Source organism: Verrucomicrobiales bacterium, from assembly GCA_016793885.1.
Lineage (GTDB): Bacteria > Verrucomicrobiota > Verrucomicrobiia > Limisphaerales > UBA11320 > UBA11320.
On the sequence record JAEUHE010000042.1, the window covers coordinates 1 to 57,671 of the forward strand.

Here is a 57,671-nt window from a genome sequence, read left to right on the forward strand (position 1 = left end):
TTCAGTCCAGGCTGGTCAAAGAGCGGTTCGGCCAGGCATTCTAAGTCTATGCCGAACACGGTCATAGAACGCACGATCCAGGTGAGCTATCGCCACCAGATCCATTTTGCGCGCGGGGTGTTTCAGCGTCGCAATAGCGTGCTGAAGGATATTTTGATCGATGGCGATCCGGCGGTCGTTCGAAAGGTGCTGGTCATCATCGATGAAGCCCTCGCCCAGACCCAGCCTCGGTTGATTTCCAGCATTGAGGCTTATTTTCGGGCGCATTCCCGCTCGCTGACTCTGGTCTGCCCACCGGTCGTGATCGAAGGTGGGGAACGGACCAAGAACTCCTATTTTCATGTCTCGGAGATTCAGTCGCATGTGGACCGCTATCACGTCGATCGCCATTCCTACATCCTGGCGATCGGGGGAGGGGCTCTCCTGGATATGGTCGGACTGGCCGCGGCCACGGCTCATCGCGGGGTACGGCATGTGCGGATCCCGACCACGACGCTGAGCCAGGACGACTCGGGCGTGGGGGTGAAGAACGGCATCAATGCGTTCGGGAAGAAGAACTTTATTGGAACCTTCGCACCTCCGTTTGCGGTCGTGAACGATTTCGATCTGCTGAAGTCGTGTCCGCCTCGGGACAAGCGTTCCGGGTATGTCGAGGCGGTGAAGGTCGCGTTGATTCGGGATGGTGCGTTCTTTGCCTGGATTGAGAGCGAGGCTGCACGGTTGCGACGGTTCCATCCGGAGCCGATGCAGCGGCTGATTTATCGCTGCGCCGAATTGCATGTGAATCACATCTGCACTTCTGGCGACCCGTTTGAGTTTGGTTCCGCCCGGCCTCTCGATTTTGGTCACTGGGCGGCGCATAAGCTGGAACAGCTTTCGGAGTATCGGCTGCGTCACGGGGAAGCCGTGGCGATTGGGATCGCGTTGGATGCGATTTACTCGCGTCGGCGCGGTTTTCTGGATGAGCCGAGCTGCACGCGGATTCTCAACGTGCTCGAGGCCGTGGGCTTTGAGCTGTTCACTCACGAGCTGTTGAATACCAATGCCGACGGCACCCTGATGGTTATCCAAGGCTTGGAGGAGTTTCGGGAGCATCTGGGCGGCCAATTGACGATCACCTTGTTGCGAGGAATTGGGCAGGGCTTTGAGGTTCATGAAATGGATTCGAAAGTCGTTCTGCAATCCATCGAAGAGCTGACCAACCGCAACTCCATGGGAAACAAAAAGAGCCCCAAGCGTCGGCGGCCGACCGGCTGAAACGATTCCCCTCATCGAACTGCCTATGCCCAGAGTCGCTGTCTTGAATGTGGTTGGTCTTTGCGAGAGGCATCTCGGTGCCCACACGCCCCAGATCAGCGCTTTTGTTCGCAACGGCACGTTGCATCATGTCGAACCGGTGCTGCCGGCCGTCACCTGCACGGCTCAGTCTACCTATCTCACTGGGTTACCTCCCGGCGAACATGGAGCGGTTGCCAACGGATGGTACCATCGGGAATTGGCCGAGGTGCAGTTCTGGAAGCAATCCAACCATGTCGTGCACGGACGCAAACTCTGGGAAGATCTGCGATCGCGTGTGCCTGGGTTCACCTGTGCCAAACTATTTTGGTGGTACAACATGTATTCCAGCGCGGACTATTCGATCACTCCGCGACCCATGTATCCGGCCGATGGCCGGAAGTTCTTCGACGTTTATTCCTGGCCGTATTCGATTCGGCCCGAGGTGAAGCAAAAGCTGGGAGAGTTTCCGTTTCCCGGTTTCTGGGGGCCGGCGGCAGGGAAGGCTTCGCCGGCCGGTGGACCCGATTGCGCCACCCGGTGGATCGCCGACTCCGCGAAATGGATCGAGGAGAAGTATTCTCCGACGCTCAACCTCGTTTACCTTCCCCACCTCGATTACAACCTGCAGCGCGTCGGTCCCAACGATCCATCGATCGCGGTGGATCTAAAGCAGATTGATGACATTGTCGGGGATCTTATCCGCTTTTTCTCGTCGCGCAACATGCAGGTGGTTCTGCTTTCGGAGTATGGCATCACCGAGGTGTCGCAGCCGATTCATCTGAATCGGATCTTTCGGGAGCGGGGGTGGTTGACCATCAAGGAAGAGTTGGGGCTGGAACTGCTCGATGCCGGTAACAGCCGAGCGTTCGCCGTGGCGGATCACCAGGTCGCTCATGTGTATGTGAACGATCGTTCCATCCTGACCCAGGTGCGTGACGCGGTGTGCGGTGCGGCGGGCGTGGAGACGGTCTTGGGCAGTGAGGAACAGGTGGCTCGGGGGTTGAAGCATGACCGCGCCGGCGACTTGATTGCCGTGGCGGATTCCAAGTCGTGGTTTACTTATTATTATTGGATGGACGATAGACGGGCGCCCGATTTTGCCCGCTGTGTCGATATTCATCGCAAGCCCGGGTATGATCCGGTGGAGCTGTTTGTGGATCCCACGCTCGCGGCCCCGAAGTTGAAAATTGCCTGGCGGCTGCTGCAGAAGAAACTCGGGTTTCGCATGCTGATGGATCTGATTCCCTTGGACGCGACTCTGGTGAAAGGCTCGCACGGGGCAAGGCCAGACAGCCCGCTCGATTTTCCGGTCCTGGTGTTGCCAGGCAAGTTGACGGCCACTGCGCCGCCGATCGCTGCGACCTCTGTTTATGGACTCCTGCGAGATCAGGTGTTGAAGGGTTGACGATCACCCGTTGGCCCTTGCGGAGTTGCCCTCATGTTATCCTGATCCTGGGGCAGGAGTGGGCTCGAGCGGAGTCTCGTCCTACCGCCGTGACGATGTGGGGTAGGGCGAGATTCCACTCGAGCCCTGAAGGGCCCTAGGTGGTCGAATTGGAAGAGGGCTGCGTCGTGGAGAGCTGATGTGGCTTCGACTTACCAACGGAGGTCGTGAATCCTTCCCTGAAAAGGCCAGTCTTCTTCCTTCTCCACCAACCGATCGCGGACAGGATTCCCGCGAAGATAGGCCCATTTTTCCGAGTAGCTCTCACCGTTTCGTAGTCGATGGTGAAACACACCTGCTTGCCATTGCCACTCGGGATGTTGATGTTGTTTGCGAACCTGGCGTTTCCAATAGGTGACCCAGGAAGTAAACGGACATTCAACTTGGCGGGGGGCAGCAAAAAAATGGAGAGGGTCCGGCATCAGAATGTAGTCGCTCACCAGCCACCAGGTTGCACGGGACCAAACGTCTCGCAGAACCTGGTGCGCTTCATGGCAGGTCAGCCAGGGTTCTCGGTTTTCTGTGCATACGGTGGCCCATACCCAGTTGGGTTCTCCTCGTTGGATGTGCACGGATTCCGACGGGCGTTTCCTCCCCGGCTTACCGAAGTAGTCCTCCTTCATTGAGAGCTGGGGATAATCAAACGCTACGAAATTGTCTACGAAATTACCCCGAAACCTTATGGAATGCGCCGAGTTTTTCCACCCTCGCGGAGATGCCCATTGCTTATTCTGACCCTGGGGCTCTTGTGGGCTCGACAGAGTCTCTCCCTACCTTAGTGACGATGCGGAGTTGCCCTCATGTTCTCCTGCACCTGGGCCAGGAGTGGGCTCAAATCCCGCTTGCCGAATCACTCGCCGCTGCTCTCTTCGAAGGCGGCTTTGATCTGCTGGAGGTTCATTCCAGAGCCGAGTAGGAGCATCAACTTGATCCGCGCTTTGGGGCCGGGGAGCATGCCTCCCAGGATCGCTCCCCGTTGCGTGAGTTGGTGTCCGCCCCCGTCGTAAGCGTAGGTATCCAGCACCCTTCCCTTGGGACAGCGCGAGGTGAGGATCACGGGGATTCCCTGCGCGATCGCCCGCTCGATGGCGGGCACGGACGCGGGCGGAACATTACCGCGGCCCAGAGCCTCCAGCACGATGCCTTGGGCACCGTCGCTCACGGCGTGATCGATGAGACGTCCGTTGAACCCGGCGTAGACACGGATCATCTCCACGCGCTCTTCCAGGGTCGTAGCTTGGACTTGTTCACGCCGCTTGGGAGTTCGGGTGATGAACAGGCGATCCTTGTCGAGAAAGCCCAGAGGTCCAAAGCTCAGGCTCTGGAACGTGTCCACGGCTTCGGTATGGGTTTTGCTAACCTCGGCGGCGGCGAGCACTTGATCATTCATGACCACCAAAGCTCCCAGGTTTCGAGTTTCCGGAGCTGCAGCCACGCGAATCGCCGCCCGGAGATTGGCGGGACCGTCCCAGCTGAGTTCCGAGCTATTGCGCATCGCGCCGACGAACACCACCGGTTTTGCGGAGGTGTGGAGCAAGTCCTGCAAATAGGCGGTCTCCTCCAGGGTGTCGGTGCCGTGTGTGACGACCACGCCCAGTTGGGTGGGATGTTCGAGGATGTGGGCAATCCTTCGCGTCAGCTCGAGCATTCGCGGCGGCGTCATGTGCGGCCCGGGCAGCAGTCCAAAGTTTTCGCTTTGAATTTCGATGTTCGGCGGGAGGTCAGATACTTGAGCCAAGATCTGTTCTCCCGACAACTGGGGAACGGCTCCGCCGGTCTCTCGATCGAACTTCATTGAGATGGTGCCGCCGGTGAAAACGATTGTGATTTTTGAGTTCACTCTTGAGAATGATGTCCATGGATCCAAATGAGAAGCAACTGAGGAGATCCGCGCTTTCTTCCCCCGGCAGGGGGTGGCTGAGCGGCTCGGGAATGCTCGTCGCCTGCGGTCTGGCACTCCAGGCCATCGCCGGCTCAGCAGATTCAGGCCGGTTGGAGTTCAATCGGGACATCCGTCCGATTCTCTCGGAAAACTGCTACCTTTGCCATGGGCCGGATAAGAACACCCGCAAGGGCAAGCTGCGGCTCGATCAGCGCGAGGAGGCGGTCGCCAAGCGCGCCTTGGTTCCCGGGAAACCGGAGGACAGCGAGTTAATGAAGCGGTTGGTGACCGCGGATCCCGAAGAAGTGATGCCTCCTCCGGACACCCATAAAACCATCAGCCCCGCACAGCGCGAGCTGCTGCGGCGCTGGATTGCCGAGGGTGCCGAGTATCAGCCTCACTGGGCCTATCGCACTCCTGAACGACCGGCGCTGCCGGTGGTGAAACAGGGGGAGTGGGTGAAAAAGCCAATCGATGCCTTTATCCTGGAAGCCCTTGAACGCCGCGGAATCGCACCCTCGCCGGAGGCGGACCGGGCGACGCTCCTTCGCCGTTTGAGCCTGGATCTGATCGGACTTCCGCCCTCGCCCGACGAGATCGCGGCCTTCGTCAAAGATCGGCGTTCGGACGCCTATGCGCGCCAGGTGGAGCGGCTCCTCCGGTCTCCCCATTTCGGCGAGCGTATGGCGGTCGGGTGGTTGGATCTGGTGCGGTACGCCGACACGGTGGGTTACCATGGGGATCAGAACATCAATGTGTTTCCGTATCGGGACTACGTCATCCGTTCCTTCAATGAAAACAAGCCCTTCGATCGATTCACCGTCGAACAGATCGCGGGGGACTTGCTCCCCAACGCCACGGAGGAGCAAAAAGTGGCTACCGGGTTCAATCGGTTAAACATGGTCACCCGGGAAGGAGGCGCCCAGCCCAAGGAGTATCTCGCGAAATATGCGGCCGATCGCGTTCGCACGGTGGCCGCGACCTGGCTGGGATCCACCATGGGTTGCGCCGAGTGCCACGATCATAAGTTCGACCCCTTCACGATGAAGGACTTTTACTCGATGGCTGCCTTCTTCGCGGACGTGAAGCAGTGGGGAGTGTATCAGGATTATAACTACACGCCGAATCCGGACCTCAAAGGCTGGAGCAACGACCATCCCTTTCCGCCCGAGATCGAGGTGGATAGTCCTTACCTTCAACAGCGAGCGGCGCGGATTCGATCTTCCTTGGATGCGGTTTTGGATCAGGTGCGTGACTCCGTCCAGGGAAGGGCGGCTCGCACTGCAGAGTTGGAAACATGGGTGTCGGACGCTCGACGTTTTCTCTCCGCCCATCCATCGGGATGGAGTGCCGAAGGAATCACTCTTCTGTCCTCCTCGAAGAACGCGACGCTCTCAAGCGAGGGCGAGGTGCGGGTAACAGGAGGACGCGAGAATCAGGAGTTTGTGCTGGCCCTGGCACCTGAGGAGAGCTGGGTGGGGGCGGTGCGGGTGGAGCTTCTGCCCGATGAAGCGAAGCACATTGCCCGTGGGGGCGGCCGACTCGCTGTGACGGTTCGGGTGGGGCTGAGTCGGGGAACCAACGCCCCGCAGAATCTGCCCGTCTACTTTGCCGAGGCGTCGGACAAGGATCCGCGTTATGCCAACGGTTATGAGATTCTTGGCATCAAGGACAGCTGGCGAACCGCGCTGGCGAAAACGGATCAGGCGCAAACGGGTGTGTGGGTGTTGGAGACACCGGTTCGCCTCGCCAGGGGTGATCGGTTGCGGGTGACCCTTAAGTCCGATGCCCTGAGCCGGGTTCGGGTGAGCACGACTCCGTTTGCCTCGGCGGATCCGCTTCGCAGCGGTGCGGATCCTGGCTGGGACCGGCTCTTGAAACGTCAGCCGAGCGCTTGGACGGGGAGGACTGGGCACCGGTTGCTGGAATCGGCGATGTGGGCCGGAGTGCTTGGCCGAGCGGAGCGCGCGCGCTACCGCGAGCTTCACGGCGAGCTGATCGAGTGTCGGGGGGGGAAGTCCCCCACGGTGGTCACGGTGGCTTGGAAGCCGGCTGTCACTCGGGTGCTCCCTCGGGGTAACTGGCAAGATGAGTCCGGTGACCCCTTAAATCCCCTGCCTCCGCAGGGCTTGGTGCGGTCGGGTTGGGGTGAGGCACGACCCATGAATCGGTTGGATCTGGCTCGCTGGCTGGTGGCGTCCGACAACCCGCTGACGGCTCGCGTGGTGATGAACCGGCTCTGGAAACAGCTGTTTGGGAATGGCATCTCGGCCTCGGTCGACGATTTAGGCTCACAGGGCGAGTGGCCCACGCATCCGGCTTTGTTGGATTGGCTGGCGGTGGAGTTTCGGGAAGGCGGATGGGATCTCAAGGCGATGGTGCGAACCCTGGTTCTTTCATCGACGTACCGGCAGTCCTCCAACCTGAGGCCGGAGCTAAAGGATCTTGATCCGAACAACCGCCTGCTGGCCTCGCAGAATCCGCGTCGTTTGGAGGCGGAGTTCGTCAGGGACAATGCCCTCCAGATCGCCGGGTTGCTGCAGCGGGATATCGGCGGCCCCAGCGTTCGGCCCTACCAGCCCGCGGGCTATTACGCTCCGCTTCAGTTTCCGGATCGGGACTATCAACCCCAGAAGGATGATCGCCAATACCGTCGCGGGCTCTACATGCACTGGCAGCGCACCTTTCTCCACCCGATGCTGGCCAACTTCGATGCTCCCGCGCGGGAAGAGTGCACCGCGATGCGCACGGTTTCCAACACTCCTCAACAGGCGTTGACGTTGTTGAACGACCCTTCGTTCGTCGAGGCGGCTCGCGTGCTGGCACAGGATTTGGTGACGTCCCTCCCGGCGAAGCCGCGTCGCGGCGCGGACCGGTTGGCTCCCAGCCTTGAACGGTTGAACACTTTATTTCTGAGGGCACTGGGACGCCCTCCCACCTCGGCGGAGGCAGAATCGCTGACGCGCTTCGCTGAGCAGCAGTTCGTTTATTACCAGTCGAGCCCGGCCGAGGCTTCCGAGTTGCTGAAGGTTGGATTCAGTCCCTCGATCGGGGGAAGCGATCCGGCCGAGTTGGCCGCTTGGACCTCGGTATGTCGCGTGGTGCTCAATATGCACGAAACGCTGACGAGGTATTGAACCAGAGAAGCTCCCATGAATGGTGAACGTATGAAGACCCCATTGACCACGACCGAGTTTCAGCAGGGAATACAGCGTCGAACTTTTTTGTGGAACTCGGCCTATGGTTTGGGTGCCGCGGCTCTGGCCCGCTTGCTTGGCCCGCAGCCCTTGCATGCCGCCGCTCCGTCTGCGGCCGGCGCTACGAAGAAGTGGCGGGGAGTGATTGCGCAGCCCCATAGCCCGGTGCGGGCTAAACGCATTATCCATCTCTGCATGGCTGGTGGACCGTCGCATCTGGAGAGCTTTGATTGGAAGCCGGAGCTGAAGCGCCTGCATGATCAGCCCTTTCCTGATTCCTATACCAAGGGGCAGCAGCTGGCCCAGTTGCAGAACACGGTTCTGAAGGCGCGGGGCTCGTTCGTGGAGTTCAAGCCGTGCGGGAAATCCGGCCTCGAGATCTCCACCCTCTTTCCGCATATCGGAAGCGTGGCGGATGATCTCTGCATCATTCGATCGATGCAGACCGAGCAGATCAACCATGACCCTGCTCATGCGTTTATGAACTCGGGCTCGATCATTAAGGGGCGGCCCAGCATGGGTTCCTGGCTCTTGTATGGGTTGGGGGCGGAGACCGAGGATTTACCGGGGTTCATTGTGCTGACTTCGGCGGGCAAGTATGGGCTGCAGCCGGTCTCAGCGCGACAGTGGTCGAGCGGATTTCTGCCCAGCCAGTTCCAGGGCATTCTGTTTCAATCTCGGGGAGAGGCGGTGCACTACGTGGGCAATCCGCCGGGTGTCTGTCAGAGCACTCAGCGTCAGGTGGTGGAGGAAATCAACCGCCTCAACGGGATGTTGGCCGAGCGTCGGGTCGATCCTGAAATTCAGACCCGCATTGCGCAGTATGAGATGGCGTTTCGAATGCAGGCTTCAGTCCCTGACCTTACCGATTTCAGCAAGGAATCCGCCTCCACCTTGGAGCGCTATGGGGTTAAGGAGCCGGGTGATGGCAGCTTTGCATCGAACTGTTTGTTGGCGCGGCGCTTGGCCGAACGGGGCGTGCGCATGATTCAGTTGTATCATCGGGCTTGGGATCATCATGGGGATATTGAGAAAGCCATGCCCTCGGCCGCGAAGGATGTGGACCAGCCGACGGCCGCCTTGATTCGCGACCTGAAGGAGCGTGGGATGCTTGATGACACCTTAATCCTCTGGGGTGGCGAGTTTGGTCGGACGCCCATGGGGCAGGGATCGGGACGCGACCATCATATCCTGGCCTTCTCCGTCTTTGCGGCCGGAGGCGGAGTTCGGGCGGGAACCGCGTATGGCGCTACCGATGACCTTGGGTATCGCGCGGTGGAGAATGTGGTCAATGTCCACGATCTCCATGCGACGTTGCTGCACCTGATGGGCATCGACCACAAGCGACTCAATTTTAAGTTTCAAGGGTTGGATGCTCGGCTGACGGGGATCGCGGGGAATGTGGTGAAAGGGATCCTCGGCTAGCAGCAAACACCGCCGGCGCGATGGCACGGTTGTTGTGAGGTGCGGAAACCTCAAGGCATCGCGCCGGCGGTGTTTGCTGCTAGGAGGCACTGCGTGCGGCAAGACTGCACCTTGAGGACCTCCATGCTCCGTTGCTGGTGAGGGGACACCTTGGTAAAGTGCACGTGAATCGAGGCCATCAACCTGGTGGAGAAAAACGGGGACATGGAGTCTTGGTAGCTGGTCTTCTCTGCGGCTCTTCCCGTCTCTGCGCTGCATCATTCAGCTCTCCCTGGGCCCCGGTGCAGTTTGAGGTGTCGCGGTGAGATTGAGGTTGAATTCAGCGGGTAGCTTGCCTTGCGATGGTGCGGGCTTTCAGCCCTCAGCGTGTGTAGGGGTGCCGAAACCTGGGGTTCTCACCCCAGGCTGGGATGGTGCTGGGCCTGTGGCCCGCGGACTCCAACACTACTGATCCATTCCATTCGAATCTGCGCTCAAAGGTCTGAGCTGGGGCTGGTATTGGATCGGAGGCTCGTCGGGCTTCAGCACCAAAGGTGCGTCCCATCCCAGCCTGGGGTGACAACCCCAGGGAAACATCCCCTCTCCCTCAAGGGCTGAAAGCCCGGCATAAAGCCCCCGAGTCCGTCGCGACCGCACCTCCTTTCTCATTCACCTCTATTCTCCCCCCTTCCTCGACGCTTCAAACTTGTGCCTTGAGCTCGTTTTCGCTACTCAGCTTTGTCGCTTTTAAGAAATACTCGTGGAGGAGACCTATGCCTAAGCTTTTCATCATCGCGAGCTTGTTACTGCTGACGATGGAGTGCGGGTTCAGCCAGGGCTCGGTTGTCTACCACAACACGAGTCAGAGAGACAAATATGTCTTCATGCCCGATCCGTCGGCTCCAGCCTTGGCAAGACTCGGTGGAAGCTTGTCGGATTATCAGGGTTTCCAGAAAGTGGAAGGTCCGGGCTATTATGCCGAGCTTTGGTGGGCTCCCGGCGAAGGACAGCCGGAAGCCAGTCTTGGCCCGGTGCCCGGGTCCCTGGTCACGTTTCGCATCGGCCCTACGGCTGGCTTGATCAACGGCAAGGCCAGACTGGAGATCCCCGGAACTTTCGGAGGGGATCGGGTGACCCTACAACTACGGGTCTGGGAAAACTTCGGGCAAACCGTCAACACCTGGGAGGAAGCGATGGACGCCGGATGCATCCATGGAAAATCAAATCTCCTCGGTTATGAGCTCGCCGGAGTAGATCCAGCCGGGAATGATAGGTTAGGGTCAGGCAATATGTCCTATGCCTTACAATACTTCAGCCTCGTCATCCCCGAGCCATCCTCCGTCTCCCTGCTTTGGTTGGGATTAGGGGCCTGGAGCGTATCCTGCAGACGCAGAGGTTCAGAGTGAAGAACGGGTCCTGAGGATTGCCGACGGAAATCCCGACTATTCCTCGGACTGAACCAAGCACCGGACGGATTTACACCGCAGAGACGGGAAGAGCGCAGAGAAGACTGAAAAAGGGACAACTGCCTGATCTTAGATCTGATCGTTATCGATCAAGGTTGATCGGTCGCTTCTTCTCTGTGGCCCTTTCTGGGTGCGTGGACGCCAGGGATCAAGTTGGCGTGTAGGAAAAGCGGCAGGACAGCGCTTTTCCTTCGGGTGAGACTGCACAGCTCCGGACACCGAAACGAGGCTTGGTTCATGGAGAGGCCGTCCGATTACAACGGCCAGTGCGGGGTGGCTTCGGTGTCGAGTGAGCTGGGAGCGACGCCCGTGAGCCACTTTCGCTCAGCGAGAATGCCGATCATGCCCGCATTGTCGGTGCACAGGGAGGGTTCGGCTAGTCGTAGATCGATTCCGCGTGCGGCGCAGGCTGACTGGAGAGACGCCCGGAGGCCGCGATTGCAGGTCACGCCTCCGGAAGCGGTCACACAGCCAAACCCGCAGGCTTCTGTCGCGCGAATGGTTTTCGTGACCAGCACGTCCACGATCGCCGCCTGTACGCTGGCGCAGAGATCATTCTGTTCCGGTCCGGGTTGGCGCAGCTCCGGATGTTTCTCGATAAAGTAGCGAACCGACGTCTTGAGTCCGCTAAAGCTGAATTCATAGCCCGGATCCTTCAGCATGGGCCGGGGGAAAGCATAGGCCTTTGGATTTCCCTGGGCAGCAAGACGATCAAGTTCGGGACCGCCGGGGTACGGGAGTCCAATGAGCTTGGCGATCTTGTCGAAGCATTCTCCAGCCGCATCGTCGATGGTCCCGCCCAGAATGGTGTGCTGGAGCAAGCCTGCGACCTGGACCAGGAGTGTGTGTCCCCCGCTCACAATCAGCGAGAGGTTGGGGGCGAAGGATCCAAAGTCGGCGGCGGGCGGATTGCCTTGGATCCACGGCGAGTAGAGATGGGCCTCGTGATGGTGGATTCCGAAGAACGGGCGCTGGAGGGCGAAGGCAAAACTTTGCGCGAATTTGAGGCCGGTCATCAGCGCGTTGGGCAGGCCGGGGCCTTGGGTAGCGGCCACCGCCTGGACCTCAGCTGCGGAGATTCCGGCCTGGCTCAGCGCCAGACGAACCACGACCGGCAGGTTGCGCAAGTGTTCGCGGGTGGCGAGTTCGGGCACCACGCCGCCATATTCCGCGTGCAGTTTGGTTTGCGATGAAACCACGTTGGCGAGGATCCGGCCTTCGTGGATCACCGCCGCGCTACTCTCATCGCAAGAACTTTCAATCGCCAGCAACATGGTTGCGGTAGTCTTGTCGATCCGCTCGGCGGAATCGACAAGAATGAAGGGGCGGGTGATTTGAAGTGGGGAGCTCGGGGGATCCCGACTCCGTCGATGCCGAAAAGCTGTAGAGGGCTACAGGACTCTGGAACTATAGCCCTCGTCGGACCACTTCGCGGTCAACTCCAAGACGCTCCGCGAGGACGCTAGCCCCTATGGAGTGCGGCAGCCCTCTCTGAGTATTACCCACAAGTTCTTCGACCAGATGTTAGAATCCCACAGGGATTCCGCCTCAAAGCCCAGGGTTGGCGCGAAGCGGGAGCGCCTACCCTGGGTTAGTAGTTGTTTTCTCACAACCCCAACGCGGGTTGCGACTGGATCGGCCAACACCCCCAAACAAACCGCAACCCACGATGGGGTTGTGAATTCTATGGGTTTTTCCCAGGGTAGCTCGTTCCTCGCAACCCTGGGCTTTGAGGCGCTATCCCGTTGGGATAGAGGTCCAAGATCTTCCGAACTTGTGGGTAATGCTTAGAGACCTCTACCGCTTTCGTCCCCCCGGCGTAGCCGGGATCCCCTGATCTCGCCCACTTTTAATTACACCCGTTACCACACGGCAGGCGTTTTCCACCTCGACAGGGCGATCAATCTTCCAGGTCCAACTGGCCGCCGGTGATAGCGATCAGGACGGCTTGGCGGATGATTGGGAATATGCGTATTTCAACAGCCTGAGTCACAACGGCGCCGAGGACTCAGATGGGGATGATCGTAGCGATGGCGAGGAGTATCGAGCCGGGACGAGTCCAGTCAGCGGTGAATCGGTTCTGCGCGTGTTCACTCTGCGTCGGTCCGGGGCTGCCGGAGTGCAAGTCTTGTGGGCGGCGGTACCGGGCAAGATCTATGGCATTCAGCGTCGGGACTCACTGGCTGATGCCGCGTGGCAGGACGTGGGTTCAGTGAGAGCGCTGACCAGCACAGCGGACTGGACAGATGTCGATCCTTCGGTGTTCGGGCAGCGCTACTACCGGGTCTTCGTAATGGAGTAGGGCGCGAGCCCGCAGCCTCGTCTCCCGTTTTCAGAAGGATTCCTAGCCCGTATAGCTCGACCCGCTTTACGGACTTCGTGAGGACGGCGCTGCCGCACCGGAACGGGGCGGCAATTCACGGCCCGGGACCTGGCTTTGGTCCAGCCAGCGGTGGAGGGTTTCCCGCAGTTCGCGCGCGTGGATGGGTTTGGTCAGATAATCGTCCATCCCGGCAGCGAGGCAGGCGAGGCGATCTCCTGGCATGGCGCTGGCGGTGATCGCGACAATCGGAACGTGGCGCGAGGGCGGCCGCCCGGCAACGTTCGCTCGTTCAGCCTCGATCCGCCGGATCTCCGCGCTCGCGGCCAGGCCATCCATGACCGGCATATGGCAGTCCATCAGGATCAGGTCGTAGCTATTGTTCTGGAAAAGTTCGACGGTTTCACGTCCGTTCGCGGCCAGATCGAGGTGGCAATCGTACTTGGTCAGCAGCTTGCGCAGGAGGAGTTGATTCGTTGGATTGTCTTCCGCGGCGAGCACTCTCCAGCCTGGCGTTGACGGTTCCAATCGCGCCGGTTGGCTGAACGGGGAGGGGAGAGCTTGCGTCGAAGGGTCTGGTTGCACTCGCACCTGAGTTGCTTCCGGTTGGGTGTCGGACGCCGAGGAGACCTCCTCCGGACCGCATCCGCGGGGAAGATCGAACCAGAACGTCGATCCGGTGCCTTCCTTGCTTTCCAGCCCGATCTGTCCTCCCATCAGCTCTACCAGCCGCTTGCTGATGGCCAGTCCGAGTCCGGTCCCGCCGTAACGGCGAGTCGTGGACGAATCGGCCTGGCTGAAACGGTGGAAGAGCTTGGCTTGTTGTTCGAGTGGGATTCCAATGCCGGTGTCCGCTACCTGGATTTTCAGCCGATCCCCTTTCCCGGTGACCCGAATCGTGACCTGGCCCTGTTCCGTGAATTTGATCGCGTTTCCGATGAGATTGACCAAGACTTGCCTCGTCCGAAGCGGGTCTCCGAAGGCCCTGGGCGAGGCTTCGGGGTCATAGTTGACTCTCACCTCCAGGCGCTTTTCCTTGGCCCGCGCCCGCAGAACATCCAGCGCCTGCGCAATGATAGGCTCGAGGTTAAAGTCGGTCCGCAGAATATCCATCCTGCCGGCCTCGATTTTGGAGAAGTCCAGGATATCATTGATGATGCAGAGGAGTCCCTCAGCCGAGTTTCGGATGGTTCGAACCGACAGTGCCTGCTCCTCGCTAAGCGGTGTTTCGAGCAAGAGCTCAGTGAACCCCATGACCCCGTTCATCGGAGTTCTGATCTCGTGGCTCATGGTGGCGATGAACTCGCTCTTGGCTCGGTTCCCGGCCTCGGCTTCATCGCGCGCGCGCACCAGTTCCTCCTCGGTTCGTTTTCGAACCTCCATCTCGCGCGTCAGCTCCGTCGTTCGGTGTTGTACCTTCTTCTCCAGATCCGCATTGATGTTCTGCAGATCGCGAGAAAGGTCTCGGGCCTTTCGGTGGAGTGTCAAAGCCCCAAGGATGAGCACGAAAATGGCGAAATAGAGCGATCCTTTGAGCACATTGTTCTGGTTTGCGCGCCGCTCGATGAGGCGCCTGTGCGTGAGAATCAGGCGCTCTATGGTAGCCTCTGGCTTGACCTGGAGGAACTGACGAATCGCGGTGTCCACCCGCGGTTTCGCTGTCAGGACCATGTTCGCATGGGCTCGAGCCAGTTCGAGCGGTTGCTGCAGGTCCTTTGGTTGGGCGGATCCGCTCAGCATCTCCCAGCGCTGTTCCCAGTCCAGAACCTCCAACCTTTCACCCCGCAGCACGAAATCGGTCGCTTGATTGGCTAGTTTGCGCAGTTCGAGATGGACGTCACGCTTTCCGTTCTGCTCGAGGAGCAGGCCCGCCTTGGAAACGAGCGAGGGCAGGAATCGGACCGAATTGATCAGCGAGGAGTTCTCGGTGGCAAATGACGTCGAGGAGGCTTGCCGAAGTTGCTGGTTCTCCTTGAGTTGGCCGAGAAATGGTTCGAGCGCTCGGCGCTCGGCGTTCGGAAGAGAGCGGATGTTGGCGTGAAGGCGCTCCTGAATGCGGTCTATCTCTCGCCCGGCTGCCGTGAGTTCGTCATAGCTGGTAGCTAGGCCCAGGCTGAGCTGGAGCACCTCCGCATCCCGAAGCGATTCGATTCCAACCAGGCGTCGGCACAACAGGTGCAATTCTTCCGCGGCGGTCTGATCAACCCGGGTCGCAATGAGCGCCAAAATGTTGAGCCCGATCAACAGAATGATCCCCGCCAGCAGAGGCCTGGAGGAGAGATCAATGCGAAATGGTTTTCGGGAGTTCCCCATTCAATGATTCAAGGAAGGAAGCGATCCACTTCACTTCCTGGGTTTCTAGCGTTCTTCCCAACTGATAGTGCGCCATGGTGTTGATGGCCCGCTCCAGCGTGTCGACGCTGCCGTCGTGGAAATAGGGGGCCGTGCGTGCGATGTTCCGGAGGGAGGGCACTTTAAACTTGTGGCGATCGGAGTCTGCGCCAGTGATCGTGTAACGTCCCAGATCAGCGCTTGTGACCGGGCCGCCGCGATCCTTGAAGTAATCTCCGAACTTGCCCATCGTCTGGAACATGTTGCCCCCTACGTTCACCCCTTGGTGGCACGATACACAGCCTACGTCTTTGAAGAGTTGGTAACCCCTCAGCTCCTCCGCGTTCAGGCTTTCGGAGCTGCCTCTGAGCCATTGATCGAATCTCGAGTTGGGCGTTAGCAGTGTTCGCTCGAAGCTGGCGATCGCTTCGGTGATGACGTCTCGATCGATGAGCCGCCCGGGCCAGAGTTCCGCAAACTCAATCCGGTAGGCCGGATCAGAGTTGATCTTGACCGCCACTCTGGACCATTTGGAGCCCATCTCTTTGGGGTTCTCAACGGGGCTTTCCGCCTGCTTCTGAAGGCTCGGTGCGCTGCCATCCCACAGTTGATGCATATTCAGCGCCGCATTGTAGACCGTGGGGGTGTTGATTTCCCCGTCCTGGCCGCGGATTCCACGCGGAAACCGTCGGCGATCCATGCCCCAGTCCTCCAGCCTGTGGCAATCCGAACAGGCCATGCTGTTGTCATCGGAAAGCCTCCGATCATGGAAGAGGCGTCTTCCCAGAGCGACTTTCAGGGGGTCTGCCTGGATCTCGAGTGGGACGGGGCGGATGGGTTCCTCCCGCACCGTCGGCTGGTCCCCCGCGGTTCGGAACTGGCTGGCCAGCTCTTCCGACGGGTGGTCCTTGGCGTTAACTGAACGGGCCCTGGCCGAGATCGCAGCGTTGAAGGGGGAGATGCAGCCGAGGACAATCATGGCGACACAAGTCAGCCAGCCGACCGCTACCTGGCGCGCCAGCGCAGGATGCCGCTGTGATCGTGACATAATCCAGGAGTCCACTGTCCAGGTTCCGTTCGTCGAGTGTTGCAGCGCGAGCGGGATCGCCACACCCAGGAGCAGCCCGAGATCTCTCACTCCAGTATGGTCGAACCCCACACATCCCACGATTAGGGACAACTCGGCCGTCGCTGCCAAAGCGCTGGCGCGTTGCCAGAACCCGAGGAGTAGCTGAAGGCCGATGACGACCTCAAACACGCCCAGGAGATGGAAAATGCGCAGGGGAGTATCCTCCTGCAGATGGTAGATCAATAGAGGCCCCAACCAGGCCGGGACGTAAACGAACCAATCCTCCGGCGAGGAGAATTTGGCGCTTCCGAACAGAATGAAGACCATGCCCAGGCCGGTCCTCATGGCAACAGCCGCGATCGTTCGGGCTAGACTGGGAAGCTGATCGGTCATTCTAGGAGTTACTTCCTCTTTTCCATCTTGAGGTCACGTGACTCCACATCCCGTAAGCCCGTATTCATCCGCGAGCCATCCGGCTATAGGATCAGGTGAAGCAGCCCGGGATGCCTCCTTAACTGAGGCATCGCTTATGGATCCTGGTGCTTGCTAACTTGACCCCATGACAGGGTGATAGTACGGCGTGAGGGCTCTCCACCTCAGTGCTGTTATCGGCCTGAGGAGTCCAGGACTTAAGAGTCAGAGCCTTCCCCCATTCGGGGGGGGGGAGATGAGAAGCCGCTCCACATCAGAAGGTGATACCGCGAACCTCGACAAAAGTCATGACCGCCAAGATCTTGCATCAGATCGAGGCCGGGCCATTCTTCTTTTTTGGGTAAATGTTACCCGAGCTTGGCGAGTTCCTGCTTTACCAACTCCGTGACGCGGTCGACGGCGTTGGCTGTGGCAGTTGGCTCCAGAGCCGCCCCTCGCTGCTTCAGTTCCACCTCGCCCTTGGCCAGGGATTTTTCGCCGATGCCCAGGCGGATGGGAATTCCGATCAGATCGGCGTCCTTGAACTTGACGCCTGGTCGCTCGTCACGGTCATCCAGCAACACCTCGATGCCCCGGCTCGTGAGTTCCTGGTAAAACTGCTCGGCGAGCTTCATGGTCTCGCTGCCCGCCACGCCTAGCGGAGTGATGAGCACTTGATAGGGGGACACGGAGATCGGCCAGCGGATGCCATCTTTGTCGTGGCATTGCTCGATCACAGCTTGGAGCGTGCGGGTAATGCCGATGCCGTAGCAGCCCATCACGCACGGGCGCCGCTGGCCATCCTCAGCCAGGAACGTCGCATCGAGTTTCTCGCTGTACTTGGTGCCGAGCTTGAACACATGTCCCACCTCGATGGCGCGCTGGATCTTTAGCGGTTCCTGGGTGGTGGTGCACAGCTCGCCGACCTTGATGGTGCGGATGTCTGCCCACCGGGTGACCTTGATATCGCGGTCGATGTCCACGTGACGGAGGTGATGCCCGTCTTCGTTGGCGCCCGTGGTCATGCCGGCCGCTCCTCGCAGGGCCTCGTCGGCATAGATGGGAACGCCCGACGCGGAGGGGGGCAAGTGAACCGCCCCCAGGCTTCCGGGATGAGCGCCCAACCCGGCGAAGATCTCATCGGCGGTGGCGGCCCGGAAGATGGTGGTGCCGAGACACCCGGCGAGCTTGGCCTCATTGGCCTGGTCATCACCACGAACCAGGCAGATGGCGAGTTTGCCATTCACCAGGTAGACCAGGGTCTTGATCTGCCGTTCCGCTGAAACTCCGTACGGTGCTGCGGCTAACGCTTCGATGGTGACCACGCCGGGAGTTGCGAATTTCTCAGGCGCCGCGCCTGTGGAGGTTTTTGAGGTCGGCACGAGGGGACCGAGGCTTCCTGCCTTCTCGATATTGGCGGCATACTTGCCGGAGTCGACATACGCGACTTCATTCTCGCCGGTCTCGGCCGGGACCATGTATTCATGGCTGTAATTGCCCCCGATCACGCCGGTGTCGGCTTCCACCGCGAAGGCTTTTAACCCACAGCGGGTGAAGATGCGCGCGTAGGCGTCGTACATCTTTCGATAGCTGGCCATGGCTCCGTCATCGGTCGCGTCGAACGAATACGCGTCCTTCATGATGAACTCTTTGGCGCGCATCAGCCCGAACCTGGGGCGGATCTCATCGCGGAACTTCACCTGGATTTGGTAGAAGTTCTTGGGTAGCTGGCGATAAGAATTTAGCTCGCTGGCGGCCAGGGTGGTGATGACTTCCTCGTGGGTGGGACCCAGGACCCATTCCTTTTTCGCTCGGTCGCGCACTTTGTAGAGTACGTCCGCCGCGGTTTCATAGCGGCCACTCTTCTGCCAGATCTCAGGGGGTTGGAGGGCAGGCATTAGGACCTCGAGGGCTCCTGCCCGGTTCATCTCCTCCCGCACGATTTGTTCGACTTTACGCAGGACGCGCAGCCCCATGGGCAAGAAAGTATACAAGCCTCCCGTGAGCTTGCGAACGATGCCCGCCCGCAGCAGGAGTTGATGAGATATGATTTCGGCCTCGGCAGGGGTTTCCTTCAAGGTCGGAACAAGTGTCTGAGTCCAGCGCATAAAGCCCATGTTTGTAGTGGGGACAGGCGATAGGGTCAACTTGGATCGGAGGGGAGGAGGGGAGGGGTGGTGGTAGGTGGTAGGTGGTAGGTGGTAGGTGGTGGTCAGTGGCCAGTGGTCAGTGGTCAGTGGTCAGGTGCTCATCACTCGTCACTCGTCCTCAGATACCAAAAAGCCCGGTGGCCTCCACCTCGTGAAGGTCACCGGGTGAGCTGAACTTCGTTCGACCTTACGGCTCGAAGTTCTTTCCAGGAACCACTCCCTGGACGCGGAAGAAGCGCATCGGGTTTGAGCCTCCGCTGACGGTCTTCGTGGTGGCGTCGCCTGAGTCAGGGCTGATCAGGTCGGGTGGAACCATATCCAGCCAACCGTCGGCGAACAGATCCTCGCGGGTTTGGATGAGATAGCAGCGCGAGGGCTTGCTTCGCCAGGTCAGATCCACGGTGCTACCTTCGTTCTTGGCCGTGATCTTAGTGATCTCCAGCACATCGGAAGCGTTGGTGGGATTGGTGTCCGCGAGATACTCGTCGTGGTCCGAGATGCCATCGCTGTCGAGATCCCCGCTGGCGGTGAGCTGATTCAGGTTGTTGCTGAACTGCAGCTCCCAGGTATCCGGGATTCCATCGCCATCGGTGTCCGGACCGGGTTCCAGGCTGGTGGCCCTGACGCCGTTGAAGTCGGAGCCGAGGTTGATCCAGCCGCAGTTGGCGCTGTAGCCGAATCCGTGAAACCGACCCGATTTGAGGTCGACCCGGGGTACGTCGTCCGCCGCCAGCTTTCCGGTGGCACTCCTGTCGGTGAAGGTGATCCAGCCGATGTTCGCGCCGTACGCCATTCCGCTGAGCGTGCCATCCGCCTCGAGGTTGACGCCGAAATCGGTGTCGGTGTTGTTTTGATAATGATGCCCGTTGGCTGGTTTTCCATCGCCGAGGCTGATCCAGCCGCAGTTCGCGGACCAGACATTCCCGGCGAGAAAGAGGCTTCCTACCTGAACCCCATCGGCCACCGACGGACGCCAGTTAAGCCATCCGATGTTGGCGCCGTAGGCAAACGGGTCCGTCGCACTGATGTTGGAGACGGCGTCGACGGAAAGGCTGCCTCCACCGACGATCAGAATCGCGAGAAGTGGTTTAAGTCTCATGATGTTGTTCTCCTGTTTGAGAGAGCGCACGAGGGCTTACTGCTGGAAGTTGGCCCAGGGGCTGGTTCCACCAGCGATCCCGCTGATCGTTCCTTTGCCGACCACGATAGGGCCGACGGTGTCGTTGCCGCCCAGGATGTAGTCCGCGCCCCCGCCGTTGTTTCCGACCGCATGGTTTCGCACGATGAAGTTGCCCCCTTGATGGGTGCGGATCGCCGGACCTGCGCTGCAGCAGATGGTATTGTTGTCGATGCGATTGCCGCTGCTCAAGACGTCGATGCCGCCGCCTGAGTTGGAGTCGAGTTGATTGTTCTCGATGAGAGCCCCGCCGCCATCGCTGCTTCCCAGAATCTCGATGCCGATGCGGTTAAAGGAGATGGCGCAGTTCCTTACAGTTCCGGCGTAGTGCAGGAGGATCCCGCCGCTCACGCCGTTGACGTCGACGTGGCCACAGTCGGTCACAGTGCAGTTGGAGATATTGGGTCGGTTGACCGTTTTGATACCGAAGTTGAACGCGTTGTTTACGGTGCAGCTTTCCACGATGCAGTAGTTGTCGGCAACGATCCCATCACCGCTGGTCGCATCCGCGACGACACACCGGGAGATGACGCAGCGGGTCGTTCCCACGATGCCGGCTTTGGGGTTGGAGCGCGCCTCGCAATCGCTGATGGTCGAGTTATTGTCGGCCACGATTCCGCGATTCTTGTTGTTGGTCGCTCGGCAGTTGCGGATGGTGGCGGTGCCTCCAACGACCAATCCGTCGTCGTTATTGTTGTCGAGTGTCAGGTTTTCGAATAGGCCTGACGTCACGCCTGACGCAGCGATGCCATCGAGGTTCCAGCCGGTGACGGTTCCGTTCTTGATCGTGATCGCCCTGTAGTTTCCATTCACGATGATTCCGTTCAGCCCGTTGGTGCCGGCGCTGCTCGATACCCTAAATCCGTTCAAATCAAGAGTCACATCGTTCGATTGGATCTCGATCCCTGACTGCTGGCTGGCATCGCCCAGGCGGGGGATGAAGCTGATGTTGCCGGTGAGGTAGTAGGAACCAGGGCTGGTGATTTTGAAGAGGGAATTGGCATCCCCTGGAGTGTGCGTGCCGTCCACCGGCGTGCGTGGTTCGATCTGTTGGAGTGTGCGCATGGAGGGGGCTGGAGCGCTCGTTGGAGTGAGCGCGCCTTGTCCTTCGCTGGATTCTGTGGAGGCCAGGAGTGCGACGGACAAGAGTGCGATGCTGTTCAGTGCGATTGTTTTCATGTGAGTGTGTCTTAACGATGATCTCTGTGTATGCGAACGTTCTAGCAGGCGCGGTGAGGTCGCGACAATTCGTCGAAGGACGAAGGGATGGATCGATGTCAGTGCGCAAGCCAGTGGAGGGGATGGCTCGACGGCCTGCTAGGAACGCTTCGCACGAGTGATCCTAAAAACGGCGGTTGTGACCACGGATTTCACGGATGACTCGGATGGACAAGAATTCTTGGAGTTGGTTACCCGCACTTTCAGGTGAATTGCCCCGGCAACATGTCTCCATTGGGATCTCCTTCTTGATCCGTGAGATCGCGCAATCCGTGGTTCATCAACTGTGGTTTCTTGGAGGATCAGGACAGGACGCGACGTCAGCCGCGGCCCATCGAGTCAAAGAAAATGGGCCGACAGACGAGTCTGTCGGCCCATGCGAAAAGGAGTCGTGCGATTCCAGGATGGCGGGAGGAATTGGCTCCGGACCGCCTGGAAGACTGACTTTTACTTGCGTCGGCGCAGGAACGCGTAGCCAGCGATGCCCAATGCTCCGAGCGCGAACGTCGAAGGCTCCGGAACCGGATCAGCGGTGATCACGACATCGTCAATCGCCCACCACCAGTCGTTGCTGCCTTCCGTCAAACCAAAGCGGAACTGCAGGCTGCCGCTGCCTGGGTTATTGACCGCCAAGGTCAGCCGTTCGTCGATCACCAACCCGTCCTCAATCTGGGTCGAATCGTACTTCATCAGGTTGCTGAAGGTGGCGCCGCCATCGAAGCTGACGTCGAGGGAGCCTTTCTGGGTCTCCTCGTTGCGCCAGAAGGAGTCGAAGGAGATCGAAACCGTACTCGGAGCCAACGAGCCCAGATCGAACGTGGGGGTGTGAATATAAGTGTTGAACAGGGCATCATCGATGTTGGTGGCGTCATCGTAAGCATCCGGATCGGCGACGAGCACGGAGTCATGAGCGCCGACACCTGCATTGGTCCACTTATTGCGGTCCTGATTGCCTTCGGTGGCGATCCAGGAGTCGACATCCATCACGCGCCAACCTTGAAACTCGATCGGGTTGCCTTGGGGACCTGAGAAGGTCATGGTCCAGCCGGCGGGAAGGCCGGGGCTCCAATCGGTTCCGTCACCACCCTGTTCAGTGGGGCTTTCAAACGGTTGGAGGGGTACGGCGTCAAAGCCCTCGGAGAGCAGGGTGCCGGCGGAGGCGAGGCATGCCTGCAGGGACAGGGCGACTGTCACTGTTAGGAACGTATATTTGTGCATAGTTTTAGTTTAAAGGATGACCTGAATGGTAGTTTTATAAGCACTCTCCCGAATCAATTCAAGCTCATTACGGCAACGGTTTGGTGACGGGTGCACATCTAGCGATTTTGAGATGTGCTCTCCGTGCAGCCCGCTGGGGTGAAGACCCCATGGCCCGCGGGGTAGGGGGCTCCTAAGGTGGGACGCGCCTGAAAAAGAATGTCCGGCGCGGACGGAACTACAACACGGAAGCTTAATTGAAATATGAAACGGAAACTTCGGACTTTTACCAGCGCCTCAGCCGCATCGCTCATCGCCCTCAGCACCTTCGCTCAGGAGAATCCCACGGCCTCCTCTACGATCCCCGCCACCGAGGCCGGAGTCGTTAAAGCGAATCCCCGGACCGAACGGCTTGGCCATGCCGTCAAGGCTAGCACCATCGTCGGCTCCGAAGTGCGGAGCTATCGAGGCGAAAAGCTCGGCAAGATTCATGATTTGGCGGTCGATCTTCGGACGGGCCGAATCGTTCAGGTGATCCTCTCAAGCGGAGGCTTCCTGGGCCTCGGCGATTCCTTGGTCGCCGTACCTCCCGGTGCTTTGCACTGGGATGCTGCTGACAAGGTTATTCACCTCAACTCGGACCCTGTTAAAATCAAGAATGCCCCGAAATTCGACGCCGCCAACTGGGATGCGTCCTCGGAGTCTAATCACGTGGCTGGAGTTTACCGCTACTTCAACGAAGAACCCTACTTTCAGCCTTCCGGCGTTCAGCCCCGATCGTCGGATGACTCTGCTGGACTAAATGCCGTGCAGAGCTGCAGCAAAGTCATGGGATTGACGATCAACAACCTTAGCGAGGAGAAGCTTGGCAAAGTCGAGAATCTCGCGGTCGACCTGTCCGCCGGTCGCATCCTGGCGGTGATTATTTCTTCGGGTGGATTCCTGGGGCTGGGCGATGAAATGAGCGCAGTTCCGCCTTCAGCGATTCGCTTTAACGCGGCACGCGACGGACTCCAGCTCGACACCAGCAAGGAGGCCTTGCTCAACGCGCCGCACTTTAAGTCGGACCAATGGCCTGAGCTGGGTGATCCCAGCTATGCTGAAGGTGTGTATCGCGCCTATCGGGTTCAGCCTTATTTCACGACCAACGCCTTCCTCATCGCTGGCAATGCTGAGGGGCGGATCCGCGATCGCGGGAACCGCGCTCTGACGGCGATGGATCAGGGCAACAGCGTCGCGGATCGAGATCGCAGCGCCTTGATCCGCAAGGAGATCCTGTCGGGCAAGGAAATGTCCGTCAATGCCAGGAACGTCAAGATCATCACCGTCGACGGTCTGGTCACCTTGCGTGGGCCCGTGAATACGGCGGAAGAGAAGCGGCTGATCGGCGCCATTGCGGATCGGATCGCCACGGCGGCGAATGTGGACAACCAGTTGGAGGTGAGTCTCACCACCAGCAGTAACAACTAACGAGAACCTCAGTCAGGCTCCGTGATCCTCCAGAGATGATCACGGAGCTTTTTGCTGTTTTGCACGAATGGGGGCCAATCGTGAAACTGAACCAAAACACGCTGTCGTTGCGCGCCTCTGAGACTCGCTACCGAAGGCTCTTCGAGGCGGCTCAGGACGGAATTCTGATACTCAACGCCGCCACGGGAAGAATTGAGGATGTGAACCCGTTTTTGACTGGTCTGCTTGGATACACTCGAGCGGAGCTGCTGGGTAATCCGCTGTGGGAAATAGGGCCTTTCCGGGATGTTCAAGCCTCCAAGGCTGAGTTCCGTGAGTTGCAGCGCGAGAGCTACGTTCGATACGATGATCTGCCCTTGGAAACCAAAGCCGGCCGATCCATCCACGTGGAATTCGTTAGCAACGTTTATGAAGTCAACCGACGGAAGGTTATCCAATGCAATGTTAGGGACATCACCGAGCGCAAGGAATCCGAGGATCGACAGCGGGAGTATGTCAACCGAGTTCAGGTCTTGTCCCGACGCTTGGTGGAAGCTCAGGAGATTGAGCGGCGAGAGGTGGCGCGTGAACTTCATGACGAACTCGGGCAGACATTGACCGTCGCTCAGATTAACCTGCAGACCTTGCTTCGAGGCGCGAGGGCGGGGGATCGCGATCGCCTCCAGCAATGCCTCGATGCCGTCGAACGTGTTCTCCAGCAAGTTCAGGATATCGCGCTGCAGCTGCGCCCATGCCTGCTCGATGACCTGGGGCTGGAACCGGCCTTGGTCTGGCTCGCCCATCGGCAGGCTCGATTAGCTGGTTTAAGTGCCGAGGTGCAGGTCGATCCTCTGGAAGGACGACTGGATAGCCTTCTCGAGACGGTGTGTTTTCGCATTGGGCAGGAGGCGCTGACGAACGTGGCCCGCCATTCTCGAGCTACTTCGGTGGTGGTGGAGTTGCGAAGGCGCGGACGGGAGATTCATCTGTTTATTCGTGACAATGGCGTCGGATTTGATGTCGCTGCCGTGCGAAAAAAGGCGGTGGGTGGGAACAGCCTGGGTCTTTTGAGCATGGAGGAGCGAGCGACTTTAGCCGGGGGGCATTTTCAGATTCAATCCACCTCCCAGCAGGGCACTGAGGTTCATGCCTGGTTCCCGCTGCAGTGGAAGACTGAAGAGTTAGGGGGGGTGACGGCATGACTGGCCGAGGTTCAATCCCCTGTCGGCTCCTTCTGGCGGATGATCACTCCTTGGTTCGCGCGGGCATTCGCGCCTTGTTGGAGAAGATTCCAGGCGTTGAGGTTGTGGGAGAAGCAGGCGACGGTCGGGAGGTGCTGAAGTTGGCGCTGAAACTTCAACCGGATGTCGTGCTCCTGGATATTTCGATGCCGGGCCTCGACGGACTGGAAACGGCCCGGCGCCTCATCAGGGATTCCAAGTCGGTGCGTGTGCTCATGCTCTCCATGCACCAAAATGAGGAGTATTATTGGAAGGCGCTTCAGGCGGGCGCCTCCGGCTACCTGCTGAAGCGGGCTGCGGTCGCGGAGCTGGAGCTGGCGCTTCGGCGCGTCATGGCAGGTGAGGTTTATCTGAGTCCCGGGGTATCCCAGGGTCTGGTAGGAACTTTAACCAAGCGCGGCCTGGCCGGATTGAAGAGCCCCCTCGACCAATTGACCCCGCGCCAGCGCGAGATTCTCCAACTCATTGCCGAAGGAAGGAACACCAAGGCCATTGCAGATCTGCTCACTTTAAGTTCCAAGACCGTGGAGTATCACCGCCTGAAGCTCATGCATCGTTTGAATCTCCACGATATTCCCGGCTTGGTGCGTTTCGCCTTCCGCTCGGGGCTGGTAGCCCAGGAAAGGTAGGGATCAGGGCACGAGTGGACGCGCTCGGTAGAATCGGTTCGGGTGTAGGGTGGATTGATCGTCGAGATGGTTCATGAAGCCATTGGCATCCAGGCTGGCCGTTCCGATCACCGACCAGTCCAAGAACGATTGCGTCGCTTCAATGGCGTAACTCTCCCCTGGCTTGCCCTTCACGGTGACGACGATTTGGTTGTCTGGTGTGGACTCGATGCGGAGGATGGGCAGTCCGAGCACGAATTGGATTTCGTTGGAGAATTCGCTTTGGGACCCATCTTCGCCGTACGCGGTCACCGCCACGTAGTAGCGCGTTCCCTCCACCAGCCCATTCAGCACTGCGGTGGTGACATTCCCCACCTCGGTTTCCTTCGTGTACAAACGACTCGTTGTCCCGTAGTGGATGGTGTATCCCTCGACCACCCAGGAGGGGCTATCCCAGGCCAGCGTCACTGGAAGCAAGGCCGCGGAGGAGGCGGTGCCTGCGGCGATTAATCCTGCGAACAGGATGAGACATAGCCGGCCCGAGCCTTTAGCCCGTGGAGGCTGCCGGCGCATCCAGCCAGGGCGTGTGACCGAATTCGGAGTGGGAGAGGTGGTGCGAGGGTAGGGGAGAGCGTGCATGAGGTCATGATATCATCCTCGTCCGATCTGGCGGCTGGGCCTTTCCTAGCCTGCGCTAGGAAAAACCTGGTCTGGACCAAGCCCTGGGTAGAACACCCCATACAGGAGGGAACTCGATCTCTGTAGTCTTACTCTTATGGGACTGAATTCCTCTCCACTCTGGGGTGAGCGCAACGGCGCAGCGCCTGGGGATGAAACGCCCCCAGGTCACGCCACGCTGCCAGTCGTCGCTGAGCCGGCGGTGCTCCCCGGCGGAAACCGCGTGCTCGTGGTGGACGACGATGTCATTGATCGCGAACTCACGACTCGCTGCCTTAGAAAGGCTTGGCCTGGCGCCAAACCCCTGGTTCTTGACTCCGCGGAGGGTGGGCTGGAGGCCGTGCGGCTGCTGCGTAAGGAGCGCTATGCGCTACTCATCCTGGACTGGAACATGCCCGGGCACGACGGGGCTGGCGTGATCAACGACCTGCTCCAGCTGGAAATTCGAATACCGGTAGTCGTATTGTCCGGCGAATGGAGAGAGGACATCCGCTTGGACTGGGCTCAGTTGGGGGCAGCTTACCTGAGCAAGAACTCGCTGACACCCGAACTTTTCAGGCAGGTGATTGTCGAGGTGATGCGGACGGCGGCCACCTCGTCTTGCTCCGCTCGCCGCTGAGCGCCGTCGTAGTAACGCGGGGTTGGTGAATCCTTCTCAGCGGTCTCAGAAATGATTTATGTTAAGAAGCATCAAGCAACTGTATGGAGCTAAACTCGGATCGGCGGAAGGCGAGGTAGGCCAGGTAACGGACTTCTATTTTGACGACCAGAATTGGGCCATACGATATCTGGTGGTCGACACGGGCGCCTGGCTACCGGGGCGTGAGGTGCTCGTCTCTCCTCATTCGGTAGGCCCCATCCCTGCATCCGGGCACCTCCTGCTGGTCAATCTGACCCGGAAGCAAATGGAGCACTGTCCGCCGACCGATGCTCACAAGCCTGTTTCCCGCCAATATGAGGAAGAGTACTATCGCCACTTCGGGTGGCCTAACTACTGGCAGGGTGGTGGGCTTTGGGGAGCGAGCGGCTTACCGACCTTGCAGATGCCGGTGAAAGCACCCACCCGGCCGCGGGCGCAAGTCCCGTCCTCGGAAGTTCCGAAGTCGGACTCGCACCTGCGAAGCACACTGGCGGTAACCGGATATCAGTTCAAGACGACGGATGCGATCATTGGTCACGTGGGCGACTTCATGGTGGATTGCGAGAGCTGGGCGGTCACTCACCTGCTCGTCCGAACCGGGCACCGTCTCTCGGGTAAGGAGGTGCTGATCGCGACGGCTAACGTGGAGCGGATCAGCTATGAGGAGTCGACGGTCTTTGCCGGGCTGACCGGCGAGGCGGTGGAGCAGAGCCCAGCACACTCATTGGTTCCAGACGGGGTTGGCAACTAGAGCGCCCCGATTACAGGCACGCCTGATTTGTGTTGAACGCGCCACTGATCCTTACCCTGAACGGGGGTTCCTCCAGCATTAGGTTTGCCTTCTATGGGGCAGGCGAATCGCTGGCTCGGTTATGCCATGGAAAAGTGGAAGGACTTGGGCTTGCCGAGCCCCGATTGAGCTTTGCGGCGTCTGGGGGAGAGGTGGTAGAATCCTTGCTCCTCTCCGCGGCCGACCGGAAGGCCCCGGTAACTTTCCTGCTCGAATGGCTCGCTTCGCGACCTGAGTTTGATCGCATTGAGGCAATCGGGCATCGGGTGGTGCATGGGATGGGCCAGACCCAGCCGGAAGTCGTCACGACGCAGTTGCTCTCCGAACTTCATCGAATTCGGCTGTGTGATCCTCAGCATCTTCCCCGTGAAATTGAGCTGATGGAACTTCTGCGTCGCCGTTTGCCGGAGGTCCCTCAACTTGCCTGTTTCGACACCGCGTTTCATTCAGGAATGCCGCGTGTCGCAACCCTCTTTCCCATCCCGCGGCGGTTCGAATCCAAAGGAGTCCGCCGCTATGGTTTTCACGGACTTTCCTACGCCTACCTCCTGGAGCAACTGCAGCACCTGAATGATCCGGCGGCGTCAATCGGCCGGGTAATCCTGGCACATCTGGGCAGCGGCGCGAGCATGGCGGCTGTCTTGAATGGGCGGAGCGTTGACACGAGCATGGGGTTCACGCCTACCTCAGGACTTGTGATGAGCACGCGGTCTGGTGACCTGGATCCCGGACTGGTCCGATTCCTGGCTCGCACCGAGGGGATGACGATGCACCAGTTTGATCAGATGGTGAATCATGAATCCGGGTTGCTCGGTATTTCGGAAACGAGCCCCGATATCCGCGACTTGTTAAAAACCGAGGCGAAAGATCCGCGGGCTGCGGAGGCGGTGGCCTTGTTTTGTTATCAGGCCAGGAAGTGCATTGGCTCGTTCGCAGCGGCTTTGGGTGGTCTCGACACTCTCGTGTTTTCGGGAGGAATTGGAGAGCATCAGGCCTGCATTCGGACGAGGATCTGCGAGGGACTTTCGTTCCTGGGGATCGAGGTGGATCCCACTCTGAATGCTGCGGGTGAAGGCCTGATCTCCCGCCCCGGCGCCCGGGTGAGCGTCCGGGTGATCGCTACCGACGAGGAGTTGATGATTGCGCGCTCGGTCTGGCGTGCGTGGGGAGCTTCTCGCCTGAGGATGGAACTTGCCTGAGGCGAACCCGGCCGGCCTGGCGGGAATGGAGCATGTGGAGTGATTCACGCAACCCAGAGCCGAGCGTGCGTGCGGAAGGTAAAGCCTTGCCTACCACCAAAATTCTATTTTGAAACTCTCGGAAATCAATCACTCGGGCCGAGGGAAAATGAGCCGCGATTTGCCGGATCTCGCGTCCTCCCGCCGTGCCGGTCGGCGGCAGAAGGTTGAAGACCCCAACTCCGTCCCGGTTCAATCGGCGTCGAATCAGCTGAGGCATCACGGTCCAGGAGATTTCGGGCTTCACGACGTCGCCGTCTTTCGGAATGGAAAGATCCTCGACCAGGAGCGCGAAATCGCGCGGCTGCGCCTGGAGCCAGACGGCTGCGTCGGAATGGGTCCACTGCACTGAACCTCTCCAGCGGGGACAATGCCGGCGGAACAGGTGATAAGCCTCCAAATCAAGATCCACAGAATCGATCCGTCTCGCGGGAGCGAGCGCGCTGAGTGGCGCCATCATTCCTCCCCCCGCAAAGCCCAACAGGCCCACACGTCCAGTCGGAGCCAGTAGCCCGATCAGAGCCGCCAGCACATCGAACACGCTGTGGGTTGGTCCGGAGGATGTCCGGAGTTCGCTGATCACGACTCCATGCTGGCTGAGCCGTAGTCCGTGGGCGGTTCGGGTGATCTTCACGACGGGGATATCGCAGGGTGCATCCTCGGTGTCACGCTGTTTGTGTCGGCTGGACGCGGAGCAAAGGACGGCCAATCTGGCGTGATTCCCGGTTGGCTGTTTCGGCGATGGAACGCGTCGTCTCTCCCAGCAGGCTGGCAGCGTCAGCCAGGCGAGAGTGATTCAGGTAGGCCACGAGGCTCATCCCGGCGACCTGCTTGAAGGGCTTCATTCTGCCAGCCTTCCTGGCACAACACCGAGGATCTTGGTCGACTCATGATAATTATTCGCTTTATTCATAGTCTGCATCGTTAATCCTTCATGCCACCGATCGACTAGACCTTGACCCTCCAGGCTTTCCGATTATAGTAACCAAATCTTCTCAGCGATTTAAGGGAAACTCTATGTTCCAACTGGTGCATCGAGCTTCCGGCGTTGCTGAAGCCAGCAGGCGGATTGGCTTGAAAGATCTCAAGGGCGGGGCTGAGGTAGCTCAGCGCGCGTCCGGAATCCGGCAGAAGAAGATCGTTGGAGCACATCGGGCAGGGAGGTTCGGGCGTGCTGCAGGTTGTTAGATTTGACGTAACTGGACTGTGAACCTTGAGGGTATGGCCGAAGTCGTTGTTTCTCCACTTACTCGGAGGAGTTGGCGTGCTCGGGTGGCTTCCTGTGCTGCCCTCGTCATGGCCGTTACCCTGCCTGCAGCGCCCTTAACTGGCCTTTCACAGGGCACCCTCGATCCGGCTCTGTATGTCCTGACGGCCGACGGCAGCCAGGCTCTCCACACCCGGTCTTTTAACTTCAGCCTGCCCCAAGGAACCTCGGCTCCTCTGGAGTTTAAATTTGGGTTTGAGACGGATGAGGTGTTTGGACCTGGCGAATTTTTCGACTCCTTTACCCTGAGTTTGCGGACCCTGGACGATTTGTTCACCCTCATCCTGGTCACCGCGGACGCCAGCGGCGTCTTATTTGCACCTCCCACCCCCGGCACGGAGCCTTTGGCCGACTCGGCCTTGACCCGCAGCCCCATCCCATCCCCTTCGCTGACTCCTCATCTCGCCCAGCAGCATTCGTTCTCGGTGAGCGCCGTGCTACCCGAGAACCTATTGGGTCGGGAAGTGACTCTCTTCTTGGATCTCTTTGACAACAATAACGGGGTTATCTCCCACGGCTGGCTTGCCGATATCACTGTGGTTCCAGAGCCAACGCTCTGGCCGCTGGTCCCTTTGGCTGGCTTGGTTTTGTTCCTCAAGCGATCTCGCAAACACTGAAAGATGAATACGCGGCCTCGTAGTTTAGCTGTCTGGAGTTGTGCCGTCATGCTGTGGCTCTCCGCATTGGGCTCTGTCTCGGCACAGACCGCGACATTCGACCTGAAAGGCGTGCGCATCGAACTGCAGGAAATCACTGCGGACACCGCTGTCTTTTTTCGGTCATTGCGCCTGAACCGCGCCCTCAACCAGTGGAACGTGGAAGTGACGGTTTCGAATCGTGCCGATCGCGCTGTGTCCGGGCCCCTCGTCTTATTGGTGGAGTCCTTCCGAGGAACCAGCGGACCTCTACTTGTCGACGGCACGCTTCCGGGGGCAACGCTCCAGTCGTTCTATGATCTCAGCAGCTTCCTCCCCGGCAGCGAACTGGGCGCCCGTCAAACGACGGCCTCCCGAACTCTAAGCCTCGGCTTCAGCAGCGGCTCGCCCGTGCTGGTGACACGCGTCTTCGCGGGAACGCTTCCTCCCCCGGTTCCGGTTGGTGTCACCCGGTCCCTCAACGAGGTCGGCCAGCCGCTGCCAGGGGCCACCTTGACGGTAACCGGGCCGACGCCCGAGTCCTCCGCGGTGTTGCCAACAGATCATCCCACGGGGGTCGCGTCGTTCGGCGGCAGTTCAGGTCTCCATCGGCTGAGATTCTCGCTGGACGGCAACCTCTCGGTCTGGCGGCAGCAAACCCTTTCTACCGGCAACGTCGCGGTGGTTCCCAATCCGCGCCTGACGCCGCGCAGTTCTCGCGTCGTTGAATTGACTCCGTTGGGGGGGAGTGTGGTGACCAACGATGCGGGGACAGTTCGGATCGTCGTGAACGCCGGAGCCTTCGGCGGCTCGGCCAGCCTGCGGCTCACCGGACTCACCGGGCAGACCCTGCCGGCGTTTCTGCCGCAGGGGTGGAGCCCGATGGTCGCGTTTCATCTGGAGAGCAGCTCGCCTCCTGCCCAGCCATTGCCCGCGGCCCTTACCCCCGCGGGACCGGTCGGCACCGCCGAGGTGGCGGCTTTGGTGCACTGGAACGAAAACAGCCTCTCGTGGGAGGTGGTGCAGGTTTTGGGTGGCCGCGGTGCGGAGCCCCTGGATGTCTTTCTGCCAAAGTCCGGAAGTTATGCGCTGGTGGTCGGTGATACCGGCGAGTTGGTGCCGCCTGTGCCGAATGCCGGACAGCCTCTCCAGCCCAGCGCTGCCGTGGCCGCACCCATAGCCGGGTTAACCGCCACAGGTGTGGTGGATCCGAGCTCGAGTCCGGCCAGCCAGATTCCCGCGCGCGTCACCGGCCAGGCCACGGTGACGTTGAATCACGCGTCGGCTAAGCTGCCCAGCGGAACCTTGCTGCGCGGAGAGGTGACGGAAACCTATCTGCTGAAAGACGGCAGCGCACGCGTCACTCCCTCCTACGAGCAGTTTTTTGTGGCCTATCAGCGGCCGGGCGATGAAAACCCTCAGACCATCCAAGCATCCTTTCCGATGCGTCCCCTGCTGCTGTTTGGTTCGGAGGAACTCGCCTCCGCGACGGTGCGCATCCAGGTGTTGCCCTTGGCGCCTTTTGACGGACGAGCTTTGGATCAGCGGGGGGGGCAGCTTGCCCTGCCCAACGGCGGCCGAGTGCTTATCGGCGCTGGGCAGCTCACAGGCCCGACTGCGTTTCGCATCAGCCCGATCTCGCTGGCTCCATTCACGAACGCTCTCCCTCTCCCGATGTCAGCTCTCGGCGGATTCGAGCTCACCTTTGATGGCGGCCGTCTCACCGGTCCTTTGGCCCCTCGTTTTGATGGGCTCCCGACGAACGCCGTCTTCGTGCTGGCTCGGGTGGTCAGCGAGGTCGGACTTTACGGGCTGGAGCCAGTGGAGCGGTTGGTGACCTCGTCGGTAGGCTCGGTCTCGAGCGCCGAGCCGCTGTCCGGCGATCGGCTGCCCGGGATCCGCGGTTCGGGCCAATACGTGCTGATCCGGGTGGACAGCCCGCAAGGCCTCATCAGCGGCGTGGCGCGGGATGGCCAGGGTAGCCTGCGGTCCGGAATGCCGGTTCGTACCGCCGGAACGCCCTGGTTGGCGTTGACGGATGCCCAGGGAAGATACCGATTGGTGGCTTCGTCGGGTAGCCGACAGATCGAGGTGACTGATCCGGTCACGGGCGATAGTGGTTCATCTCTCGTGACCGTGGTTAACCCGCTCGAGGTCGTGACTCAGGATCTGGTCTCCGCCCCGGTTGGGCCTCGAGTGATTTCCATCACCCCGGCGGACAATGCGACGAAGGTCGCCCCGATCACAGCCATCACCCTCCAGTTCAGCGAGCCGCTCAACCCCGCAACGGTTGTCGGAAATGGAATTCAGCTGCTCGGCTCAGACGGGCTCGCCGTCACCGCCTCGATGAGCCTGGACCCAAGGCTTAGTCGCGCGACGTTGACCCCGGGCACCACGCTAGATGCCGGCACGACTTATCGAGTGGTTCTCGCCCGGACGATCGCCGACAGCTCCGGAATGGCCCTGGTGGGCACCAATGAGTTCCGATTTACGACCCTGGCGGCATCACGAGTGGGCGAGACTATCGCCGAGTTGGTGATCTATCAACCGGGGGCCACCAACGTTCCAGCCGCGATCGTCGCACAAATTCCTGCCTATCGTCCGGGAACGGTTCCCAACGCGATCGTCGTTCATGGGTCGGTCGGAACTGCCGATCCTGAGGTTCCCGTGATTTTGGTGAACGAGTCCACCGGCGATACCGCCACGGTGCTTTCCAACGTCGACGGTAGCTTTGCCAGTGTGATTAGCGGCGGGCAGGAGGACATCGTGACCGCAACGTTTGTGAACCTGAACGGAACGCGCGTTTACGTCGCCACGGCCAGGCAGGAATTTGACAATGGGTTTACCGGGCTGTTCACGCAGGGAGGTGTGCTGGAAGCCCAGTCGCCGCGGGGGCCGGTTCGACTGACGGTTCCGGCCAACGCCATCTCGACCAAAACGAAGTTCAAGCTGGAGTCGCTCAGCGTCGCAGCCGTGACGAACGCCTTGGGAGGTCTGCAGCCCTCCGAGGGAGCCATCGCTGGATCTGCCTTGAATCTCCGGGTGGAAGGCCAGCTTCCGGTGCTCCCTCTCAAGATCCGCATGCCGGTGAACCTGGCCGAACTTGGCTATCCCGCCGATGAGGTGAACACCAATGCGGCGGTCATGTTGGCTGCGGTCCGCACCACGGGGGATATCACCGCGTTTCAGGTGATGGACCAAATGCTTTTCACTCCGGACCCCGCTCTCGTGGAGCCCCCTCCCACTCAGCCTCAGCTCGCGGGTAATAATGATCAGATCGCAGCCGGCTTCCTCGACACATCCATTGGATTGATGATGCCCGCATTGGGCATTGCGGGGCAGGTGGCTCAGATCGGTTTCAATCAGATCCTCGTCCCTCTTCTCTTCGGACCTCGTCCTGTGGTGATCAAGGGCAAAGCGGCCGCCCTGCCGCTGGACCTGGCGGAGGCGATGGAACGGGCGGGCTTGATCAACCAGTTGGCCAATACCCAGACGGGCAACCGGAACATCGATGTGCCTTGGCAGATCGCTCAAATGCTCGGAGTTCCGAACCCCATCACGCGTCTCGGTGGCGGGGTCATCCAGCAGCTGACCAGCGTCGCGGCAACGACCTTTCTTCAGCAGTCCTTGGTAGTGTCGAAGCCGCTCCCCGGCGCCTTCATTTCGGTCACGCTAAATGGCGGCCCTCTCAATAGTCATCGGCACGGCCGAATTTTTCCTGGGATGGTTTACGCCACCACAGGATCGGATGGCTATTTCCTGGCGATGGCACCGGCGGCAGGCGCTCAGTACCTGGTTCGTGCTACTCACCCCGCCTACGACGAGGTGAAGGAGGAACCGGCCAATCCGATTACTTGGATCCCGGGCCAGCAGGGCGACCTGACCCTTTCCGGAGCAGTGTGGAAGAACTTCTTTTTCCTGGCCCCCCGGCCAAGTGATACCCCGCCGGATGTCAGCATCGCCAACACGCCGGTCTACCCGGCTCCAGGCCAGCCGACGGAGATCGTCATCCAGGCTTCCTTGCCGGATCGCGCCCCGAAAATAGGTGTTCTGCTGCAGTCGATCGGCACGACCAACCTGCTGACCGGTCTCCCCGAAGTCGACGTGGCCCACAGCCTCACGAACATCCAGGAAACGACTCAAGGTTATGTCACTCGGTGGACCGCAACCTTGACCGTGAACAAGCCGGTGCTCGCCTCCTTCAAGGCTACTTTTCAAGGAGCAACCGGCGAGCAAGGCCTCACCACCCAATTTGGGATCGCGTTCACCGGAAAGGCCCCAACAGTTTTCAATCCGGACATCCCCAAACCGGACACCAACGACGTTCATGGCCCGTTGGTGTCGCTCGTTCAGCCGGCCGACAATGGCTTTCTCAAGGAGGATGGGAGGATCACCATCCTTTTCAACAAGCCGATTGACGCCGCGGTGAAGCAAGACCTTTCGGGCATTACGCTCGCCGGGGCGCCGCTGGGCGTGCTGCCCGTGGTGGAGTTGAGCTCCGACCAGCAAGTCCTTACTTTGAAATACCCGTCGCTTCCGAGCGATCAGACCTATCAGCTGACACTCTCGGCCCGGTCGATCCGAGACTTGGCCCAGCAGCCGATGGATCAGGTGCCCAGCACGCCCCAGCCGGATAGCTTCACCACCTCCGTTCGTACGCCTCCCTCTGCCACCGCGCCCCTCCTCAACCTCGACAACGCCAAGGGGTCGGTGATGCGCGCGGGTTTCCTCTACGTGATCGACCAGGAGAGTGCCGCCAACTCACTTAAGATTTTTAATGTGCGCAATCCGCTCCATCCCTCTCTCGAAAGGGAGTTGCGCCTGCCGGGAGCTCCGCGTGACATCGCTCTCATCCCTCAATTCTCATACAAGCGCACCGCTCAGTCTCCGGTCGTCACCAGCGACCTGATCGCCATCGTGGGCGGCGATCTCGATGCGGTCATCAACCAAGTGCAGGGCGTCACGGTCTCGGTGAAGGGACAGTATTTGTGGGTGGTCGACGTGGCGGATCCCCAGGAGCCGATTATTTTGGCGTCGCCGCTCGTGAGCCTTCGGGTTGGGTCGGCTGCGACGAAAGTGCGGTGGTCTCCACCGCACTTGGTGTATCAGGAGTTCGGAGCGGACATCCAGCTTCTCGGGTTCGTGAATCTCCAGGAAATGATCTACGGGTTCGGCATCACCCAGCGGCGGCAGGAAGTTCTCCCGACCGAGCCGCGCCCTGGCAAGGATCTGAACGGGGATGGGGACTATGTCGATGAGGGAGAGTTGCTGCCCATTCCCCAGAACTTCCCCTCCGAATTCTACGGGAAGAAGCAGAGCTTGCTGCTGCAGGGTACCACTCAAAAGATCCTGGACTTCGCGGTTTCGGACAGCGGCAACACGGTGGGGGTCACACTGCGCAACGGAATCGCCCATGATGAGCAAGGCCGGCCCCGCGGAGCGACGTTGCCCCCCATGTATCGCACCTGGGTGTACAACGGCATTCAACAGGAGATCGGCAACCCTCTCTCGGCCAGGTACGACTTTCCGATTTCGGCGTATCCGCGATGGGTGTCGGTGTTCGATGCGCTCCCCCTGGTGATCAGCAACACCCCCAGTGCGCGCGCCGTGGCATTGGTGACCCTCTCGCCGAACACGAACGGCCTGAACTCCCTGGCGGTGATCGATATCTCGCTACCCCTCGCCCCCAAATTGCTGAGTGAGATTATTTTGCCTTCTGAACTTCTGGGGGGCGGAATGGGACCAGTTCAGATGCGGCCCGACGGGCTGCTCCAGATCGCGGGCGCAACTCACCTGGTGACGCTGGATCCGCATCGCTTGGTCGACGCGCCACCCCCTTCGGGACAGCTCCATGCCTCCATTTTGTCCAGCACCGCCCAAGCCGGCGGATTGACCCGCAGCCTAGGCCAGACCGACTACGGACTGAGCGCCGTCGCCGAGGGCCGCCGCGGCCTGGTGGTGGTCTCACAGCCCGAGCTGCGGTTCGTGAGCTTTCCCAACCAGCCGACACTCGTGAATCCCTCAAAAATGGCGAGCATGGGCGATGTCCAAGTTGAGGCGATTCTCAATGACCTGAATCCGCTGCGAGCCCTGGCTCCGGCCCAGCCCACCAACGCCATCACCGGAGGGTCGGATCTCATGCCTCCCAACCGGTCGCTGCATTACCACGTGATGATGATCACCCCCGGAGCCGCGGGCGAAACCGTCGAGTTCGGGTTGGAGTCCGTCAACCCCGCGGGGCTGCCGCTCTCGAACCTGGGAGTGGGCTTCGCTCCTGTCCGTGCCGTTTCAGACTTCACCCAGGCCTCCCTCGGCCAGACTCCCAAGGCCAACTGCGGAGCCCCCATTCGATCCCTGGTCGGCTATCGGCTCAGCAACAATCCGCAGAGCCGCTACTACAACTACTACCTCTCGAGGCCGTTCGCCCTGATCACGAGCGTGGCCACCATCTCGGAGCTCGAGGAATGGAAAACGGTAGGGTCGATCGAGCGCGAGATTCTGTTCAGCGGAGCAGGAATGCGCGCGTTCCTGGATCCCGTTGAATCGGACAACGAAGTTCTGGGCGCCTTTGCCGCGCGAATCGACGGCAAACGACTGCGGGTGTTCCCCATCGCCTCGGGCAGCGCGGAGACGGTCAACCGCGACTACCTGGTCGGAGACAACCCTCCTCCTCCCGGAGCATCGACCCCGATTGAGGACACGTTTGGCGCGATTCAGGCCCACAGCGGTGAGCTCCGGACCACCGATGTAGACATGTCGCTCCCCAGCCCGCGCATGCCGATTCAAATCACGCGCACAATTGGAACACAGGACAACTATGAGGGGCCCTTCGGCGTAGGATGGGATTTCAACTACAACGAGCGGCTGATGATTTTGGACTCCGCGACGTTTCCCGCTGGCCTGCAAATGCCCCTCGTGATCCGAGACAAGGCCGCCAACAGCGACATTGCCGGCAGCCAGGATGTGCTCTTCACCACCGGCATGGGCCGTGTGTATACCTTCGTGTGGAAGGGGACCAACATGCCGCCGGAATACGCCCAGGATCCCTTGGTTCGGGATTTTGAGTACTCCCGAGTGGTGTCGGACTACTACCTTCCGGTGCGCGGTATCTTTGATCTTCTGGTCAAGTTCAAGGACGGCCGCTTTGAGCGGCTGACTCCGGATGGTCAGCGCTATCGCTACACGTCCAAAGGCCGGCTGCAGACGATCATCGATCGCTATCCTAAAAACCGCCACGAGCTGGAGTACGACCGGAATGGATGGCTCGTGCGGATCGACGACCGATCCGTTTCCGGCCCCCGTTTTGTGGAATTCGGGTATTACCGACGCAAGAATTCCGACAACCAATTCCGGGATGGGCTCGATGAGGACACCTCCAACCCTTTTCTGGAGGGGAAGATCTGCCGACTGCGTGACTACGCGAACCGAGACGTGCTTTACCAATACGATCCCGACGGCTTTCTTATCGCCAACCGGAGCATCCAGGTGAACGGGGAGAACGGCGGATATTCAGGGCGGGGTCATACCTTTTACACCTACGAAAACTGCCGGCTTGCAAGCATCTCCGCCAAGGCGTCGGGCACCCCTGTCGTCGCCGCGGCAACCGTGCCGGGAGCGCGTGGCAAGCCCGTGACAAGGGCGACGACCGGCAGCCTCGCCTCAAACCAGTTGGACATCCCTCAGGATAACTCGGCGGCTAACGTGGGATCGATTCAGAGTGGAGTGCGGCTCGGGGATGGAGCTTCGGTTCAAAGGCGTTTTGACGCGTTCGGCCATACCATATCCGAGACCATGACCGGCCCCGCCGGTGGAACCTCCGGCCTCGTCGTGTCGAATACCGTCGACGGCCTGGTGACTTACATTCGACATCCGGAGGGAAATGTCGAACTGAGATCCTACGACAGCGGCAACGTGAACTTCCGGTCTCGGGCCAACCTGCTGAGTACGACCATGACCGCGGGGCCGCGGGGAGGCGCTGCTCGTTCCGAACGATTCAGCTACGAGCCTCGCTACAACCTTCCGGCCGGTGAGCACGTCGACGCCAATGGCTTCGTCACCCGTCACGTGTTGACTTCGGATGGACGGGATATCGGAGCGGTTGAGTATCCCGATGTCGGAATCAAGACCTCGGTCTATGACTCGAATGGTCAAGTCATCCTCGTGAAGGATCAGGACGGCTTGGAAGCGGAGTACTCCTACGACGCGAGGACCGGGTTCATCCAGACCGCCAAGGCGGGAGACAAGGTGTTGCGTTATTCCTACGACGGAAGCATCCCCGGGCTGCTGGGCAAGCCTGCCAGCGTCGCCCAGGCCTTGGGGGCTCCGACGACTTACACCTACGACAACAACCTCCAGCCGGTCCGAGTACAGCGCGGAGGCTTGGTCTCGCTCCTGGCCTACGATGAGCTGGGACGGGATATCCTGAGCGAGGATCAGGTTGGCGACGGCAAAGTGAGCCGGACGACCAAAGAGTATAATGACGCTGGGTTCCTTATCCGACTCGTCACTTCGGGGATTGAAATCGAGGGCACGGTTGGATCCTTCGCCTACGAGTTCAAACCGGATGCCCGATCTCGCATTCAGGAGTCGATTCTTCCCAACGGCACGCGGCAGGTCTTCACCTATGATGCGCGCGGCAACATTCTCACCTCCACGCTGGGAAGCTACGTCGAACGTTATGAGTATGATCTCAACAACAACCTAAAACGAGTGTTTCAGGGAGGCGACGAGGTGCGGTCCCTCGAGTATGACGGGCTCGACCGCGCCACCAAGGTCGTTCAGAAAACCGGGTTCGAGGAGTACGTTGAGCAAAGCCAATTCCACCCGGACGGCCAGTTGCTTAGCAGGACCGTTACCGATTCCCGCTTTGGGATCGTCGAGGATGTTCGGTATCCGGAGCTCGATTCGATGGGGAGGCACAAAACCGTGCAAGCGATCGGCGGGGTCATCTCTCCGCGGCATAGCTACACTTACGGCTCAGGCTTCATGAGCGTGGCCGGGCCGCGCCTGACCTATACCAGCCGCTGGGATGCCGGGGCCGATCAGATCGGGTACACCGATCCCAACCAGACCGTCACCGTCGAGCGAGACGACAACGGTCGCCCAACCGTGATCACCCATACCGAGCAGGGTGCGACCTACGCTCAGACCTTCGGGTATGATGATCTGGATCATCAAAAGAGCGCTGAAGATCTGCAGGGGCTGTTCATGACCTACGTCCCTCGAGCCGATGGCACTCCTACCAAAGTGACCAATGCCCGGGGGAATTCCACCTCCTTTGAAAATACGGCCTTAGGGGAGCCCATTCGGCAGCAGCGGGCTGACGGGATGGAGATGCGGGCGCGCTATGATGCCCAGCGTCAGACCACTTTCAATGGTGATCCAGGAGCAGGATTTGGCTTCGGTTATGATGGCGACCTCCGCCTGACCCAGCAGTCGTTGCGCAACGGCGCGTTGATGACTTTTGCCAATTTCGATCCTCGGAACATGCCTCAGACGCAGACCTTTCCCGGCGGATCCGCGACCATGGTTTACGACCTGCAACGTCGCTTGCTGCAAAGGACCATGAGCTACCAGGGCACCTCTTGGGAGGAAAACACCACCTACGACGCCTTCAGCCGGATCCGGTCGCAAACTTACGCTCAAAACGGAGGCGCTGCCGCGTCAGCAACCTATGACTATGATCCCGCGGGTCCGCTCTTGTTCGCGGAGTGTGTGGAGGACAACGCAACCTTCCGGGCATCGTTCGGTTATTACGAGGATGGGACGCGGAAGTCGGTTACTTATCCGTCCGGGTTGGTGGTGACTGAGGAGCGGGATGCCACGGGCAGACTCACCGGCCTGTCCGCATCGGGAGCCCCGATTCTCACCGCCGTGAGCTGGCAGGGAACCAGCCACCCCAAAATCGTTGAATTGGGCTCCTCCATGCAGACCGTCAACGAATACGACAAGCGGGGTCGGCTGACGGGTAGCAGGACAACGCGTCGGAGCGACAACGCCGTGCTGGCACACATGCGCTACCAGTACGATCCGGCCAACAATCTGGAGATGCGCCAATTCTGGCATCGCAACGGCTTGGCCGACAACTTTGCGTTCGACACGGGCGAGCGTTTGCTGCGGGCGCAGGTGGGTGGTATCCCTCTGGCGCCAACCGGCTTTACCCCCTCCCTCTACGAGCGAAGCTTCACCTATGGGGGCGGAGGGCTTGATCTCCTGACGGCCGCGCCGGTTTCCAACGCCCTGGTGGAACCGCCCAGTTTCGCGCAAACGTGGACGGGACATGACGCATTTTTGCTCCCGACCTCCATCGACGGCTTCGAGCGTGGCCCTGCGGATCCCAAAGGTAACACGGCCCGGGCCAACCTGTGGGTCCGTGCGCCGGGCGCGGTGGCTCCTTCCGTCATTGGCGCTGACCTCAAACACGATGGGTTTGGACGCCTGGTCTCCGTAGCTCGCGAGGATGGCGCACTCATCGAAAACCAATATCAGCCGAGCGGCCTGCGCTTCTCTCGCAAGGTCACCCAGGGAGGCTTTACACTGTCTCGTTCGCACTACGTCTACGACCCTTCCGGAAGGTTACTCGAGGAATATGACCGAACCGGGGAGCAGCCCGTGCTGGTGGGCCGCTACATCTATGCGAGCAGCGATGCCCCGGTGGCCGCGGATTTGCCCAACCCGACCACGGGCGAGTTGGACCGGTTCTACTTCATTCGCGACGCTGCGCAGTCGGTCATTGCCGTGGCGACATCCGCGGGTGAGATCGTTGAGCGGGTTTGGTATGATCCCTTTGGCCAGCCGGTGATCCAAGCCAGGGATCAGCAGGCGCCTCGGCTGCGGGAAGTGAAATCCAGCGAGGACGGGAACGCCTTGCTGATCGCCCTGTCAGAGTCCGTATGGCCGACCAGGGCAGATCCGGGGCCAGGCGGGGGCATCGTCCGCGTCGCCGGTCTGGAGTTGGATCCGGAAACCCTCTCGGTCACGGCCCTGAACACCAATCTGCCGGGAACCATCGAGCTGCTGCCGTCGGTGCCCGGATATCCTCCCTATTCGGTTCTCAAATTCACTGCCAGTCGCGAGATCCCCGATCTTCCGTCGTCGCTGAACTCCTGGTGGCCAGGCGACCGGAACGTTTCGGATGTGGCGGGTGGACGCCGCGGATCGTTGGTCGGCGGCGCCGCCATGGGGCCCGGCCTGGTGAATGAGGCGTTCGTGCTGAACGGGACCTCGGCCTATGTCAACGTGCCGAATGACTCCGGGCTGAACACCGGCACTTCCGACTTCACGGTCGCGGTTTGGGTCAACTTCCGAAACGCCGCCGGCGAACAGGTTCTGATCGAGAAATGGGCTTCCACGCCGGCTCAAGGCTGGTCGATGTTGAAGCTCGCGGACAATCGGTTGCGGCTCAGCCTGGGGGGCGTCGCCGTCAACATCGACTCCGCGCCTTTGGTTTGGACAACCAACAGCTGGACCCAATACGCCTTCCGGCGGCAGGGATCGCAGTTCACGTTGTTCACCAACGGGGTAGCAGTCGCCTCGGGCACCAGCACGGCGACCCTCGACAGCTCCAGCTCGCTGAAGTTCGGCAGTCGCGAAGGCGCTGGCGCGTTTCTCAACGGGGCTCTGGATGAAATCGCCGTCTTCCAGCGCGCGTTGTCCGAGCCGGAAATTCGTTCGATCTCTGGCGGCCTCTTCGCTCCCGGCGACATCCAGGTCACGCTTAACGCGGGCAAGCTTTCCGACGAGTGGGGCAACCCGAATGTCACCGCGACGGTGTCGGTGGATGCCAATGACCAGCCGAACGTCGTCTACTATCAAGCCTTCCCTGAGGCGGACACGGCCCCGCAGCCTCTGGCTCGCAGTGCCGTTGGATCTCCCTTCCTTTTCCAGGGGCAGTATTTCGACTACGACACGGGATTGGTCTACATGCGGGCCCGGTACTACGATCCCTACGCGGGCATGTTCCTCGAACCGGACCCTCTGGGGTATGATTCAAGCGTCAACCACTACGCCGGTCTGGCCAACAACCCCGTCAGCGCCCGCGATCCCTTCGGCCTAACCCCGCGCGGTATCACTCCCAAGATGCGAAGCAATTTCCTTCGCTCCAAGGGCTATAGCAGTCATGAGGTCAAGCTGTTCCACAAGAGCTACAGTACCCTCTCCCGTCTCGGCATGGGCGATCTGGAGATCGCGTCGCACATCCGGGTGATGTATAAGGCGCAGCGCGAGCAGGGCATCACCTACGAGATGAGTATTCGAACCTTTGGCAATCCTAAGGCGCGGCAAGCCCAGCTCGACCGCTTCCACCAAACCAAGGAGGAAAAGGTATCCAACAAGACTGAGGAATGCGGCCTCGCAATTCACCAGAACAAGGACGGCAGTGTGGAGTTGTTCACCGGGGATCTGGACGGTCTTTACCTGCTCCGCAACGGCCAGGTTTCGACATTGCGACAGACCCAGAAGTTTCAGGAGGCGGTGAACCGTGAAGTCGCGCGGCTCAGCTCGGGATGGAAGCATATGGCCGAGAAGGGCGGGCAGGAGATCCATGGCACGCAGGTTCAGAAAGCATACCAGCACGGGGTCTCGTTCAACATTCCTCAGGAGTATGGCACCCGAAACAAACTGATGGAGGGTGGCCGATGCGGCTTCGCCGGCTTCGATTGGATCGAGTCCAAGATGTTGAAGGGAACCGGGACGGCCTTCTCGTTCCGTTTGGACGACGACGGGAGCAACATGAAGATCAACGAGAGCGTTGATGTGAACAAGATGCTCAATATGTATGATTCCCATTACAAGGATGTGATGCTGAATCCGAATTCGAAGGGCTTCGATCGGGTTCTCCACAACCGCCGACTCAAGCAGTACCAACGGGACGGACGCCGGCCGTCGACCCTTTTCCCTAAAACCTTCTTCGGCCACGACTACGGCAGTCCCGGAGCCAACTAAACGCCATCACGACCATGAGTTTCTCTTCCTCAAGCCGCGACGTTGTGATCGGAACCGCTCCCGAGCGGGCCGCGCGCCCAGCCGGAGCTGTGGCACGCATCTGGCAGCTTTCGGCTCTTTTGCACCTGCTCCTCGTGTTTCCGGCGTGGGCTCAGCTCACGACCGTGGAGTATCGGGTTGGGGGCACCGCCTTAATTACCAGTCCGGCCGCGGTCGCCGTGCCCAAGGGCATTGCGGGCTCGGTGCGTGTCGACTTGGCGGGGGTGGATCTGACCCAGGAGCCCGTCCGATCCAGCTATGTGGAGGCGGTGCTTCGAGGGCCAGGATTGCCCGAGCCTCGAAGACTGGTGGGCGCCGTCAATGAAGCTCTGCTCTTCCCTCCGCTCAATCTGGTGGGGGATTACCAGCTCAGCAATATTCGACTGGTGAACGGCGTTACGGGAGAGACCGTGATGGAGGCGACCCCCGGAACCGTTCCAGTGCGCGTGTTCGACGAGATCCTCGTTTCGCGCGTCACCTCCCGTCCGCTCACCCTGGAAGAGATTCAGGAAAAGGGCATCTTTATCGACGAATCCAATTTCCGGGCCGTGGAGTTCGAGGCAGCGTTCGTGCTGGATGGTCAGACCATCCCCATCCGCTTTCCGGTCATCTCCCCCAAGTTCAAAGAGTCGACGGAGATTATTCCTGCGGCCGAGCTGGAAGCCCGCCTCGCCGAGGCGGCGGTGCTCAATGCGAAAATCTCCAGCGAGGTGGTGCAGCTTCCTCCCGAATTTCAAACCGCCTCGCTGAACATCGAGATCCAGGGCATCAACTTCCAGGCGGTCGATCCCGCCGAGGATGCGCCCCTGGCCCTGAGAATCCCCCCGATCCCTGCGCTGATGGTGATCCCGGGCAACATCGGCTACCTCCATCAGTTCTTCAGCGTTCAGATCTTCACCGAGAATGCAGCGCCGGCCGGCTCCGGACTTAGTGTGCGCAACGTCAAGGCCACCCTGAAACTTCCTCCGGGGCCGGATCGGGTCGCGGCTACGGAATATGCCTCCCCTGGCGACGATCCGCTCCGTTTCGCTCGAGTCGGGCCGCAGAAAGTCATCCAGCCGGAGCAGACCATCGTCCAGCCCGGCCCCGATGGCAAAGCGGGTACCGCGGATGATGTGGGACTGCTGGGAGCAGGGGATTCCGGGCAGGCGGAGTTTTTGGTGGAAGGGCTCCAAGAGGGGCTTCACGTGATGGATCTGGACCTGGTTGCGGATTTGGACGGGCTAGCCGCCGGCACTGTGCGCGTGAAGGGCAAGGCGGCGGGCGCCGTTCTCGTTCGAAACCCCAAGTTCTCGATGGCGTTCGCGCATCCGCGGACCGTCAGGGCGGGGGAACCTTATGAGGCCTCGGTGACATTACTAAACACCGGCAGCACCCCCGCGAATCTGGTTCAGGTGAGCCTGAATCGAAACTCCATCAGCGGTGCTCGCCTCGAGGATGAAACGCAGCAGACGGTCCAGCTCGGCACCATTCTGCCCGGCCAGACTGCCACCGCGCGGTTTCGGATGCGGTCGCTTCGCACCGGGTCCGTGAGCTTCTCCAACTTGACCACCAGCGACGACAGCATCGAGGGCCGATTCCGTTTGAGCATGGGCGTGGACGAACGTGGAGTGGCACTTTCTCCCGACACCATCGCGATGCCTGATTTCGTGACGGCTCTTCCCGAGGCCCTTCAGTTTGCCGCCACGAGAGTGTTGGGGCAGGCGTTGAGCGTTGCGACGGCTGCGCAGCTGCCTCCTGGCGTTCGGGGCATTCCCAAAGGGATTGTCACCCGCCGCGTGCTGGAGTTGGCGGAGGCTGGTCAGCGACTTCGCTATAACGACCCGTTGCCACGCGTCCTGGCCGATCTGCTGCTGGATTGGCAGGGGGGAAGGGAAGCCAATCTTGGGTTCGATCAAATCCTTCGGGAAACCGAGGCCGGCCTTGAATGGAGGCAGGCGATTTTCAACGCCTTGCTGAAAAGTGAGAATCTGGATGCCACCGCCAGCCTGGTGTCTCATAGCCCCGATTTGGCCGGACTGGGCCAGCCGTGGGTCCTGGGCAGCGCTTCCGTCGGAAGCCACTGGCTGGCGCTGGCCAGCAGCACGAACCAGGTCAACCCGGCGCGTAGCGAAGTGCCGTACCACTTGGTTTATCAAGGAAGCAACGGCCTTTGGTCTGCCGGAGTGCCATCCACCAACTATCCGGTGATTTTGCATTGGTCACCCACCTCCTCGGTGTCGCGCCTGGAGCTTGCGGCAACCGTGTTAAGCGGAGATGGCACCGGAAGGCAGCTTCGCTGGGACATTTCCAATCCGCCCGCGAATGCCGTCTATCGCTTTGGACCCGACTTCTCCGGGACCGAGCTGCAGGTCGACCTGAACAATGACGGCACCTTTGAAAGCTCGCTGGCGGGAATCGTCAGCCCCGTGGTCGAAGTGCCTCCCAGCGTGATCGCGGTGGAACAGGATGTCTCCATTCTGGCGGGGCGTCCGTTCGCGCCGTGCATCGGGCCCCAGAACATTTTTAATTACGGCACCGTGCTGGCGGTGGTGTATTCCAAGCCGATGACTCAGGCGACTGCCGGCAACGAGAGCGCCTACACGGTGGACGGCGGTAACGGGGCAAACTCGGCGCAGATCCAGCCGGGCGGGCGGGTCGTGTATCTCAATTTGCGCAAGGGAGTCAGCGCGATTCGGCAGCGCACGCTGTCCTTCCAAGGGATCACGGATTCGCGCGGGAATGCGCTCGTCACCCCCAGCCGCCCCATCCGATCCGTCGAACCGGGGACAACGGCGCCCTTCATTGACGGTGTGGCGATCAAAGGTCGAGCGTTGCGGGGCAATGGTCAGCTCGCCGCGGGAATTCCGGTCACTCTGACGATGTATGACCAGGCGTTCAGCGGGCTCTTTTGCGAGAGTTGGACCCGGCGGGTCAGCCAGGTGATCACGGACGAGAAGGGTGCTTTCGAATTCGACTTTGTCTTGGCTGGCATCCCTTATTCCATCTCTGCCACCGATACCGGTGAGCTTTCCGCCGAAGCCCTGGCCATCATCGCCGAGGCCACCACGCAGACAGCGGTCGATAGCCAACGCATCGAAGAACTGGCGACGTCCGAAGCAACCCGGGACACGCTCCTGGGTGCGTTCGCTGCGGGCTCGCTGCCCCAGGCCATCGCCAAGGTTGAAGGATTGGACCGGGCCTTGGTTCGCGATTTCATCGCGCCAGATTCCGGTCGGATCGGGCAGGAAGTTCCCGTGGCTCTCCGATTTCGTGGCCGCGCCATTGTCACGGGCCAGGTGCTTGCCGCGGACGGTGTGAGCCCGATTCCGGGCGCTGCCGTGAACCTGTTTCCCGACCTGGATTCCCGAGAGTTGGGACGGGGTATCCTTGCTGATGAACAAGGCCTTTTTGCCTTCTACGGAGTCCCCCTTGGTGTCTTCTCCGTGGAGGTGGCCACTTCGGACCGACGCACGCGCACTGTCTCCGGTTTGGTGTCGGTCCCGGATCAAGTGACGAATCTAGTTATTTCTCTTCCTTCCCAAATCACGCCTTACGCCCAGTTCAGAGGCCGCGTCTTTGATTCCGACAATCTCACACCCCAAGCGGGAGCCCGGGTATTCCTAGGTACGCTGGAACTCAATTCCGTCAAGGATGTGGTCCGAATCGCGACCACGGATAGCGATGGCAATTGGGAGGCGAAGGACGTGCCGCTGCGCTCTTTGGATGTGGTGGCGGTATCCTTCGATGGCAAACGCAAAGGGGTGCGCGCGGGTGTGGTGCCGCAGGCGGATGTGCTAACAGTCGTCAATGTGGCTCTAGAGGCTACCACCCGTGTGTTCGGCCGGGTTCAGTTTGAGGATGGCCGTCCGGCCCCAAACGCGCTCGTCGCGGGTGGCGAGTCCCTGGTCCGAACCGACACGAATGGCTACTTCACCCTGGCGGGCGTCCCGCTGGGCTCCCGCTCGTTCAGCGCCGGTATTGAGCGTAACCTTGCCGCGGGGATCGAGTTTCCTCGGTTGGGCACCACCACGATGACCATCGTTCCCGGCGTCGACAATTTTGTGGTCATCAAGTTCTCTTCAGCCGGACGGATCTTTGGAAAGGTTCTGGACGTCAACGGGGCACCCAAGGGAGGCGTGCGCATCGCGATTCCCATCGAAGGGGGCTTCTTGTGGACCGATGCCGACAGCCAGGGCAACTACGTGTTTGAAAACCTTGGTTTGGGATCCTACACCCTCAGCGCGCCTGCCAACGCGGTGTTTAACAACACCCTCGACGTTCGCGCTCTCAACGAGAAGATCCGTAGCGGGAATGAAGAAGAGATCATGGCGGCCTTCGAGGAGGCGATCTCGGTGTTTGTGGGGGCGAACGATCCCCTGCTGACGGGTGCGCAGTTAAATTTCCGTCCGAGCAGCTGGGGTTACACCCGCACGCGTCTGCGATTCGATGGAGAATCGGTCGAGGCCAATATTCGGTACATCGCAGAAGGCTCAGTCACCGGACAGGTTGTCAACCATCAAGGTGTTCCTATTGGCGCGCGCGTCCGACTCAACGGCATTGGTCCCGCCATCAACGGGGAGCCGAAGATGACCATTCGCGGCGAGCTGGACAGCGATCCCGCCACGGGGCTGTTTATTTTTCCGGGTAACCTGCTAGCGGGTCCCTGGACTCTCCAGGTTGCGTCCCCGTTCTATCCCGTCATCCTAAGCAAGGAGGGCTTCACCACCGAGCTGGATCCGAATGTCACCAATGTCGTCATGAAGTTTCCGCCGATTCGCGAGGTCAACGGCAGAATTGCCGGCCGGGTCTTGCGTCCGGACGGCTCCCTGGTGGGCGAGGGGGTCAAGGTGCGCATCAGCATCTCCAACGACTACGAGATTCAGACCGACACCAACGGCGTGTTCGATACCCAGATTGCGGTCCCGGCCGGCGGTTACCGGGTGACCGCTTTTGATGCAGAATCGGGGCTGCGCGGGGAAGCCTACCTCGGCGTGACCGCTGGCATCACCAATTTTGTCGATGTCAGCCTGCTCACGAAAAACTCGGCCGTGAAGGTGGTGGTGGTTCGTGGCAATGGCCTGCCGGCTCCTGGTGCACAGGTCGATCTCGAGCAGGGATCTTTCCCGCGCGATCCGCGCATCACTCTCATTGCCAACGAACAGGGCGAGGTGACCTTCACCGATCTGTGGGAGGGAACCTATGCGGTCTGTGCGCAGTACCTCGACGGTGCTACTCGTCTTTACGCTCGGGGTGGTGCCTCCGTAGGTCCCAACAGCACGACGCCTGTCACACTGCGACTGGGGGCCACGGGCACTCTCGTGGGGCAATTCGTCAAGCGCGATCTAGTGACGCCTGTGGCTGGTGCGCAGGTCGCCATCGGCAATCTCGGTTTCGCTTCGACGGACGATGAAGGACGATTTCGTTTTACCGGAGTTCCAATCGGCACTTATCGGCTCACGACGTCTGATCCCGTCAGCGGTGCTGCGGCTCAGGCCAGCGTGACTCTGACACTGCCCGATCAGGAACAAACAGTGCTGATCGTCGAAGGAGCCCGAGGCGAAGTCACCGGTTTTGTGGCCGACAGCTATGGCCAAGGCTACGTGCCCGGAGCGACTGTCACCATTCGGTTCTCCGACGGGGTCACCGCTTCGCGCAGCGTGACTACAGGGCCGGATGGGCGTTTTAGCTTCCCGGGATCTCCCGTGGGTGCTTTCCACCTGACAGCTCGAGATCTGGACAAGGTCAAGGGCGGGCGAGGGGTGTCTGGACAAGCCTCGGGCGTGCTCTCAGAGCCGTCCTTGCTGGCCAGTGTCGATATCCAGTTGCAGCAGTTGGGCGTCCTTCCGGTCCAGGTTCTCCGCGAGGATGGCTTGACCCCGGCAGAGAATGTGCGCGTCACGCTCTCGGGGCGTCCTTCCCAGGACACCGGGCCATCGGGTGAAGTCCTGTTTATCGACTTACCCTATCGTTCGAGCGTCACCGCAGTCGCCATTTCTTCCCGCGCCGGCAACCAGCACAGCGGGAGCTCTGGTAGCGTGGCGATCAATCAGATCGGCACCAACCCTCCGTTGGTGCTGAGGCTGCGAGGCGTCGGGAACGTGTCCGGTCAAGTGGTAGGCAGCGATGGCTCCACGCCCGTTGTGGGAGCGGAAGTGGTCATTCAGTATCTCGCCCCGCTATTCTCGGGCGAAAAACGCCTTGCCATTAGCGGAGCTCAGGGCGGCTTTACCTTTGATGATGTTCCATTAGGACCGTATCGAGTCACCGCGCAGAATGTTTCGCTGGCAGGATCGGTCTCCGGCGATATTTCACAGCACGAGGAGAGCGATTCTGTGAGGATCCGTCTGGGCGATTCGGGACGGATCCGCGGGCGTCTCGTGCGGGCGGACGGCGAGACGCCGGTTGAAGGCGTCAATCTCGCGGTGCTCTACAACTCCCAGAGCACCAACCCAGGCCGGGCAGCTGCCCTCACCGACGCCAACGGCGCCTTCGAGTTTCTCAATGTCCCACTTGGCTCGTTTCACCTCACCGCCGCCGCGCCTGCGTTTGGAGGAGTCGTGGAACTCGATCGGCAGCTGATCTCCAACGGTCAGGATCTGGAGCTCGGCGACCTGGCTTTTGATGAAGAGTTTCCTCGCGTGCTCAGCGTTACGCCGGCCTACGGAAGCGTGGGAGTGAATACGACGAACGCCGTGGAAATTGTTTTCTCGGAAGCCCTCATCCCCGCCTCGGTGAACCCTCAGGGGGTGTATCTTCGCAGCGGATCCGCCAAGGTCGACGCGAGCTTGGTCCTTCTCGACGACGAGGTAGGCATCCCTCGCATTGTTCGACTGACCCCGCTGCGTCCGCTTCTCAGCGAACGGGTATATGAGATCGTCGTCGTCGCCGGCGAAGTGTTCGGCGCCGGTGGGCAGGCGACGGGCAGCGGTCCCCTCGATCTGGTGAAACGGCCACTCACCTCTCCGGTGCTGTCCCGCTTTACGACCGACGATAACGATCCGCCGGTCCTGCTCTCTCTGTTTCCGACGAATGGGGCCATTCAGATCGATCCTCGAAGCCTGCCTCGGCTCAGTTTCAACGAGGCGCTGCGGAGCACCGGATTCGTCTTCCGGCTGACCGGACCTTCCGGCGAGGTGCCCGGTACCGCGTCCGTCGGGTTGAACGGCCAGGTCCTGAGCTTCTTGCCGAATGCTGACCTCCGACCCAATGCTCGCTATTCGCTGATCGCGAGCAACCTTTTGGACCTGGCGGGCAATCTGTCGACCAATGAGCCCTATGTCGCCACCTTCGATACGTTGGACACCGTCGGACCTCGATTGAAAACCGTCGCGATTGCCGATGGTCGTCGGCCGGCCGCGAACGCCACCGTCCCCATCGAGGTATCGCTGGAAACGGATGAACCCGGAGTTTCAGTGCGGTTGAGCCAAGACTTCACGGCCCTCGGCACCACCACCAACAAACCCTACCGCTTCAACGTGAAGCTGCCGGGCAGCGGCGCGACCACGCTCCGGGCTATCGCCACGGATATCTTTGGAAATGAGGGTCCGTTGGGCGAGTTGGTCGTTCAGGTGGATGTGAACCAGCGTCCGACTGTGACCTTCGTGCGTGTGCTTCCTCTCGATGGACCTGCCGCGAGCGGATCGACGGTGATCGTGGATGTGGTGGCATCGGATGACAGCGGCATCAGCCAGCTGAAGGCCATCGTAGGCGGCCTGCCCGGCACCAGCCTGCTCACCACCAACGGCTCCCTGGTGCGCATCCAAGGGATCATTCCGTCGACCTCCGGCCCCGGAACCATTGAGTTCTTTGCCGAGGCTACGGATGACATCGGCCAGTCGAGCGGTCAGCAAACCTTGAGCATCCCCATCCGCGACGCCACGCTTCCAACTATGGCTTTGGTGTCGCCAGCGGCCGGATCCGTGCTGAATCCTGGAACGGTGACCCCGCTATCCTTGCAGCTGGCTGACAATTTCGGTGTGACCGAGGTTACTTTAGAGGTGGCTGGCGCTTTCTCCCTCAGTTCCACCACAACTATCTCCCCCGCCCAAACCAATGGCAGCTACCAACTGGATCTGCCCGTTCCATCCACCGCCCCCGTGAATGCGGAGTCGGTCCAGGTGACCCTTACGGCTCGCGATGCCGCCGGCAACGTCTCGGCCCAGGTGGTGCGCTCGTTCCGCATGCCCGATCGTACTGCACCCACTCTCCTGAGCAGCACTCCGTCACCGGGCGCGACAGGCATCGATGTGGGAATTGTGGTCAGCTTGCTCTTCTCGGAGCCATTGGACAGCAACACGGTCACTACGAACTCGATCACTCTGTCCAAAGCCGACGATGGAGCCCTTGTGCCGGCGGTTGTCCAGTTGGCTCCCGATCTCAAGTCGGTGACGGTGGATCCGGTGGCTCCGCTTGCCGCCGAGACTCTGTATCGTCTCGTGGTCGCGGCGACCGTGAAGGACTTGGCGAATAACTCGCTGGTCGCATCGATCACTAATGACTTCCGAACCTCGGAATTCCAGCTGGCGAGCCCGCTCCCTGGTCAGTCCGTCGTGGAAGGGCAAGCTTTGGTTCTGCGGGCGGGAAGCGCCACGTTGATCTTCAGTAAGGTTCGATTCCTCGCCGATGGGAGCGAGGTCTCCGTCGTGACCGCTTCGCCTTACACGAATCTATTTCCAGTGCCGTCCATCGCCTCCCTCGGCACGAATCGCATCACGATCGGGGCAGAAGCGCTCAGTGCGTCGGACGTGAAACTGGCCTCGGCCTTCGCCACCATCACCATCTACGCCGCCAACGAGGACACCGACGGCGACGGGGTGAGCAATGCTGACGAACTCGCTCAGGGCATGGATCCGTTCACTCCGAACGTTCCCCCCACGATTCAAGCTCCCTTTGTCGTGGAGGTGGTGCAGGGCGTGCTGACCAATGTGCTGGTCGGCGCCGTTGACCCCGATGGCAATCTGCTTCGGTTGCAGGTGCGGGAGTCGTTGGCCGACGATCGCGTTCGGCTTTTCGAGACGCTTTATTTCGCTCCAAGCGGAGGATTGGATTTTCAGAGTCCTCTCCCCACGGGGAGCTTTAGCGGGCCAGTGCTGATCCGGAGCTCCGTCCCAGGGTCGCTCTCATTCTTGGTGAGGGCGCTGGATGGAGGCGGGTTGTCGGCGACGCAGGCCGTTACGGTGGTTACTCTGCAGGATCGGGACCTCGACGGGATTGCGGATCGGGATGATCAGGATCGCGACGGCGACGGATTTACCAACGCTCAGGAGACGACTTTGGGCCTCAATCCAGACGAGAGCGACACCGATGGTGACGGAATTCCCGACGCCGTCGAAACTTCCGGGTCGAATGGATTCGTGACCAACGCGCTTCATGCGGACACCGATGCGGATGGAGTTCCGGATGGTTTTGAGCTGGCTTTGGGAACAAATCCGACCAACTCGAACGATGGATCGAGCATCGTGGTTATCAATGGCCGAACGGTGACGTTTGACGGCAGCGCTCGGTTGGGAACGTTGGTGTTGACCAATGGGGCGGTGCTGACCCATCCGATCGCGGGCCTCAGCGGCGCGCCTCGGTTGGAGCTGTCGGTCACTCGCCTGGTAGTCGATGCGACCAGCCGGATCGATTTGACGGGACGTGGTTACCTGGGTGGCCTGCGTGCGCCGAACAACGCCTCTCAATCCGGTCGTACGTTCGGAAACACCACGATCGGTGGCAGCACGCGACGCAACGGTGGCAGTCACGCGGGACTCGGGGGAATGGGCGACACCGAGCCTACGCCGGCTCAGCCGTATGGGTCCTTCAAGACTCCCCAAACTTTGGGCGGCGGTGGCGGTTCCGATGTGACCGCAGCTGGTAATGGCGGCGGACGTGTGCAGATCACGGCCGAGTCGATCGAGTTGGAGGGACAGATTTTGGCCGACGGGGAAGATGGCTCCCGATACGCGGGTGGCGGGGCAGGGGGGAGCGTCTATATCCGGACCGGTAACCTGCTCGGTGCCGGGGCGATCCGTGCCAATGGCGGCGGCTCGGGACCCCAATCGGGGGGCGGCGGTGGCGGGCGCATCGCGCTGTATTTTACCAACGCTGCTTCGGTCGTCTTTACGAATGTGCAGGCGAGTGGGGGCGACCTCACCGCTCGGAGTGAGGGGACTCCGGGAACCGTCTACGTGGAACAGGCCAGCCATCTGAGCGAGTTGGTCGTGGCCCGCACGAGCACCAATAACCTGGCCGAGGCTACCCCGCTAGGATCGTTGGCCGGGGGCATCTCGGCGGTCTTACAGGCGAATTTGTTAGGTGACCGTGCGGCTGCCTTCGTGCCCGGTGCGCTCATTGGAATGCAGTTGAAGCCCAACCCGACCAGCACGCGGCTCTTCCGCATCGTGGGTAACTCCAGGTCCTACATCTTCACGGATCCGGCGGATGGCAACCTTACCGATGTCGCTAGGGTGGGCGATGCCTATTCCGCCGAGCTTTCGGTCGGACGCCTGATCATTCGTCAGGGTGCGACGGTTGAGATTGCCGATGCCAATCTGGAACGGCCCGACCGTCGTGGTCGCCTGGTCGCCACCGAACTCGAGCTCTCGGTCGGGGCGCGCCTCACACACCCCTATGCAACCATCGCGACTCAGTTCGGATTGGAGTTAGACATCGCCAACTCCTTGAAAGTGGATGCCACCAGCCAGATCAATGTGAGTGACCGGGGATACTTGGGCGGGCTCAGCCGGGATAACTCCTTCAGCTCCTTCGGTCGAACGATGGGCAACACCACGCAGGGCGGCAGTTTCCGGCGATCCGGTGGCAGTTACGGCGGGATTGGGGCCACGGGGGATGCGGAGCAATTCGTCAACGAGGTCTACGGGTCGTACTCCGATCCCAGCGAGGTGGGCAGCGGTGGCGGATCAGACAGCAGTCCAGCCGGCAACGGCGGCGGGCTGATTCGCATCCAGGTGGATTACCTCAGCCTGGATGGCCAGTTGCTGGCCAACGGCGGATCCGGCTCGCGATACGCCGGTGGCGGCAGCGGCGGTGGTATCAAGATCTCGGCGAATTCGCTCAGTGGTTCCGGTCTGGTTACCGCCAACGGCGGAGACGGTGGCCTACAATCAGGCGGTGGTGGCGGGGGACGTATCGCGATCTTCTACAACACATCGACCAATTTCTCTTTCGAGAGTCTTTCCGCCGCGGGCGGCGGCGGACGTAGTGAGGGGGGCACGGGTGGCGTGGGTACGGTCGTCGCCCGACAGGCCGGCAACATTCCAACCATTGTCATTCGCAGCACCGGCCGCGAGACGCCGTTGCCGGAGTTCCAGGGGGAACATCTGGTTGTGGATGGCGCTGTGGTCTCCGGCAAGGCTCTGAACCTCGCCAGTCTCACGCTGACCAACGGCGCGGTTCTGACTCATCCGGCAGCCACCGCCGACACCGAGAGCCGCTTGGAAATCAATGTCGGACAGTTGATCATCTCCGCCGACAGCCGCATCGATGTTACCGGACGAGGCTATCTCGGCGCGCTCAAGGGAGCGAACGCGAACAGCGCGTCGGGTCGAACCTTGGGCAATACCACGACCGGTGGCAGCACCCGTCGCAACGGCGGCAGCTACGGCGGGTTGGGAGCGACCGGCGACGCCGAACAAACCGTCAACGGCATCTATGGATCCTTCTACGATCCTAACGAGTCCGGCAGCGGCGGTGGATCGGACAGCGGAGCTGCTGGGAACGGCGGCGGCGTTGTTCGCATCACGGCCCAGACCATGTCTTTCGAAGGCCTGATTCGTGCGAACGGTGGATCCGGGTCTCGCTACGCGGGTGGCGGTAGCGGTGGTGCCATTAAGATCACCACCGATACGATCTCAGGATCGGGTCTGGTGCAGGTGAACGGGGGCGACGGTGGACCCCAGTCGGGCGGCGGTGGTGGCGGCCGCGTTGCCGTTTACTACCAGAGCGCGGTGAACTTTGACCTGTTGCAGCTCGAGTCGAAGGGCGGCTCAGGCCAAGATCATGGCGCGCCTGGCACCGTGGTTACGAAGCGAGGTGCCGCGATTGCACAGGTGTTGATCCGCGGCGAGGGACGGGAAACCCCGCTGCCGCCGACGCTGCAGGGCGATCACGTGATCGTGGAGGGCTCCCGAGTTTCCGGAAATCTGGTCACTCTCTCCAGTCTGCTGCTCACGAATGGCGCGGTTCTGACGCACGACGGAACGGGTGCTGCTAGCGAAAGCCGGTTGGAGCTCCAAGTGACCGATCTCATCATCTCTTCGGACAGCCGAATCGACGTGTCTGGACGCGGGTATCTGGGAGGGCTAAACGGAGCCAATGCGGGCAGTTCATCGGGTCGGACGCTGGGCAACACCGTTGTTGGCGGAAGTACCCGGCGCAACGGCGGCGGGTATGGTGGATTGGGTGCCACTGGCGACACGGAGCAATCCGTGAATGTAACCTACGGATCCTTCTACGACCCGAACGAGCTGGGCAGCGGCGGCGGTTCTGACAGTGGCGCGGCCGGTAGCGGCGGTGGGCTCGTGCGGATCACGGCGACCAATCTCTCGCTGGAGGGACAGATTCGGGCGAACGGCAACATCGGCTCACGCTATGCCGGCGGTGGCAGCGGCGGGGGTATCAAAATTACGACCACTTCCATCTCCGGTTCGGGAAGCATTCAGGTGAACGGCGGGGACGGCGGGCCTCAGTCGGGTGGCGGTGGCGGCGGTCGTATCGCGGTTTATTATCAGACGGCGGCGAACTTTGGCCTGCTGAAGCTGGAGTCCTTGGGTGGTTCGGGTCGCGACGTCGGTGCCCCTGGAACGATCGTCACCAAGCGCGGGACAGCGATTGCGGACGTGGTCATTCGCGGTTCGGGTCGCGAGACGCCGCTTCCTCCGACTTTGTTGGGCGATCACTTGATCGTGGATGGGGCCATTGTCTCAGCCGACGGCGTCACCCTCTCTAGCTTGATCCTGACCAACGGCGCGGTGCTGACCCACGCGTTTACGGATCTGACGACGGAAGGGCGACTGGAGATCAACGCCACAACCCTCTTGATTGATGGGGACAGCCGAATCGACGTGAGTCGGCGGGGTTACTTGGGTGGCTTACGCGGGCTCAATGGGGGCAGCCAGTCGGGTCGTACCTTCGGGAACACGACGAGCGGCGGTAGCACTCGACGCAATGGTGGCAGCTATGGCGGCATGGGGGCGATGGGTAACACCGAATCCACGACTGCCTCTGTCTACGGCGCGTTTCACAGTCCAAACGAAGTGGGTAGCGGTGGTGGATCTGATAGCGGTCCCGCCGGAAGCGGCGGCGGCCTGGTCCACCTCAACATCGACTCGCTGGTTCTGGAAGGACAGATCCTGGCCGACGGCGAGGGTGGCTCACGGTATGCCGGGGGCGGCAGCGGTGGTGCGATCTTGATTCGGGCACGCTCTCTCGTCGGTTCTGGTCTCATCTCTGCCAATGGCGGCTTCAGCGGTCCCGAGTCAGGCGGCGGCGGCGGCGGTCGAATCGCCATCTATTCGGATTCAGTCGCTCAGGCCGTCGTGGATCTAGTCCAAGCTTTGGGCGGTCCGGGTGGTCTCCGTAGCGGCTCGCCGGGAACAATCTACTTCCAGTCCGCGGT

General features: G+C 60.6%; 27 protein-coding genes (1 of these 27 running past the window's edge). 15 read left to right on the forward strand and 12 right to left on the reverse strand.

Annotated elements, in window-relative coordinates:
* Window positions 1-48 precede the first annotated feature (48 nt).
* Together JNN07_05165 and JNN07_05170 are read left to right on the forward strand one after the other, a co-directional pair.
* Window positions 49-1,257: a 3-dehydroquinate synthase gene (locus JNN07_05165; GenBank protein ID MBL9167107.1), complete on the forward strand. Its 1,209-nt coding sequence runs from the start codon at window positions 49-51 to the stop codon at window positions 1,255-1,257.
* Window positions 1,258-1,282: 25 nt separating this feature from the next.
* Window positions 1,283-2,683: an alkaline phosphatase family protein gene (locus JNN07_05170; protein MBL9167108.1), complete on the forward strand. Its 1,401-nt coding sequence runs from the start codon at window positions 1,283-1,285 to the stop codon at window positions 2,681-2,683.
* 191 nt (window positions 2,684-2,874) lie between these two features.
* Here JNN07_05170 and JNN07_05175 read toward each other — a convergent pair whose 3' ends face one another.
* On the reverse strand, window positions 2,875-3,345 hold the full coding sequence (locus JNN07_05175; GenBank protein MBL9167109.1) for a hypothetical protein: 471 nt from the start codon (window positions 3,343-3,345) through the stop codon (window positions 2,875-2,877).
* A 227-nt stretch (window positions 3,346-3,572) separates the two neighbouring features.
* Window positions 3,573-4,517 carry an asparaginase gene (locus JNN07_05180; GenBank protein MBL9167110.1) on the reverse strand — a complete coding sequence of 315 codons (945 nt, stop codon included), beginning with the start codon at window positions 4,515-4,517 and terminating at the stop codon, window positions 3,573-3,575.
* Between the two features lie 137 nt (window positions 4,518-4,654).
* Between JNN07_05180 and JNN07_05185 the strand changes: the two genes are divergently transcribed.
* The 3 genes from JNN07_05185 (at window position 4,655) to JNN07_05195 (ending at window position 10,611) form a co-directional block, all read left to right on the forward strand.
* Window positions 4,655-7,741, forward strand: coding sequence for a PSD1 domain-containing protein (locus JNN07_05185; GenBank protein MBL9167111.1), 3,087 nt, complete (start codon window positions 4,655-4,657; stop codon window positions 7,739-7,741).
* 30 nt (window positions 7,742-7,771) lie between these two features.
* On the forward strand, window positions 7,772-9,226 hold the full coding sequence (locus JNN07_05190) for a DUF1501 domain-containing protein (GenBank protein ID MBL9167112.1): 1,455 nt from the start codon (window positions 7,772-7,774) through the stop codon (window positions 9,224-9,226).
* Window positions 9,227-9,978: 752 nt separating this feature from the next.
* The gene (locus JNN07_05195; protein MBL9167113.1) at window positions 9,979-10,611 is read left to right on the forward strand and encodes a PEP-CTERM sorting domain-containing protein; all 633 of its coding nucleotides are present in this window, start codon (window positions 9,979-9,981) and stop codon (window positions 10,609-10,611) included.
* 314 nt (window positions 10,612-10,925) lie between these two features.
* Here JNN07_05195 and tsaD read toward each other — a convergent pair whose 3' ends face one another.
* Window positions 10,926-11,945, reverse strand: coding sequence for a tRNA (adenosine(37)-N6)-threonylcarbamoyltransferase complex transferase subunit TsaD (tsaD, locus tag JNN07_05200; GenBank protein ID MBL9167114.1), 1,020 nt, complete (start codon window positions 11,943-11,945; stop codon window positions 10,926-10,928).
* A 674-nt stretch (window positions 11,946-12,619) separates the two neighbouring features.
* Between tsaD and JNN07_05205 the strand changes: the two genes are divergently transcribed.
* Window positions 12,620-12,973, forward strand: coding sequence for a hypothetical protein (locus JNN07_05205; GenBank protein MBL9167115.1), 354 nt, complete (start codon window positions 12,620-12,622; stop codon window positions 12,971-12,973).
* Between the two features lie 66 nt (window positions 12,974-13,039).
* On the opposite strand, the gene JNN07_05210 is transcribed toward JNN07_05205, so the two are convergent.
* From JNN07_05210 to JNN07_05235, 6 genes are all read right to left on the reverse strand, one after another.
* Window positions 13,040-15,304: a response regulator gene (locus JNN07_05210; GenBank protein ID MBL9167116.1), complete on the reverse strand. Its 2,265-nt coding sequence runs from the start codon at window positions 15,302-15,304 to the stop codon at window positions 13,040-13,042.
* Window positions 15,273-16,784, reverse strand: a complete 1,512-nt coding sequence (locus JNN07_05215; protein ID MBL9167117.1) for a c-type cytochrome — start codon at window positions 16,782-16,784, stop codon at window positions 15,273-15,275. Before JNN07_05215 ends, JNN07_05210 begins: the two co-directional genes overlap by 32 nt.
* A gap of 386 nt (window positions 16,785-17,170) precedes the next feature.
* A complete protein-coding gene (locus JNN07_05220) occupies window positions 17,171-18,910 on the reverse strand; it encodes a proline--tRNA ligase (protein ID MBL9167118.1) in 1,740 nt (579 codons plus the stop codon).
* Between the two features lie 229 nt (window positions 18,911-19,139).
* Complete coding sequence (locus JNN07_05225) at window positions 19,140-20,051, reverse strand: hypothetical protein (protein ID MBL9167119.1); 912 nt, start codon at window positions 20,049-20,051, stop codon at window positions 19,140-19,142.
* A gap of 36 nt (window positions 20,052-20,087) precedes the next feature.
* Window positions 20,088-21,308, reverse strand: coding sequence for a right-handed parallel beta-helix repeat-containing protein (locus tag JNN07_05230; protein MBL9167120.1), 1,221 nt, complete (start codon window positions 21,306-21,308; stop codon window positions 20,088-20,090).
* A 486-nt stretch (window positions 21,309-21,794) separates the two neighbouring features.
* Complete coding sequence (locus tag JNN07_05235) at window positions 21,795-22,565, reverse strand: PEP-CTERM sorting domain-containing protein (protein ID MBL9167121.1); 771 nt, start codon at window positions 22,563-22,565, stop codon at window positions 21,795-21,797.
* Between the two features lie 243 nt (window positions 22,566-22,808).
* Between JNN07_05235 and JNN07_05240 the strand changes: the two genes are divergently transcribed.
* The 3 genes from JNN07_05240 (at window position 22,809) to JNN07_05250 (ending at window position 25,863) form a co-directional block, all read left to right on the forward strand.
* On the forward strand, window positions 22,809-24,014 hold the full coding sequence (locus JNN07_05240; protein MBL9167122.1) for a PRC-barrel domain-containing protein: 1,206 nt from the start codon (window positions 22,809-22,811) through the stop codon (window positions 24,012-24,014).
* Between the two features lie 80 nt (window positions 24,015-24,094).
* Complete coding sequence (locus JNN07_05245) at window positions 24,095-25,195, forward strand: PAS domain S-box protein (GenBank protein ID MBL9167123.1); 1,101 nt, start codon at window positions 24,095-24,097, stop codon at window positions 25,193-25,195.
* The gene (locus tag JNN07_05250; protein ID MBL9167124.1) at window positions 25,192-25,863 is read left to right on the forward strand and encodes a response regulator transcription factor; all 672 of its coding nucleotides are present in this window, start codon (window positions 25,192-25,194) and stop codon (window positions 25,861-25,863) included. Before JNN07_05245 ends, JNN07_05250 begins: the two co-directional genes overlap by 4 nt.
* 3 nt (window positions 25,864-25,866) lie before the next feature.
* On the opposite strand, the gene JNN07_05255 is transcribed toward JNN07_05250, so the two are convergent.
* Window positions 25,867-26,481 carry a fibronectin type III domain-containing protein gene (locus JNN07_05255; protein MBL9167125.1) on the reverse strand — a complete coding sequence of 205 codons (615 nt, stop codon included), beginning with the start codon at window positions 26,479-26,481 and terminating at the stop codon, window positions 25,867-25,869.
* Between the two features lie 136 nt (window positions 26,482-26,617).
* Between JNN07_05255 and JNN07_05260 the strand changes: the two genes are divergently transcribed.
* The 3 genes from JNN07_05260 to JNN07_05270 are packed head-to-tail and all read left to right on the forward strand — an operon-like array spanning window position 26,618 to window position 29,149.
* On the forward strand, window positions 26,618-27,139 hold the full coding sequence (locus JNN07_05260) for a response regulator (GenBank protein MBL9167126.1): 522 nt from the start codon (window positions 26,618-26,620) through the stop codon (window positions 27,137-27,139).
* A 58-nt stretch (window positions 27,140-27,197) separates the two neighbouring features.
* Complete coding sequence (locus tag JNN07_05265) at window positions 27,198-27,911, forward strand: PRC-barrel domain containing protein (GenBank protein ID MBL9167127.1); 714 nt, start codon at window positions 27,198-27,200, stop codon at window positions 27,909-27,911.
* Window positions 27,912-27,940: 29 nt separating this feature from the next.
* Window positions 27,941-29,149, forward strand: a complete 1,209-nt coding sequence (locus JNN07_05270) for an acetate/propionate family kinase (GenBank protein MBL9167128.1) — start codon at window positions 27,941-27,943, stop codon at window positions 29,147-29,149.
* On the opposite strand, the gene JNN07_05275 is transcribed toward JNN07_05270, so the two are convergent.
* The gene (locus JNN07_05275) at window positions 29,070-29,822 is read right to left on the reverse strand and encodes a hypothetical protein (protein MBL9167129.1); all 753 of its coding nucleotides are present in this window, start codon (window positions 29,820-29,822) and stop codon (window positions 29,070-29,072) included. The genes JNN07_05270 and JNN07_05275 overlap by 80 nt on opposite strands.
* Window positions 29,823-29,853: 31 nt before the next feature.
* Complete coding sequence (locus JNN07_05280; GenBank protein ID MBL9167130.1) at window positions 29,854-30,033, reverse strand: hypothetical protein; 180 nt, start codon at window positions 30,031-30,033, stop codon at window positions 29,854-29,856.
* 451 nt (window positions 30,034-30,484) lie between these two features.
* On the opposite strand from JNN07_05280, the gene JNN07_05285 reads away from it, so the two are divergent.
* The 3 genes in view from JNN07_05285 to JNN07_05295 are tightly spaced (at most 48 nt apart) and all read left to right on the forward strand, a layout consistent with a single transcriptional unit that may run on beyond the window.
* Complete coding sequence (locus tag JNN07_05285; GenBank protein MBL9167131.1) at window positions 30,485-31,072, forward strand: PEP-CTERM sorting domain-containing protein; 588 nt, start codon at window positions 30,485-30,487, stop codon at window positions 31,070-31,072.
* Window positions 31,073-31,120: 48 nt separating this feature from the next.
* A complete protein-coding gene (locus JNN07_05290) occupies window positions 31,121-44,032 on the forward strand; it encodes an Ig-like domain-containing protein (GenBank protein MBL9167132.1) in 12,912 nt (4,303 codons plus the stop codon).
* A gap of 14 nt (window positions 44,033-44,046) precedes the next feature.
* A protein-coding gene (locus JNN07_05295) for a carboxypeptidase regulatory-like domain-containing protein (protein ID MBL9167133.1) crosses the window boundary here: on the forward strand, window positions 44,047-57,671 show its 5' portion. The gene runs 1,366 nt beyond the window's last position; 13,625 of the gene's 14,991 nt are visible here — the first part of the coding sequence; it begins with the start codon at window positions 44,047-44,049; the stop codon falls past the right edge of the window.

Bases quoted from the DNA above. Each gene is read 5' to 3' on its own strand.
- JNN07_05210 (MBL9167116.1), bottom strand. From the start codon at position 15,304: ATGGGGAACTCCCGAAAACCATTTCGCATTGATCTCTCCTCCAGGCCT.
- JNN07_05230 (MBL9167120.1), bottom strand. From the start codon at position 21,308: ATGAAAACAATCGCACTGAACAGCATCGCACTCTTGTCCGTCGCACTC.
- JNN07_05220 (MBL9167118.1), bottom strand. From the start codon at position 18,910: ATGCGCTGGACTCAGACACTTGTTCCGACCTTGAAGGAAACCCCTGCC.
- JNN07_05255 (MBL9167125.1), bottom strand. From the start codon at position 26,481: ATGCACGCTCTCCCCTACCCTCGCACCACCTCTCCCACTCCGAATTCG.
- JNN07_05290 (MBL9167132.1), top strand. From the start codon at position 31,121: ATGCTGTGGCTCTCCGCATTGGGCTCTGTCTCGGCACAGACCGCGACA.
- JNN07_05240 (MBL9167122.1), top strand. From the start codon at position 22,809: ATGAAACGGAAACTTCGGACTTTTACCAGCGCCTCAGCCGCATCGCTC.
- JNN07_05235 (MBL9167121.1), bottom strand. From the start codon at position 22,565: ATGCACAAATATACGTTCCTAACAGTGACAGTCGCCCTGTCCCTGCAG.
- JNN07_05285 (MBL9167131.1), top strand. From the start codon at position 30,485: ATGGCCGTTACCCTGCCTGCAGCGCCCTTAACTGGCCTTTCACAGGGC.
- JNN07_05225 (MBL9167119.1), bottom strand. From the start codon at position 20,051: ATGAGACTTAAACCACTTCTCGCGATTCTGATCGTCGGTGGAGGCAGC.
- JNN07_05280 (MBL9167130.1), bottom strand. From the start codon at position 30,033: ATGAAGCCCTTCAAGCAGGTCGCCGGGATGAGCCTCGTGGCCTACCTG.
- JNN07_05250 (MBL9167124.1), top strand. From the start codon at position 25,192: ATGACTGGCCGAGGTTCAATCCCCTGTCGGCTCCTTCTGGCGGATGAT.
- JNN07_05175 (MBL9167109.1), bottom strand. From the start codon at position 3,345: ATGAAGGAGGACTACTTCGGTAAGCCGGGGAGGAAACGCCCGTCGGAA.
- JNN07_05190 (MBL9167112.1), top strand. From the start codon at position 7,772: ATGAAGACCCCATTGACCACGACCGAGTTTCAGCAGGGAATACAGCGT.
- JNN07_05185 (MBL9167111.1), top strand. From the start codon at position 4,655: ATGCTCGTCGCCTGCGGTCTGGCACTCCAGGCCATCGCCGGCTCAGCA.
- JNN07_05265 (MBL9167127.1), top strand. From the start codon at position 27,198: ATGTTAAGAAGCATCAAGCAACTGTATGGAGCTAAACTCGGATCGGCG.
- JNN07_05260 (MBL9167126.1), top strand. From the start codon at position 26,618: ATGGGACTGAATTCCTCTCCACTCTGGGGTGAGCGCAACGGCGCAGCG.
- JNN07_05195 (MBL9167113.1), top strand. From the start codon at position 9,979: ATGCCTAAGCTTTTCATCATCGCGAGCTTGTTACTGCTGACGATGGAG.
- JNN07_05165 (MBL9167107.1), top strand. From the start codon at position 49: ATGCCGAACACGGTCATAGAACGCACGATCCAGGTGAGCTATCGCCAC.
- JNN07_05170 (MBL9167108.1), top strand. From the start codon at position 1,283: ATGCCCAGAGTCGCTGTCTTGAATGTGGTTGGTCTTTGCGAGAGGCAT.
- JNN07_05215 (MBL9167117.1), bottom strand. From the start codon at position 16,784: ATGACCGATCAGCTTCCCAGTCTAGCCCGAACGATCGCGGCTGTTGCC.
- tsaD (MBL9167114.1), bottom strand. From the start codon at position 11,945: ATGTTGCTGGCGATTGAAAGTTCTTGCGATGAGAGTAGCGCGGCGGTG.
- JNN07_05180 (MBL9167110.1), bottom strand. From the start codon at position 4,517: ATGAAGTTCGATCGAGAGACCGGCGGAGCCGTTCCCCAGTTGTCGGGA.